Origin of the sequence: Myxococcus sp. XM-1-1-1, assembly GCF_020037095.1 — a bacterium.
GTDB lineage: Bacteria > Myxococcota > Myxococcia > Myxococcales > Myxococcaceae > Myxococcus > Myxococcus fulvus.
The window spans coordinates 1-57,671 of the sequence record NZ_JAIQDH010000018.1; the positions used below are offsets into that span (position 1 = coordinate 1).

A 57,671-nucleotide genomic window follows, 5' to 3' on the forward strand; every position below is an offset into this window, starting at 1 on the left:
CCTCCGGGCGTACACCCTCCATCACGGATGAGCGTCCCTCCGCGCGAGGCACGCCGGCTCCTGAACCCGAGCGTCCCTCCGGGCGTACACCCTCCATCACGGATGAGCGTCCCTCCGCGCGAGGCACGCCGGCTCCTGAACCCGAGCGTCCCAACGGACGCACGGGTGTGGACTCGGAGCGACCCTCCGTCCGAGGCACCCCCGTCCCCGAACCGGAACGGCCCTCCGGGCGCACTCCGACGGTCCCCGAGCCCGAACGGGCCTCCGTGCGCGTCCCGAATCCCGACTCGGAGCGGCCCTCGGTCCGAAGCGCCCTGCCGGAGCTGGCCGCTCGCGGTCACACCACGGACCCGGAACGCAACACCCCGCGCCCCTCCGGCATCGTCGAACCGGAACGTCCTCGCACGGGTGAGACGGATCGGCTCCCGCCGCTCGTCCGTCCCAGCCCGCCGCCCGACCTCTCGCGCAGCGGATCACGCGGCAGCGCGCTCGACCCGGATCGCCCTCCGCCCATCCTCACCCCGGGAGCCGGCACCCCTTCCGTCGGAAAGTCCTCCCTGCTGGGCGACCTGCCGCCGCCCGACACCGACCGAGGACCTCCCGTCCTCAGCCCCTCCAGCGACGCCGACCGGCCCCCCTCCCTCCCCCCTCGCGCCACCAGCGCCCCGCCGCCCGTTCCCCGGCAGCGGCCGCCGCGCCTCTTGTCCATCGACGGGCCCCCTCGACTGGAGCCCGTCGACACCTCCGCGTCCCGCCCCGGCCTGCCCGCCATCAGGTCCCCCGAAGCCGAGGACGAACCGGAGGAGATCTCCGAGGACGAGGCCCACGCCATCGAGGATGGCGAGGAGGCGGGCCCCACTCCGCCCCACTCGCGCCCACGTCTGGACGATGAACCGGACGAAATCAGCAGCGACGAGGTCGAGGACGCCGAGGTCTCCGCCAGCAGCGCCGCCCAGCTCGTCGACGACGAGGACGATCTCCAGGAAGCCGACGCGGACCCCATCCCCGAAGAGGACGAGGGCCCCCCGCCCGAGCCGCTCTCCTCGACGCTGAACCCCTGGTTCGCCCAGCTCGCCCACGGCTACTGTCCACCGGAAGGCACTCAGTTCGCGCGCCACACGCCCCCCACCACCTTCCCGGGGCGGGACGACGACGCGGATCCATCCCGAACGCCCTCCGCCCCCCGTGCACCAGGCGTCGTTCGCGGCAAGAGCTCGTGAAGCAGCCAACCGAGCACCCTCCGGAAAGTTTCCAAGCGTCGCTCCCGCCCAGTAGGATGTCGCGGTTTTCACTGCACTTTTTACGGGTGAAAGGGCTTCATGGAGCGCCGCGTCCTCATCGTTGAAAGCCAGAACGACTTCGCCCTCAGCATGGCGACCGTGCTCAAGAGCGCGGGTTACCAGACCGCCATGGCGGCGACCGCGACGGATGCGCAGCGCGAGCTGGAGAAGCGCCGACCGGATCTCGTCGTCCTTCGGGCCGAGCTTCCGGATCAATCCGGTTTCACGCTGTGCGGGCAGATCAAGAAGGGCAAGTGGGGCCAGAACCTCAAGGTCCTGCTCCTCTCCTCCGACACGGGCGTCGAGGGCCTCACGCAGCACCGGCAGACGCCGGGCGCCGCGGACGGCTACCTCGTCATCCCCTTCGAGATGGGGGAGCTGGCCACGATGAGCACGGGCATCATGCCGCCGGGCCAGGACGAGTCGGACGCCTCGCTCGACGCCGCGCTCGCCGGTAACGCGCCGCGCGAGGCGCCGCCCCCCATGCCGGGCATCCGCACCAACGCCGGCGGTCCGCCCAAGCTCCCCAAGCGCGAGCGCCGCAGCGCGATGACCGAGGAGGACCGCGCCTTCCTGGACCGCGCCTTCCAGTCCATCGCCGACCGCAAGGCGGAGCTGCTCGCCGAGTCGCGTCAGCTCAAGCGCCCACCCCCGCGCCGCGAGCTGATGGGCACGCCGGAGGGGAAGATCCAGATCCTCCGCGACGAGCTCAAGACGCGCGAGGCCCAGCTGGCCCGCCTCTCCGAGATCTGGAGCGTGCGCGAGCGCGAGCTGCTCTCCGGCGAGGACCGCCTCCACGAGAAGGACGTGGAGCTGCAGGGCCTCAAGATGCAGGTGGACGATCTGCTGCGGCGCTTCAACGAGGCCCAGCAGGCGATGCTCCAGAAGGAGCGCGAGCACGGCGCCACCGTCGACGACCTGCTGCTGCAGAAGTTCTCCTCGGAGAAGGACCTCATCGAGGTCGTCGCATCCAAGGAGAAGGACATCAACCTGCTGCGCAAGGAGGTCCACAACCGCGACGACGACCTCGCGCGGCGGGGCGCCGAGCTGGAGCACCTGCGCGGCGAATACGAGAAGCTCGACAAGCACCTCAACGTCGTCACGTTGGAGTTCGAGGTCAAGGAGCAGAAGCTCCAGGACAGCGTGCGCGCGCACGAGGCCGAAGAGGCCCGGCTGGGCAAGCGCGGTGACGACTTCGAGGCGGAGCTGGGCCGCACCATCAGCGAGCGCGACCAGCGCTACGCCGAGCTGGACGGCGAGATTCAGGCCCTCCAGGAGCGGCTGCAGCAGACCGAGCAGGAGCGCGACTCCACCGTGCGCGGCCTGGAGACGCGCGCCGCCTCCGCCGAGGAGCACGGCGCCCGCGCCGACGCGGAGATCACCCGGCTGAACGCGGAGCGCGACGCGCTCGAGGCGCGGCTCAGCCAGCAGGTGGCGGATCTCGAGACGGACCTCGCGCGCACCACCGGCGAGCGGGATCAGCTCCGGCTGGACAAGGACGCCCAGGAGGCGGAGCTCAGCCAGCGCATCGAGGACCGCGACGCCAAGATCTCGGCGTTGGACCGCGAGCTGTCGGAGACCATCGCCCGCAACGAGCGCACCGAGGCGGACCTCAACTCCAGCATCCAGCAGCAGCTGGAGCGCATCGGCGAGCTGGAGGGCGAGGTCGAGGCCGTCAAGGCCCACCTGGCCGACCGCGAGGCCGAGCTCACCGGTGAGCTGCAGGCGCTCACCGAGGCGAAGAACGCGCTGGAGGAGGACCTCACCGGCCGCCTGGAGGCGCTGCGCGTCGCCAAGGACGCGCTGGAGGAGGACCTCACCCGCCAGCTCGAAGAGGTCCGCGCCGCCAAGGCGGAGCAGGAGGCCGACCTCACAGGTCAAATCCAGGCCCTCACCTCGCAGCTCGAGGCGGCCCAGAACCAGGGCGAGCAGCTCCAGGCCCGCGTCGCGTCCCTCGAGGACACCGTCGCCCAGCGCGAGTCCACCATCGAGGGACTCCAGGGTGATGTCGCCACGCGCGACCAGCGCATCTCCGAGCTGACCGGAGACCTGGAGGCCACCAGCCAGACGCTGGCGCAGACGCAGGGCACGCTCGCGCAGACCGAGCAGCAGCTCGCGGACACGCAGGGCACCCTCGCCTCCACCGAGCAGTCGCTGTCCGAGACGCGCGGCGAGCTGGAGGCCACCAGCCAGTCGCTGTCCGAGACGCAGACGCGCCTGGCCCAGACGGAGGAGGCGCTGTCCTCCACGCGCGGGGAGCTGGACGCCACCAGCCAGACGCTCGCGCAGACGCAGGACACCCTCTCCCGCACCGAGCAGCAGCTGGCGGACACGCAGAACACGCTCGCCACCACGGAGCAGTCGCTCTCCGAGACGCGCGGCGAGCTGGACGCCACCAGCCAGACGCTGGCGCAGACCCAAGGGACGCTCGCTCAGACCGAGCAGCAGCTCACGCAGACCGAACAGCAGCTCGCGCAGACCCAGGGGACGCTCGCCAACACGGAGCAGTCGCTCTCCGAGACGCGCGGGGAGCTGGATGCGACGAGCCAGACGCTGGCGCAGACCCAGGACACGCTGGCGCGCACCGAGCAGCAGCTGGCGCAGACACAAGGCACGCTCTCCCAGACCGAGGGCAGCCTGGCCGAGACGCGCGGCGAGCTGGAGGCCACCAGCCAGACGCTCACCCAGACGCAGAACACGCTGGAAGAGACGCGCGACGAGCTGGGCACCACCACCGCGCAGCGGGATCAGCTCAAGCTGGAGCTGGACGAGACGCGCGCCGTGCTCCAGGAGACGCAGGCCTCGCTGTCCCGGACCACGGGCGAGAGGAACCAGCGCATCGCCGAGCTCCAGGCCCTGGGCGAGGCCAAGGACGCGCTGGAGCAGCTGCTCACCGGCCAGATTGGCCAGCTGCGCGGCGAACTGTCTGAGACGCTGGGCAACTACGAGGCCGAGCGCGCCGCGCACGAGAAGCTCGCCGCCGAGACGAGCGCCACCATCGAGGCGCTCACCGGCGAGCGAGACGGGCTGCGCTCGGAGCTGGAGGCCACCAGCCAGACGCTGGAACAGGTGCAGGGCCAGCTCGCCGCCACCCGCGACGCCCTGTCGCGCGAGCAGCAGGCGCACACCACCAGCCGTCAGCAGGCGGCCAGCACCCAGTCCGCGCTGGAGGGCGAGCTCAACGAGGCGCGCAACCAGGCGGAGGAGCTGGGCGAGCAGCTCACCATCACCAAGCACGAGCTGGGCGCCCGCGTCGCGGACGTCACCCAGCTCACCGCGCAGCTCGCCCAGGTGGAGGACACCCGCGCGAACCTCAAGGAGCGCCTGGACACCCTCACCGAGGAGTCCCAGCGCCGCGAGGAGCTGCTCCAGAACGACCTGGCCACCAAGGGCAAGGAGCTCTCGGACACGCTGCGCAAGCTCACCCAGGTGACGCAGGAGAAGATGCGTCAGGCCGAGGTGCTCAACCGCGAGGTCGCCACCCGCACCGAGCAGGTCAAGGCCCTGGAGACCAAGCTCCAGACGCAGGCCACCGACGCCAAGCGCCACGCGGACGGGCTCGGCCAGCAGATGGCCGGCCTGAACAACCAGCTGGAGCTGGCGAAGAAGGCGCTCGGCGAGCGCGAGGAGCAGCTGCGCGCGGCGGGCACCAGCCACCAGAAGCTGACCCAGGAGCGCGACGGCCTGGCAGGACAGCTCCAGCAGGCGCAGGCGGCCCAGGCTCAAGCGGCCCAGGCCTGGCAGCAGGAGCGCGCCGAGGCGAAGCGCGCGTCCGACGAGCTGGCGGCGAAGCTGGCCAAGGCCGAGCAGCGCATCGCCCAGCTCACCCAGGAGGCCCAGGCGAAGGCGGCCGACGCGGACGCCAAGGCCAAGGACCTGCAGGCCCAGCTCGCCACCCGCACCAAGAAGGTGCAGGACCTGGAGCTGGCGGTGGAGAACGCGCAGGGCGCCAAGGCCCGCGCGGAGAAGGACCTGGCCGCCAAGGTGGCCGCCGCCGAGGGCAAGGCCAACGAGGCCGCCGCCCGCCTCGCCACCGCCCAGAAGGAGCGCAAGGACCTGGAGGCCCGCCAGCTGCGCGAAATCGAGGAGCTCAACACCAAGCAGAAGGCGGAGCTCGAGCGGCGCGAGGCCATCAAGACGCAGGAGGTCACCCGCCTGCAGCAGTCCGTCCAGGAGAAGAGCAAGGCGCTCAAGGTCGCCGAGCTGGAGCTGGCTCGCTACAAGAGCAAGGCCCCCGCCGCCACGCCCGCCCCCGTCGCCGCCAAGGCCGCCAAGGCCCCGGCGCCCGTCGAGGACGACGACCTGGCCACCCGGCCTCAGCTCAACCAGGTCATCCCCGCGGCCGCGGCCCCCGCTCCCGCCAAGGCCGCCAAGGCCGCCGCGAAGCCCGCCGCCGCGAAGAAGGCCGCTCCCGCCCCCGCCCCGCTGGGTGGCGACGAGTCGGAGCCCACGGACCGCACCATGGTCATCCAGCTGCCCACCCAGGCCGCCAAGGAGGATGACGACTGGACGGCCCTGGTGGACGAGCTGGACAAGTAGCGGGCCTGGGGCCGCCTCACGTGGGGCGGCCCCGCCGGCTTCCCGTCACCCTGGCTGTCTGGAGTCCCGGCATCCGCCGGAAGGCCGGCGGTCCGCCGACCCGGAGGGCTTCGGGAGCGACTCGCCTGGAGCCGCGACATCCGTGCCCTACCTGGGTGAAAAACTCAGAGGACGGCGCGCGCGTCGCGCACCAGCTCCTTGAAGTGCAGTGAGGCGAGGACGTCGCGGAGGGAGGCCTCACGGCCCACGCTGTGCGCCTGCGCCTGCGCCTCGCGCCAGCGGGCCATCAGCGTCCGCAGCGTGATGTACGCCAGCAGCAGCGGGAAGCCTCCCGGCAACAGGAGCACCGCCACCGCCATCACCATCCTCATCCACGCCCACACCATGACCACGGACCTCGCTGCTTTCCCTTCGTGAGTTGCGCCACTGAGATGCACGGTGCGTGCCCACGGTGCGCAAATAATTTCCCTCCCTTTTCCGCAGGGTTGGGGACCAGCGGGGCAATAGAGCCGCGACGTGGGGGTGAGGATCCTGGCATTTTTGCCGCAGTCGCCTGAATGGCCCTCGGTTAAGTTCCGCCGCGTGAGCACCCCAGAGACGGCCAAGGTCCGCGGATTCGACAGCGTCGCGGACGCAGAGAAGCAGCTCGAGCAGGTGGGATACCTGCCTTCACCGGAGATCGCCACCGCGGCCTTCCTGGCGGACCGGATGGACAAGCCCATCCTGGTGGAGGGCCCCGCGGGCGTGGGCAAGACGGAGCTGGCGCGCGCCATGGCCGCCGCGCTGGGCCGCGAGCTCATCCGGCTCCAGTGCTACGAGGGCCTGGACGAGGCCAAGGCGCTCTACGAGTGGGAGTACGCCAAGCAGCTGCTCTACACCCAGTTGCTCAAGGACAAGATTGGGGAGATGGTGGAGGGCACCCAGTCGCTGGCGGAGGCCGCGGATCGGCTGGCGTCCGGCGACGCGGTGTTCTTCTCCGAGCGCTTCCTGTTGCCCCGCCCCATCCTGCGCGCGCAGCTGTCCGAGCGCCCCGCCCTGCTGCTGGTGGACGAGATCGACAAGGCGGACCCGGAGTTCGAGGCCTTCCTGCTGGAGGTCCTCTCCGACAACGCCGTCACGATTCCGGAGCTGGGCACGTTCCGGGCGAAGCACATCCCGCGCGTGCTGCTCACGTCCAACGCCGCGCGCGAGCTGTCGGACGCGCTCAAGCGCCGCTGCCTGCACCTGCACATCGACTTCCCGGACCGCGAGCGCGAGCTGCGCATCGTCCGCTCCCGGCTGCCCCAGGTGCCGCAGGTGCTCGCCGAGCAGGTGGTGGAGGCCGTCGCCGCCATCCGCGCGCTGGACTTGAAGAAGGCTCCCTCCATCAGCGAGACGCTGGACTGGGCGCAGAGCCTGGTGCTGCTCAACGCGGACCAGCTCACCTCGGACGTGGTGGCCTCCACGCTCAACCTCGTCCTCAAGTACGAAGGCGACATCGAGAAGGCGCGCGCCAACCTGCCGCAGATCGCCCAGGCGTGAGGTGCGTCGGGACACCCGGCTCCGCGTGAGCCGGGGCATCCGTCCACCGGTGTATGCTCGGGCGGCCCGCTCTCCTCGAGGCCCTGGCCGCTCGTGCTCCTGAAGGAACGCTTCCAGATCAACCGCCCGCTCGAGCAGCAGGAGCTGACGCTCGTGCGCGCGTGCGTGGACGGCCCCGGCCTGCTCGACGCGCGCGAGGAGGCCGTGCTGCGCACCGCGCTGTCGCTCGCGAAGCTCTACAAGGTCCAGCACGGCGGCCTCGACGTGGGCGTGGGCGCGCAGCTCACCCCTTTCCGTGAGGAGGTGGAGCGGCGGCTCGGCCCGGTGCTGAACGGCGCGAGGCCTCCCACGAGGGACAGGCTGGTGCCGCACGTGAGGGACTTGCGCGAGCACGCGGCCCGCGCGCGCGATGGAGTCCTCGCGCGACTGCGGGGACGTGTACCGCCCGAGGCGCTGGACCGGGAGCTGCGGCACAAGGAGCTCGTCATGGTGACGGGCGGCGGAGGCGGCACCGCCTTCGTGTACCTGGGCGTGATGAGCCTGCTGGCCGAGCACGCGCTGGAGCCCCGGCTGCTCGCGGGCGCGTCGATGGGCGCGGTGCTCGCGCTGATGCGCTCGCGCATGGCGCGCTTCGACCCCACGGAGATGATCAACATCGTCCGGGGCCTGTCCTTCCGGAAGCTCTTCCGCTTCATCTCCACGGAGAGCCGCTACGGCCTGCCCGCCGCGCTGCGGCTGTTCCTGCGCGCGGGCCTGGGCCGCTTCTTCGGCGCGGGCCCCGAGGGCAGCGGCATGCGGCTCAAGGACCTCCCCGTCCCCACGCTCATCGCCGTGGGCGGCATCCGTCGGGGCATGCTCCCCAGGCCGCTCGAGTATTACGAGCGCCTGCTCGGCACCAGCCCCCTGGGGCTGCTCGACCCCGTGGGGGTCGCGCGCCGCATCCAGGCCGCCATGGGCGCCATGGCCGAGCTCTTCACGCGCCCCGAAATCACGATGCGCCTGCACCTGGGCGCCGACGACGCGAGCGGCGAGTTCGACGCGCTCGACGCCGCGGGCTTCTCCTCCGCCCTGCCCGGCGTCATCCACTACGACGTGCTGCGCGAGGACCCGCGCATGCACTCGCTGCTCGACGGGCTGATGGCGCACCACGGCATCGCGCGCTTCATCGACGGAGGCCTCGTCGACAACCTCCCCGCCAAGGCCGCCTGGAAGGCCGTGGCCAAGGGGCGCATCGGCACGCGCAACACCTTCATCCTCGCGCTGGACGGCTTCGCGCCCCGCCTCGCCACGCCCTTCTGGCTGCCCCTGCAGCGGCTCGCGGCGATGACGGTGGCGCCCAACCTGCCCTACGCGCATCACATCAAGCGCTTCCCTCGCACGCTCTCACCGCTCGACGTCGTGCCCTCCGTGGAGCTCGCCTCCAAGGCCCTCCACTTCGGCCGCAAGGCCATGGCGGACGACCTGCCGTGGCTCCGCCGCATGCTGACCCCCTTGCCCGCCGTGCTCTGAATTCCGGGGAACGGCTTTCACGCTTTGACCTCATAGCGTGTGGTGGCTAGAAGGGCGGGGCAGTTCCACTTTTCAGGGCGAAGGAACCCCCGCATGAGCTCCACCTCGACCAGCGTATTGCGTGCCGACCAGATCTGGCTCGACGGCAGATTGGTGAAATGGGACGAGGGCCATGTCCATGTGATGACGCACGCCCTCCACTATGGGCTGGGCGCGTTCGAGGGCATCCGCGCGTACCGCACGCATGATGGCCGGCTCGCTGTGTTCCGCCTGCGTGAGCACATCCGCCGGCTGCTCGACTCGGCGCACATCATCATGCTGAAGATTCCGTACTCCGAGGACGAGCTGGTCGAGGCGTGCCTGGACGTGCTGCGCAAGCAGAAGGACCTGTTCGCCAACGGCGCGTACCTGCGGCCGGTGGCCTTCATGGGCGACGGCGCCATGGGCCTGGGCGCCGTCAACCCCACCCGCGTCGCCGTGACGGCGTGGGATTGGGGCGCGTACCTGGGCGACAAGGGCATCCGCGAGGGCATCCGCGCCAAGGTGAGCTCCTTCACCCGCATGCACGTCAACGTGAACATGGTGCGCGGCAAGATCTCGGGCCAGTACGTCAACTCCATCCTCGCCAAGCGCGAGGCGGTGCTCGGCGGCTATGACGAGGCCATCCTCCTGGACATCAGCGGCTTCGTGGCCGAGGCGTCCGGCGAGAACATCTTCATGGTGAACAAGAAGGGCGTCATCAAGACGCCGCCCCTGTCCTCGCCCATCCTCGACGGCATCACCCGCGACACCGTGCTGAAGATCTTGCGCGACAGCGGCCGCGAGGTGGACGAGGTCACCTTCACCCGCGACGCGCTCTACATCTGCAACGAGATCTTCTTCACGGGCACCGCCGCGGAAATCACCCCGGTGCGCGAGGTGGACGACCGCATGGTCGGCACCGGCAAGCCCGGCCCCATCGGCACCTTCGTGCAGGAGACGTACTTCCGCACCGTCCGGGGCCAGGAGCCGCGCTACGCCGAGTGGCTCACCTACGTCTGACGCTCCACCCGTCCGGCTCCCGGCGCCCCTGACGGCCCGGGAGCCCGACGTCCCTTCCTCCACCCGAGGGCCCCGACGCCCCGGTGACGGAAGACCCTCCCCCCCATCGTCGCCTGCCCTCCACCCACCGGATTGGGCTAGAAAGGCCCCGATGGCACCCGCCGGCCCCGCATACGACGACAATCCATTCAAGCTAGAGAACCCGTCCATCCTGGACATCGCCCCGGCCGAGCCGAAGACGGTGGAGGAGACGGGGCTCAAGATGGGCCTGCTCGCGGACATCGCGCTCAAGTTCCTCTACTACTCCGGTACGGGCACCGGCATGGGCATCGCCGACGAGATGCGGCTGCCGTGGCCGGGCGTCATCGAGCACGTGGTGGATTTCCTCGCCACGGAGAAGCTGGTGGACCTGCGGGGTGGCAAGGGCTTCGGCCGCGCCTCGGTGGAGTTCATCCTCACGGAGAAGGGCCGCGAGTACGCGCGCGACGCGCTCACCCGCACCACCTACGTGGGCCCCGCCCCCGTCCCCATCGAGCAGTACAACGCGCTCATCACCAGCCAGACCGAGGAGACGCCCGTCGTCAGCCAGGAGGAGCTGGTGATGGCGCTCAGCCACCTCACCGTGCCCGCGGAGCTGATGGACAAGCTGGGCCCGGCGGTGAACTCCGGCCGCTCGCTCTTCCTCTACGGCCCGCCCGGCAACGGCAAGACGAGCCTGGCCGAGGCCGTCTCCCACATGTTCGGCGGCGAGGTGTACGTCCCGCACTGCCTGGAGATCGGCAATCAGATCATCCAGGTGCATGACCACCTCATCCACACCCCCGTCCCGCTGGAGCTGGGCCGCGACACCTCCGGCCGCCGGCAGACCTTCGAGATGGACAACCGGTGGATGCTCTGCCGCAGACCCGCCGTCGTCGTCGGCGGCGAGCTCACGCTGGAGACGCTCGACCTCATCTACTCGGAGAGCACCCGCTTCTACGAGGCCCCGTTCCAGGTGAAGGCCAACGGCGGCATGCTCCTCATCGACGACTTCGGCCGCCAGAAGGTCCACCCCACGGACCTGCTCAACCGGTGGATCGTCCCCCTCGAGAAGCGCGTCGACTTCCTTACCCTGCATACCGGGAAGAAGTTCGAAATCCCGTTTGATCAGCTTCTCGTGTTTTCAACGAATCTTGATCCGAAGGAGCTGGTGGACGAGGCCTTCCTGCGGCGCATCAAGTACAAGATTGAAGTGACGAATCCGGACGAGGAGTCCTACCGGGAGATCTTCCGCCGGGTGTGCGAGGCGGCGGGAATCCCCTATGTGGACCAGGCCGTCACGTACCTCATCGAGCACTACTACAAGCCGCGGACCATGCAGCTGCGCGCCTGTCACCCCCGGGACCTGGTGGGACTCATCAAGGACGCGGCGCGCTACCGGCAGATCCCGCCCGCCCTCTCCAAGGACCTGCTCGACCAGGCGTGCGAGGTCTTCCTCGTCAATCTCTAACGGAATTCGTTGTTACAACCGTGCGGAATTTCTAGAATCCGCATGCCGTTGTATCGCTCGGCCGCACGCTATGGCCACTCTTGGGTGGCTCGGCGCAAGAAGGAGCCGCAGTCCGTGAAGGAACGCTACCAGGACATCGACGAGAAGAACGAGGCGCTGCGCGATTACCTCGAGATCTTCAAGGACAAGCAGCAGGCGCGTGACTTCCTCGAGCAGTTCGAGATGTCGTGGATCTACCACGACGCCGCGTTGGAAGGCGTGGTCTACACCCACCAGGAGCTGAAGGCCGCGCTGTATCCGCAACGCGCGAGCGCCGAGGCCTCGATGATTCCGGTGGTGCTCGAGATCCGCAACCACAAGGCCGTCTGCGACTTCATCCGCGAGGAAGCCGCGGGCGCCAAGAAGCAGGCGCAGATCACCCTCACCACCATCAAGCGGATGCACGACCTCTTCCTCGGGAACACCCCCGAGGCGCTGGCCGAGCGCGCGCGCATGGAGCGACGGGAGCGCACCGAGAAGGAGCTCGCCAAGGAGCGTGAGCGCTCGGGGCTGCGCAAGGACATGCCGCTGCACCGCACGTACTTCCACGACATCCACCAGCCCGCGAAGATCCAGCCCGCGCTGGAGAAGCTGGTGGACTACACGGCCAGCGCGGAGTTCCGCGAGTTCCACCCCATCAAGCAGGCCGCCACGGTGCAGCACATGTTCCTGCAGATCTTCCCCTTCACCGAGCACAGCGGGAAGGTGGGGCGCATGTGCAGCAACCTCATCCTGCTGCGCAACAACTACATGCCCGCGGTCATCCACTCCATCGATCGGCAGCGCTATTACGAGTGCTTCCGCGGCCCGGCGGCGCAGTTCCGCACGGTGCTGATGGACGCGATGGAGAACTCGCTCGACAACGGCGTGAAGTACTTCCGGGACCTGGGCCGCAAGTACAAGGCCATCAACAACTAGGTCCCCTCCCGCCAGGAAGACCAGGCCCCCTCCGGCCGGCAAGGCCCGCCGCCGGAAGGGCGGGCCTCCGCACCCGGGGCAGGAAGGCGTCCGGGCACCCGGTCTTCCGCCCCCGCGTGAACGTCGGCCGGGGCATCTGCAACTTTGGTGTGCGGCAGACACCCCGCACCCGCCGGCCCCTCGAAACCGGGAGCCGGAGGAAGTAAAGAAGACCACTCCATGCCCGTGACACAGTCCTTCAACAGCCGCCGTGCCCAGGGAGCCTCGGGGGGCGAGCTGACGGAGCCTCCGCCACCGCGACTGGCCCTGCTGTCGGCGCGGGACAAGCTGGAGCGGCTGCTCGAGGTGGCCAAGGGCCATCGCAAGGCGCTCATCCTCACCCACGACAACCCGGATCCGGACTCGCTGGCCGCCGCGGTGGCGCTCGCCCAACTGCTCGAGCGCCGGGCGAACCTGGAGGCCCAGGTGGGCTACGGGGGCATCATCGGCCGGGCGGAGAACATCGCCTTCGTGAAGGTGCTGCGGCTGCCCGTCTCGCACGTGTCGCAGCTGGACTTCGACGAGTACGACCTCTTCGGGCTGGTGGACACGCAGCCCAAGGTGGGCAACCACTCGCTGCCCGCGCGCATGGAGGCGCACCTGGTGGTGGACCACCATCCGCTGCGTGAGGAGAGCCTGGCCTCGCCGTTCGCGGACGTGGGCGGCGACTTCGGCGCCACGTCCACCATGCTGGTGGAGTACCTGCGCGCCGCGCGCGTGGAGCCCTCGGTGGAGGTGGCCACCGCGCTGTTCTACGGCATCAAGGCGGACACGCGCGACCTGGGCCGCGAGACGACTCAGACGGACATCGACAGCTACCTGTGGCTGTTCCCGCGCATGGACAAGTCGATGCTCGCGCAGATCGAGCACCCGGAGCTGCCGGCGCGCTACTTCCAGCTGTACCACACGGCCTTCGAGCGGGCGAAGGTGTACGGCACCGCCATCGTCACCGACCTGGAGGAGGTCTACTCCCCGGACATGGTGGCCGAGGTCGCCGAGCGGCTGATGTTCCTCGAGGGCACCAAGTGGTCGCTGGCCTTCGGCACGTACCGAAACCAGCTCTACTTCAGCCTGCGCGTGAAGGACCGGCGGATGAACGCGGGCCGGCTCATCCGGGAGATCTTCGAGGACTACGGCGGCTCGTCCGGCGGCCACGGCAGCATGGCGGGCGCGCGGCTGCCGTTGTCGGGCAAGGCGGCGCAGCGCAAGGCGCTCAAGCGCGAGCTGGTGAACCGCTTCCTCGAGGCCTTCGGCGTCGCCGACGAGCGGCCCGTGTCGCTGCTGTCCGCGCAGGACTCGTGATCTACTGGGACCACAACGCCGCCGCGCCCGTGCGCGCGGAGGTGGCCTCGCTGCTCGCGCGCGCCTTTCTGCAAGGGGGCCACGGCAACGCGTCCAGCGTGCACGCGGCCGGACGCGAGGCCCGCGCCAGGCTGGATGCCGCCCGGGCCCGGGTGGCGCGGGTGCTGGGCTGCGAGCCGAAGGAAGTCTGCTTCACCGCCTCCGGCAGCGAGGCGGACGCGCTCGCGCTGGTGGGCGCCTTCCACGCCCGTCCCGCGGCGGAGCGACGCCGCGTGGTGACGTCCTCGGTGGAGCACCCCGCCCTGCTCGGCGCGGTGGCGCGGCTGGAGCAAGAGGGCGCGCAGGTGGTGCGGGTGGCGCCGGGCGCGGACGGGCGGGTGCGTGAGGAGGACCTGCTCGCGGCGCTGACGCCGGACACCGCGCTGTGCTCGTTGATGTGGGCCAACAACGAGACGGGCGTGGTGCAGCCCGCGGCGGAGCTCTCGCGCGCGTGTCGCAAGCAGGGCGTGCTCTTCCACACGGACGCGGTGCAGGCGGCGGGCAAGGTGCCGCTGTCGTTGCGCGAGGTGGACGCGGACCTCCTGTCGCTGTCCGCGCACAAGTTCGGCGGCCCCTCGGGGGTCGGCGTGCTGGTGGTGCGCAAGGGCGTGGACGTGCGGGCCCTCACGCCGGGACACCAGGAGGGGGGCCGGCGCGGAGGGACGCAGAACATCCCGCATGCGGAAGCACTCGCGCTCGCGCTGGAGCTGGCCGCGAGCGAACAACCCCAGGTGGCCTCGCGCGTCGGCGCGCTGAGAGACGCCTTCGAGCAGGCGGTGCTCGCGCAGGTGCCGGGCGTGGTGGTCAATGGCGCGGGCGCGCCGCGCGTGCCCAACACCAGCAACCTGCGCTTCGAGGGGGTCGAGGGCGAGGCGCTGCTCATCGCGTTGGACCTCGAGGGCATCTGCGTGTCGATGGGCGCCGCGTGTGCCTCCGGAACGCTGACGCCCTCGCATGTGCTCCGGGCCATGGGCCTGTCGGCGGCCGAGGCCCGAGGCAGCCTGCGCTTCAGCCTGGGCTCCGAGACACGCGAGGAGGACGTGCGACAGGTCGTCGACGCCCTGCGTCGTCATGTCCCCACCGTCAGGGCGCTCTCGGGCTGAGGCCGGCGTGGCCCGGCGTGCTTGCAGGGTGCAAGGCGCGATTGACGCGGCCGCCCATCACGCGCGCGAGCATCCGGCGTTGAATGCCCCATCCCCCCTGGGGTGCATGGACCTTGAACATGCCCGCTCCGGTGGAAACCATTCTTTCCGCTGCCGATGCACGGGGGGAACACATGGGGATGGGCTCAGGGGGGAAGCAGTGGCTGACGCATCGACTCGCGGTGCTCGCGGGTGCGCTCGCGCTCGCGTGCGCGCCGGGCTCGGGACAGGAGGACGCCTCGCCGACGGAGGACGTCACGCGGGCCGCGAGCGCGCCGACGCCGCTGTGGGACGAGGACGCGATGCCGCTCGAGGCCGCGAGTGCTTTTAGAGATCGCTGCCCGGGGCCGGAGGCGGCGCTCGGCGCCACGCTCCACGTCGCGAACCTGGGACCTCGGGATGCCGAGGCGCCGCTCGGCTCTCGCGCCAATCCCTTCACCACCATCATGGCGGCGGTGAGGGAGGCACAGCCAGGGAACATCATCCAGGTCCACGCGGGCATCTATCCGGAGCAGGTCGCCATCACGCCGCTGAAGGCGCGCGCCGGCACGGCCTCCGCGCCCATCGTGCTGCGAGGTGAGCGCGCCGCGCGCCCCATCATCGTCCCCTCCGCCACCGACGTGGGCAGCCTGGTGATGCTGAGCCAGCCCTATTGGGTGGTCGAACTCGTCGAGGTCGACGTGCGCGAGCGGCCCTCGTTCGCGGCGTTGTTCGAGAACGACACCACGTGCACGCAGCTCACCGATTCGCTGCTCCACGGCGGGCGCGCGGGAGGTGGCGTGGTCGTCAGCGACGCCTCACGGCTGCTCATCTCCGGCAACAAGGTGCATGACTTCTCGCGATGGGGTCAGGACTCCCACGCCGTCGTGGTGAAGGGGGCGTCGCGCGAGGTCTTCATCGTGGGGAACGATCTGCATGACGCCTCGGGAGACGCCGTGCAGTGCCAGCCCAACGAGGGCCGCCCCTCCGCGCTCTTCATCGAGGGGAACCAGATGCACGACTGCGGGGAGAACGGCATCGACGTGAAGGCGTGTGACGACCTGGCCATCCAGGGCAACGTGTTCTTCCGCTTCCCGAACCTGGAGCGCTTCCCGTGGCAGGCGACGACGTCGGCGGCGGAGGCGGTGCTGGTGCACGAGGACGCCACGAACATCCGCATCATCGGCAACGCCATCTTCCTGGCGGGGAGGGGCATCTCCATCGGCGGCCTCTCCCCCGTGGACAATCCCGTCGACGTGCTGGTGAAGGGCAACGTGGTGACGGACATCTTCAACTTCGCGAACCGGGCCAATGGCCAGGGCATCCGCATCGTGCGGGCGCACCGGGTGCGGGTGCTCGACAACATCATCGAGCGGACGGAGGACTCGGGGCTGCGGCTCGCCGCGGACGAGCCGCTCATCGTCACGGACCTGCAGGTCTACGGCAACACGCTGCGCGACATGACGAGCTTCGTGAAGCTGGGACGCGACACCGCCCGCCCCGGACTGCGGATGGACCGCAATCGCTACGAGGGGGCGGACGGCAAGTTCAGCGCCTTCGGACTCCTCTCCATCGGCACCTTCACCACCTGGCAGAACCGGCTGGCCCCCTTCAACCTGGAACAGGGCTCCTCGCTCATCACCGCCGAGCCCGACGATGGGCAATCACCGCCCATGGTCGGCGAGGAGTGACACGTCGCCCGCGGCGCGGTGAGCGGCGCCTGGGCGCTACCACGGTTGATCGGGCAGCGACTTCTCGCGCACCTCTTCGTCCGGCTGGCCGTAGCCCGGCATCCCGTCCTCGCGAGGCTCCTCGGGCCGGGCGGGCAGCCGCTCGGGCTGCTCCTCACGCGTCTTGCGCTCGGGGGCGGACTCTTCGGGCTTCGGCGGCGGGGGCTTCTGGGTGGCCATGGCGGTCCTCGCGAGGGGGCGCCGCGCGCACCTTGGCGCGGCATGCGAGGAGGTTCGTCATCCCCGCGCCCTCGTGGGACTGCCAGCGCCGAGGCGACAGCGGGGCGCGTGGCCGCTCCCCTACTCCGTGCCCGAGGAAGGCGGGGGCACCACCACCGCGGGCATGATGTCGCTGGCGCCGAACAGCCCGCGCACCACCGCGGCGATGGCCAGCGGCGTCCCCACGCGCTCGTCGTAATGCGGCGCGAGCGCCTGGGCGAAGGACTCCGCCGTGGTGAACCGGTCCTCGGGGCGCTCGGAGAAGGCGCGCCGCACGACGTCCTCGAGCGCCTCGGGAACCTCCGGACGCAGCTCGCGCAGCGGCCGGTACGCGCGGGAGCGGATGGCCTGGAAGACCTCGTCCGGCGTGGCGCCCGTGAAGGGGCGCTCCAGGGTGAGCAGCTCGTAGAGCACCACCGTCGCCGCCCACAGGTCCGCCTCCGGGCTCACCTCGCCCAGGAGCGACTCCGGGGAGAGGTAGTACGGCTTGCCCAGCACCTCCCCCTCCTGGAGCTTGCCGTCCACGAGCACGCGCGAGACGCCGAAGTCCCCCAGCTTGATCTCCCCCACGCGGGAGATGAACAGGTTCGACGGGGACACGTCGCAGTGGACGATGCCCAGCGGCTCGCCCTGCGCGCCGGTGGCGGAGTGCGCGTACGCCAGCGCCTCCAGCAGCACCTTGCCCAGGTACACCGCGAAGTCGAGCGGCAGGGGGATGCCTCGCACCTTGCAGCGGCGGAGGATCTGCCCCAGGTCCCGCCCGTCCACCAGCTCCATGACGATGAAGTAGATGCCCTCCAGCTCACCGGCATCCAACACCGTCACGATGTTCGGGTGGTGCAGCTGCTTGGACAGCTGCGCCTCGCGCGAGAACAACGTCACCGAGTCCGGGTCCGCCGTCAGCGCCGGCAAGAGTCGCTTGAGCGCGACGGTCCACCCCTCGCGCGGGCCCGACAGCACCCGCGCGCGGTACACCTCCGCCATGCCGCCCTTGCCGAGCACGGAGAGGATTTCATAGGGGCCGAAGACCCGCTGGGCTTTCGGAGGCGAAGGCGTCTGGCTCACGGGCTCGAGCTTCCGGCTCCCGCCGACTCGCGGCCCGGCGCGCGCTTGCGATTCTTCACCGTCTTCTGCACCTGCTCGATGTCCGCGGCGAGCGCCCGCACCAGCACCGCCTCCCAGGGCTTCGGACTCTCCGGCGCCCAGTTCAGCTCCAGCGCCCGGCGCAGCAGCGGCACCACGCGCCCCTTGAAGCCCTGCTGCTCCGCCGCGTACGCCTGCCACGCGTAGACGTCCGGCCGCGACGGCGGCACCGGGCGGATCCGCTCCAGGTACTCCACCGCCCGGACGGCGTTGCCCGAGCCCAGGTTGCTGGCGGCCATGCCCACCAGCGCGTCGATGTCCTTGTTGTCCTCGGCCAGCGCCGCCTCGAAGCGCGCCCGGGCCATGTCCCACTTGCCGTTCGCCAGCAGGTTCTGCCCCAGCTCCACCGGCCGGGTCCCCAGGGGCTGGGGCCGCGCCGCCGAGGCCTCCTTCGCCGGCGCCAGGGACGCCTCCACCGCATCGGGGGGCGCGGCGGGCACCTCCTCCTCGCGCTCCACCGGCTCCGCCCCCCGGACTCCGCGCAGCGTCAGCACCGAGTCCTTCAACCCGGGCGAGTGACACTTGGGCGGCAGCCGGAAGTGCGCGCTGAGCACCAGCGAGTTGGGGTTGTAGACGGCCAGCGCCGTGAAGGGCCTCACCCCCACGCAGTCCGGCGGGGGGCCCTCCAGGCAGAGCTGCACCGTGGCCACCAGGACGTTGCCCTGGAACTCTCCGGACAGGACTTCCGTGCCAGGGGCGAACTTGCAGCCACCTCCGGACCCGGCGGACAAGCCCACCAGGCGCTCGCCTTCCATGTGCAGGTCCACCTGCCCGTAGGTATCCCCCTGGTAGGGGCCTGCGAGCTTCGGTCCCGCCCAGGCGAGGCCGGAGGCGACGGAAAGAGCCGTCACGAGTCCCTTGTTTAGAAGCGAGGGCGGCATGTGCGGGGTGTGGGGGACTGCCATCATAGGGGGCCTGCGCCCGCCTTGTAAACGCGCGAGGATGCCTTGACCTCGCCGCTTCCCATCCTTATCATTTCAAAAGGTGGTCGCGAGTTTTCGCTGTAATTTCGGGACCTTGGTGGCACTGTAGCTTTGTTTCAAGGGCTGTCCCCTGCGGGGCGCGTGATGCCCAGCAGAAATTCGAACCGATACGTCCATTCCGGGGTCCGTTTCGGTCGCCATGTGCAAGCCCTCCCTCCTCACGGGGGATGAGGGAAGCCTGCGGCGGCATGATTTCGGTTCCCACCTGGCTTTTGAGGGTTCAATGGACGCTGGGCACACGGCCATGCGGCGGGGGACTTTTTCTGCGGAGCGGCGGCGGTGAGCGAGACGGTGGTGGAAGAGGCGGCGGCGGCGAGGAAGCAGACGCTGCGGGATGAGTTGACGGCGCGCCGCAAGGCGATGACGCCCGATCTCATCGATACGCGGGGTCTCAAGGTCCAATCTCGATTCCTGGCGACGAAGTATTACGAGAAGGCGCGGTACGTGGCGCTCTACGCCCCCATCAAGGGCGAGGTCCCCACGCAGGACATCCTCAAGGCGGCGCTGCAGGACGGGAAGATCGTCTGCTACCCGCTCTCCCATGTGCACGGGCGGATCCTCTCCTTCCGGGCCATCAAGTCCGAGCTGGAGCTGGAGCCCGGGCGACTGGGCGTGAGGGAGCCGACGAACGCGTCGGATCTCATCGCGGTGGAGCAGATCGACCTGTTCGTGGTGCCGGGACTGGGCTTCACGGAGGACGGCAAGCGGCTGGGGCGCGGAGGCGGCTACTACGACGCCACCCTGCGCGCGGCGAGTCCCCGGAGCAGGCGCGTGGGCCTGGCCTTCAAGGAGCAGCTCGTGTCGGTGCTGCCCACGACGGGTGACGACGTGGACATGGACCTCGTGGTGACCGAGTCCGAGGTCCACCGCGGCCTGCATCGCGAGCCAGAGTTCCTGGATACGTGAAGGTCCTCTTCATGGGAGACGTGGTGGGTCGTCCGGGGCTTCAAGCCGTCCGCGCCCTCCTGCCACGCCTGAAGGCCACCCATGGCATCGAAGTGACCATCGCCAACGCGGAGAACAGCGACCAGGGTGCCGGCATCTCTCCGGAGACGGCCGACACCCTGCTGTCCGCGGGCGTGGACCTGCTCACGAGCGGCAACCACTTCTGGTCCAAGAAATCCATCATCCCCTGGGTGACGGCGCGGCCGGACAAGCTGCTCCGGCCCGCCAACTATCCCAAGGACACCCCGGGCAAGGGCCATGGCCTGGTGACGCTCCCGGACGGGCGCGCGCTGGGGGTCATCAACCTGGAGGGCCGCGTCTTCATGCGTCCCCACGACAACCCCTTCGAGGTGGTGCTGGGGTTGGTGGAGGAGCTGAAGGCGCGCACGCCGTGCGTCCTCGTGGACATGCACTGCGAGGCCTCCAGCGAGAAGAACGCCATGGGGGCGCACCTGGACGGGCGGGTGTCCGTCGTGGTGGGCACGCACACGCACGTGCAGACGGCGGACGAGCGCATCCTCCCCGGCGGCACGGCCTTCATCACCGACGTGGGCATGTGTGGCCCGCTCGACTCCGTCATCGGGATGAAGAAGGAGCAGTCGCTGGCGCGGTTCCTGGGGCAGAAGCACGCGCCCTATGAAGTGGCCGAGCGGCTCGTCTACCTGCAGGGCGTGGTGGTGGACATCGACGACGCCACCGGCCGCGGCCGGAGCATCGAGCGCGTGCGCGTCCACCTGCCGGGTACCTGAACTTCCGGAAGCGGAAGGCTCGCGTGCAGGGCGGGGGTTTCGGTTATGGTCCGCCGGCCATGAATCAGGACGCACTGCGCAAGGCGACCCCCGAGGAGCAGTTCGAAGAAGTCACCCGCGGCACGGTGGACCTCCACTCGCCCGAGGACCTGAAGAAGAAGCTCCAGTATTCGTATGACTCGGGCAAGCCGCTGGTCATCAAGGCGGGGTTCGACCCGAGCCGGCCGGACCTGCACCTGGGCCACTCGCTGCTGCTCACGCGCATGCGGCGCTTCCAGGACTTCGGCCACTCGGTGGTGTTCCTCATCGGCGACTTCACGGCGCTGATTGGAGACCCCACGGGGCGCAACGCCACGCGCCCGGCGCTCACCCGCGACGAGGTGAAGGCGAACGCGGAGACGTACAAGCAGCAGGTCTTCAAGGTGCTGGACGCGGACAAGACGACGGTCCGCTTCAACTCCGAGTGGCTCGACAAGCTCGGCACCGAGGGGATGATCCGCCTGGCGTCGCGCTACTCGCTGCAGCGCATGCTGGAGCGCGACGACTTCAAGAAGCGCCACCGGGACAACGTCTCCATCGCCATCCACGAGCTGCTCTACCCGCTGCTTCAGGGCTACGACTCCGTGGCGCTGAAGTCGGACGTGGAGCTGGGCGCGACGGACCAGCTCTTCAACCTGCTGGTGGGCCGGCAGCTCATGCGCGAGGAGAGCATGGCGCCGCAGGTCATCATGACGGGCCCCATCCTCGAGGGCCTGGGTGCCCGCCTCATCGACGGGAAGATCGTCGGCGACAAGATGTCCAAGAGCCTGGACAACTACGTGGGCGTCAGCGAGCCGGCGGACACCATGTTCGGCAAGCTGATGAGCATCACCGACGACCTGATGTGGCGCTACTACGAGCTGCTCTCGTCGAAGACGCTCAAGGAAGTCACCGAGCTGAAGGCCAAGGTGGCAAGCGGCGAGGTGCACCCCAAGGCCGCGAAGGTGGCCTTCGCCCGGGAGATGACGGCGCGCTTCCACGACGAGGAGGCGGGCCGCAAGGCGGAGGAGGACTTCGAGAAGCGCTTCGCGAAGAAGGAGCTGTCCGCGGACGCGCTGCCCCAGGTGGACGTGTCGCTGGGCGGCGCGCCCACGCTGCCGCTGACGAAGGTGCTGGCCGAGGCGAAGCTGGTGGCGTCCTCGACCGAGGGCCGGAAGATGCTGGCCCAGGGCGGCGTGCGGGTGAACGGCGAGAAGGCCACGGACCCGAAGGCGGAGCTGTCCGCCGGCGAGTACACGCTCCAGGTGGGCAAGCTGAAGGCGGCGCGCGTCAAGCTGGCGTGAATTCCCTCCGGGGGTGGTGCGTCCCTGGTGGCCGAGGAGTGGCCCGTCCCGTCCCTCGTGTCGAGGGGCGGGGTGGGATTGGGATACAGTCCCGCGCACCATGCGTCTTTCCGCCGCCCTGAGCCTCGGTCTGCTGCTGAGCGCCCTCCCCGCCCTCGCGGGCCCGGGCGCGTTCGTCTCCGAGTCCTCCGTCGACGCGGTGGAGCAGCCCGAGTCCTCCCGCGTCGTCTTCACCGTGGAGGCTGGGAAGACGTATCCGTTGCTCAAGAAGGGCGGCCCTGCCCGGGCGTGGTGCAAGCTGCGGGGCCCCTCCGCCGAGGGTTGGGTGCTGTGCGAAGGTGCCGAGGAGTCCGCGGCCCCTTCGGCGCCGAGCGCGGCCACGCTGGCGGCGGCGGACCGGGCGGATGCGTCCGAGCGCGCACGCAGTCGCGAGAAGCAGCTGGCGGAGCGTGAAGAGGAGAACCGCGCGCCTGTCGTCGTCACCGCCCCGAGCGCCGAGGCTCCCCGGTATGCCGCCGAGACGAAGCCCGCCGTGTCGTGGAAGCCGGCCACGGGCTGCGCCACGACGTGCTCGCGAGAGCCGCTGTTCGCCACGCCCCCTCCCCTGTCGGCGATGGACCGGGAGGTGTTGGGTTTATGCCCCGCGCGGCCGGACGTGAGCGTGAGCGCGGCGGACGTGCGGCGCTTCGTCGCCCGGCACTACGACGACTCGCGGCTCCAGACGGCGCTGTCCGCGGCGGGGCGCCCTGGAAACCGGCAGGCGAACATCGACTGGCTGACGAGCCTGTGGGTGAGCACGGGGCCGCGCAACGCCTTCACGCACGTGTTCTGTGGGGACGACTGGCAGCGCGGTCCCATTGGCGGGCTGCACTTCCTGCCGCGCTACGCCCAGCTCGAGGCGGAGGGACGCATCTGCTACGGCGGCCCGGTGCGCGGAGGTTCCGCGAAGACGAAGGAGCAGTACCTCATCCGCTTCCAGGGCGTGGCCCCGTGGTCCTGTGGCGAGAAGCGCGTGGGCGGGTTCACCGACTCGCAGGACGCGGTGGGTCTGATGTCGATCGGGACGCGGGCCTTCGTGCGCTGCTGCGCTCGGGATGGGGCGAAGAAGGAAGGTGGCGTGTATGCCGCGAAGGACCTGGGCAACACGCGCTGGCAGATCTGGTGCGGCACGCGCAACGGCACCTACGGCATCGCGACGCTGCACCCCACGGACAACGCCGCCACCTGCGGCGAGTAGCCGCTTGGCAGCACCGAAGGCTTCGCCACACGGCCCTCCACCGACAACGTCGCCGCCTGCGGCGAGGAGCCGCTCCGTTCGCGGACTACCTCGAGAGGCACACGATGTGCCTCATGGCGCCACTCCGCCATCCCGCGGACCACGCCGCCTCCTGCGGTGAGTAGCCGCTCAGCTCGCGCACTGCCTCGACAGGCACGCGCCTCATGGGGCCACTCCAGCATCCGCACGCCCCATGGTCACCATGGCCCTTCTCAGGGACGCGGAAGCTCGCTCTTGGACGGACCAGGCGGCCACCGCCGCGAGGTCGATGACGTCCCCGACTGCACCGTCAGGGCGCGACGTACTCGCGAGGCCGATAGCCCAATCGGGTGACTTCGAGCTGCCCGTGCGCGAGCGGGTCCTGGAACACGCAGACCAGGTCCGGCCGGCCTTCACAGGCCGAGGGAACCATCCACTTGGTGATGCGCTTGATGAGCTCGTCGGTCATCGTCCTGTCCGCGAAGCGCTCGTAGCGGACGTGGATGAACCGAGAAAGCGCCAGCGGGGCCATCCACGACGTCGTCGCCGCGGTGATGGGGAAGATGTCCACGCCGAAGCTGTCCACCTGGAGCCATGGCGTCGCGTTGTGTGGGAAGGGGCGCGTCGGGAGCACGCCGCTGTTCACGTACACATCGACGTCCTCGCGCGCGGGCCACCCTTCCAGCTTCGACGTGTCCCCTCGCCCCGACTCATCGAGTCCTGACTCGAGCGTCGTGAAGAAGCCCACGCGAAGCCGGTTCGGGTACTCCGCCGACGGGAAGTCATAGGGGTAGTCCCATGGGTCCGTGGCGTCGATCGCCGCCTGCGCGGTGAAGACGCCGGGGGTCGCGAAGAGCACCTGCGCGATGGGGGCGTAGGCGGCCAGCTTCGCGCGGAGGACCTCCACTCCCGGCGCCTCTCCCGAGCAGTACCGGGGCCAGGCGCGCCGCAGGGAGTCGACCGTCTCGCCCAGGCTCAGGTTCACGAAGCGGACGCCATGTCGCTCGATGACGCCCCGCAGCCCCGTGGCCGCGCGCTGAGCCCTGCCCCTCAGTCGCTCCAGGGCGCCCGGCTCACCCGTGGGCTCGCAGAACTCCGAGCGCGACAGTTCATACAGGCCCGGATGGTCCATCACGACGATGGGCTGCCGGGGATTGGCCTCCACCAACAGGGAGAACACCGTGCTGCCGTGTCCCACGCTCTGTCGCCCCTGCTCGGGATAGTGGGCCCGCAGCGGCTCCGCCAGCGCGCGCAACGCCTCGGCCGGGATGAAGTCCTCGGTGGCGAACGTGGTCAGTGCCTCGTGGAACCTGGGGGGAACCAGCCACCCCGGGTCCGCCGCGACGACGTCACCGCCCTCCAGCGCCCGGTAGTACCCGAGGAGTCGATTGCGATAGCGCAGCGCCCTCGCGGGCAACGTCGGGAAGTCGTCGACGATGAGCAGCGCCTCGCCCGTGCTGTCCTTCATGGCGAAGTCGCGCGTCGGCGCGAACGGCACCGTCACGCGGGGACAGCCGCGGGTGTCCTCCCCCTGGTAGCACGTATCCGAGAGGATCTCCGTCCTCAGGGCCTCCAGTCGCGCGGCGCGCTCGGGAGACAGCCGGTACTCGGGCGCGGGCCTCTCCGCACCACCGTCGGAGCACGCCACACCGAGACACAGCAGCAGCCACCCACCCGACCGACACAGACCGCGCGACAAGGACATGACGACACTCGCTCCCAGGGGACCCGGGCCCGCCCGGCCCGGGCCCTGGAGCGAGCCTACTTCGCGGCCCCCACCGTGATCACCGCTCCCGACGAGTACGCGGTGAACTCCGGCGCGTACATGGACTGCACGGTGGCGGGCCCCACGCGGAACGTCCCCGCCATGTTGGCGCGCAGCCGGTACTTGAAGGTGTATTCACCCGCGGGCAGCCACTCGAAGAAGAAGTTCGAGCCCGAGTCCCGCGTCTCCTCGTACCAGACGATGCCCAGGTCCCACCGGTGCCGCGACTGCGCGTTCTCCGGCTCCAGGCCCGCCGCGCGCGGATCCCTCAGGTGGACGTACTCCGCCGCGTGCTTGGTGCGCAGCGACAGCTGCACCTCCACCTCGTCACCCGGGGCAATCATCGCCCCTTCCTTCAGCGGCTGGAGCACCACCTGCTTGCCCTCGCGCTCGCGACGGAAGTAGCGCCGCGACACCTGGAAGAAGTCACCCCGGTCCTCGTCCGGCAGCTTCTCCGTGGAGAAGTGCCACGTGGCCGACGCGAAGGCGAAGCCCTGGGTCGTCTTCTCCACCACCACGCTGCTCATGGTCTCCGGCTGGAGCTCCGGCCCGGGCACCACGACCTGGTTCTTCTTCCCCGTGTACGCGTCCGGCGCGAACTCCATCCGCACCACGCGCGGGCCCACCGTCACCTTCGCGTCCTCGCGGATGCCCAGCGCACCCTCGGCCTCCAGGTACTTCACCAGCGCGTAGAGCGCCTCGGCCGTGGCCCGCGTGGACTTCCAGTGGTTGAGCTTCTTGTCGAGCAGCAGCCACTGCACCAGTCCCTCGCGTCGGGAGTCCTTGGGCCGCAGCTCCGTCAGCGTGCGCAGCGCGAAGGCGTGCGTCTCCGTGGTGTCGTTGTACCAGAGCCAGCTGCGGTCCTCGGGGGCCCAGTACGTGCCCAGCTCCTCGCTCGTCTTCGCCGAGTCCATCACGCTGTCCCAGACCTTCAGCGCGTCCGGGTTGCGCCCGGCGCGCTTGAGCGTCAGGGCCAGGTAGCCCTTCAGGTACGGCGAGTGCTTCTTCCAGTGCGTGAAGCTGAAGGCGAGCATCGCCTTGCGCTCGTCCTCGGTCAGCGCGTCGCCCGTGTAGCTCGCGTTCGGATAGTTGGACGCCACGTAGTTGAGGAAGGTGAGGAACTCCCAGCCCACCCCCTTCTTCATCAGCTTCTCGGAGTACTCCTCGCGGTAATGCCGGGCCACGTACTCCCAGGCACGGCTCGTCATGTCCGCCGGGACCTCCACGCCGTACTCCATGGCGCGCGACAGGCCGTGCAGGATGTAGAGCGTCATGTACGGCGACGGCGGGCCACCCGGCCACCAGGGGAAGCCGCCGCTGGACGTCTGCGCCTTGCGCAGCTTCGCCATCGCCGAGTCCCGCTCCGCCCGAGCCACCTTCGGGTCCAGCACCTTCACCAGGCCCGCGTTGCCCTCGCGGCCGCCCTTGGCCAGCTCGAGCCAGGGCGTCTCCTCCAGGGCCATCTTCCGGTTGGGGTCCACCGCGTCCCAGGTCTCGAACTGGGTCTCCCGCTGGCTCATCTCCTTCGCCATCTTCGCGACGGCCGGGTACTTGTCGTAGAGGCTGCCCAGGATGCCGGAGGACACGAAGCGGTTGAGCGTCTGCTCCGAGCACTCGTAGGGGTAGTCCACCAGGTAAGGCAGCGCCTGGAGCGCGGAGTAGAAGAGCTGCGTGTCCACCGTGACGACGAGCTGCTCGTTCACCCGCGTGGAGTCTCCGCCCTTCTTCAAGTCGTCGAAGCGCATCGTCTTCGAGCCCGGGCCCTTGAGCGTCACGAAGCGCGACTGCGCCAGGTGCACGCGGCCGGGAAGCACGGGCAAGGGCCGCAGCTCTCCGTCGCTCAAATCCCCGGAGCGGGCCTCCACGCGGAAGGCCACCTGGCCCACGCGCGTCGGCGTGGTGAGCGGGAAGCGCAGGCTGGTCCCCCGCCCCGCCGCCACCGTGAAGGCCTGCGACGCGTTCTTCACGCCGAACTCCGACAGCAGGCTCTTGCGAGTATCCGGGTCGACGATGTCCAGCGTGAGCGTGCCCTGCTTCTGCTGCTCGGAGGCGTTGTTCACCACCACCTCCAGCACCGCGCGGTCTCCCTCGCGCAGGAAGCGCGGCACGTACGGCCGCACCATGAGTTCCTTGATGCTGCGCGTGGTGCGCTGGGCCGAGCCCCCCTTCAAGTCCCTCGTGAGGCCGTGGACCCAGACATTCCAGGCCGTCACCGAGTCGGGCACCGTGAACTCCAACGACGCGGACCCGTCGTTGCCCGTGATGAGGTGCGGCACCCAGAACGCCGTCTCCGCGAAGTTGGAGCGCAGCCCGCTGGACGGCGCCTCGGCCTGACCGCCGCCCGGGTTGGGCTTCTCGGCCTTCGCCTTCTGCTCCATCGGCGGCGCCGGAGGCGGCGGAGGAGGAGGAGCCCCCGGAGCATCCTGCTCGCGCATCACCCTCGACTCGTTCCGGACCATCTCCGGAGCCGCCGCGGACGGACTGGCGACACCCCCGAAGCTCATGCGCGAGGACCGGTGCCGACGCCCGGGTCCTCCCACGCCGTAGCCGTCATCGAACCGCAGCCGGTCCGACGAAGGCTGCGTCCACGAGGAGAACTCTCCGTAACCCTGTGACACCAGCCACTGGGCATGCGACATGGACAGCGAGGTCCCCAGCTCCACCGCCGTCGCGCGGTTGGGATAGAGGCTGGAGGCGCTCGGCGGCGAGTGCGGCGCGAACAGGTCCAGCGACTGGTCGTACATATACGCGAGCAGCTCCGCGGCGCCCGCCTCCACCTTCGCGCCCTTCGGGCCCTTCACCGTCACGCGCCAGGTCTCCTTCGCGCCGGGGCGGATCTTGTCGCGGAACGTGGAGAACTCCAGCTGCAGCTCCTTGTTGTCCCACGGGACGAAGACGTGCTCGGTGAAGCGCACGAACTGCCAGTCACGCACGGCCACGAGCACCGCGGTGAAGCCGCCGCGCATCGCCTCCGTCACCGGAATCTCCACCACCGACGCGCCCTCGCCCGCCACCAGCGCCTTGCGCAGGATGCGCGTGTCTCCCTGGTACAGGTCCAGCACCAGCGGCTGTCCCTCGAAGCCGGACGTGGCCAGCAGCCGCGCCTTCTCGCCCACGCGCACCGAGGACCGCTCCACCACCAGCGCCGCGGCGAGCTCGGCCGGCGACTTCGTTCCGGCCACCAGCAGCTCGCGCGCCACGGTGAAGGTCTGCCCGAAGGCGTCCTTCGTCTCGTAGTGCAGCCGATAGGCGCCCGCCTCGAGCGCGGGCAGCGTCACCTTGGCCACGCCGTCCTGACCGTGCTGGACACTGCCCTTGGCGCGCTCCGCGCCATCCGCCCAACGGGCCAGCACCGACTCGGGCTTGTAGTCCTGCGCCCAGCGCGGCTGGAGCGCGTCCCCCGGCGTGGGCGAAGGCGCGGCGGCGGGGTCTTCCTTCAGGTTCGGCGGCGTGGGAATCGGCTCGTCCGCCGGCAGCAGCGGCTGCGCGGGCTGCTTGAGCGCCACCAGGCGCCAGCGTCCCTCACCGGGCTGCGGCGCGCCGTCCAGCGTGGAGCGCACGAGGCGCACCTCCGACTTCGCGCCCTGGGACAGGAAGCCCGTGTCCGTCTCCACGCGGCCCTCCACCGCGACGAAGCCCAGGCGGAACGCCCGCTCCGCCGAGCGCGTCTCGCCGCCCTCGTCGGTGGCATCCGCCTCCACGCGGTAGCGCCACGTCAGCCCGGGCGTGCTCGCGGAGCGCTCGTCCGCCTCCGGCGTGAACGTGATGTCGAAGCCGCCGTCCTCCTTCACCGACGACGAGCCCGCGGCGACCAGCTGCCGCTGCTGCGAGATGAAGCGCGTGTCGTACCACCACCACCAGGGCAGCACCGGCTCGCGGTACGCGCGCCAGCGCACCGTGCCGGACGCCACGGGCAGCCCGAAGTAGTAGCGCGCCTCGCCCTTGAAGGTCGCCGGCCGGTTGAGCCGCATCGGCGAGTCCGGGTCCTTCAGCGTCACCTCGAAGGTCGGCCGCTTGTACTCCTCCACGCGCACCGCCGCGCTGCCACCCGACTCGACCTGGACCTGCCACGCGCCCAGCAGCCGGCCCGTGGGAATGGTGAACTCGCCCGCCGCCGAGCCGAAGTCGTTCGTGCGGACCTCCTTCGACGCGACCTCCTGGTAGTTCGGGTCCATCAGCCGCACCTTCACCGAGGTGTGCGGCATCGTCTCGTAGCGCGACTGGCTCGTCTGTCCGCTGTACGCCACCACCTTCCACTGCAGCTTCTGCAGCGGCCGGTAGACGCTGCGGTCCGTGAAGACGAGCGACGACACGACCTGCTGCGGCTCCGAGAAGGGATAGAAGTTCACCCCGTTGAGCAGCATCAGCGCGGACTTCCCCTCGCCCAGCACCACGATGTAGCTCTGGTAGTTCTGGCCCTTGGGCGCGTCGAACGACACCTCGCCCTGGGCATTGCTCTTCGCCCGGGCCACGGTGCGCGGGCCCTGGCGGTAGTCCATCTGGACCAGACGCACGGCCACGTCCGGCGCGGCGACGCCCGTGTCGCCCTTCACGATGCGCGCGTCCACGCCCCGGCCGCGGATGTTGCGGGTGATGGCCACCCACGGCGTCACCGACAGGAACGACGCCTGGATGCGGTTGCCCTTCTCACGGAAGTCCTCCCGCGCGGACGCGACGATGACGTACGTGCCCACGTCCTTCAGCGGCGGCGTGACGAAGGTGCGGTGCGGCTGGAAGTCGGGCGTGGCGGGCAGCTGCGTGGTCCACGTGGCCACGGGCTTCGTGCTCCGGACGAGGCGCAGGAGCGCGTCCCCGTACGGCAGCAGGTTGTAGTCGTCGATCTTCTTCAGCCGCGCCTCGACATCCAGCGGGTACGCCCGGAAGTGGAGCGCCGGCACGTTGCGGTGCGTGACCTCCACCGAGCGACGGTTCGCGCCGTCCGACTGCATGGAGACGACACGGAAGTCCGGCGCCTCCAGCGACTCCACCAGCGTCCGGCACCGCGAGGCGCCCAGCGACTTGGGGAACGCCGCCATGCCCGCCTTGCCGAGCGCGTGCGCCCGCACCGCGTGGCCCGCCGCGTTCTCCTGCTCCGCCAGGAGCCCCTGCCCCATGGACCACCAGGGCACGTCCTTGAACCCCGCCAGGTGCGCGGTCAGGTGCTCGCGGATGCGCGCGCGGTCCTCCGCGTCGGTGATGTGCTGATGCAGGACCTCGTAGCGACGCAGCCGCGCCTCCAGCGCCGCCTCGCGCCGTCCGCCCGCGCGGTGCCAGGACTCCAGATCCCCCAGCACCGCGGCCACCTTCACCAGCGGGTGGATGTTCGGGTCCGTCAGGTCCACCACCGGCGTGCCCTCCAGCAGCGAGCGCAGGTCCAGCTTGAAGACCTCGTTGGCCTGCTCGGGCAACCAGTGCGTGCTGTCGGCGAGCAGCTCCACGCGCAGGTACGTGACGGCGTCGCGCAGCGTAGGCCGGATGCCTTCCGGGTACGTGTTCAGCTGCAGGTACTCGGACAGCGCCTTCACCGGCTCCTGGCCCAGCGCCTGCCGCTGCTTCCAGAGGTCCTCGTACGCGCGCTGCGCCTCGGTGATGAGCTGCGAGTACGTCCACGCCTTCAGGTCCACCGGCCCCGAGGACGCCACCTGCTCGCGCTGCCGGACCTCCCAGCTGTAGACGCGCGCGTACGTGACGAGCGAGTTGGCGTAGTAGAGGTTCAGCGCGGCGCGAGACAGCTGCCCCTTGGGCCAGGGCTCCTCGCGCAGGAAGCGCACCGCCGTCTCGTACCCGTGCAGCGCCCTGCGCAGGCGCACCGTGCGGAGCAGCGCGCGCGTCCACTCGGCCTCGTCCTGACCTTCACGCGCCTTGATGAGCCGGGCCTCCGCGCCCTTCGCGGCGGCCTCGTACTGCTGATTCGACTCCAGCGCGTCGATGTCCTTCCACGAGGGAGGCGCCTTCGCCGCCGCGGCGCCGAGCGCGGGCGGGGCGAAGAGCAGCAGGGACACGAACAACAGCGCGACAGTGGATGCCCAGGTGCGGAGGGTGTGGTGCATGGTCGGCACTCTAGACACAGGAGGCCGCCCCACCGTTCCACAATGCGGATCAACTCGCGGGGGGCGCCCCCTCCGACGGCGCCTTGCGGCGCAGCCCCACCAGGTAGACCTCCATGCTGGCGCCGCGCGTCGCCTCGGGGCGCACCACCTTCACCTCCTCGAAGAGGGCGCGCACCTGGTCGCGGAAGTCCTCGAAGTCGCCCCCCATGAACACCTTCGCCACGAAGGAAGAGCCGGGCCGGCCCCGCTTCTGGGCCAGCTCCAGCGCCTTGCCCGCCAGCCGCAGGCTGCGCGCCTCGTCCGTGGCCTTGATGCCGCTCGTCTTGGGCGCCATGTCGGAGATGATCGCGTCGAACAGGCCGTCATGCAGCGCGGTGAGCTTCGCGTCGAAGTCGTCCGCGAGCACGTCCAGCACCGCCGTGCGCACGTGCCGCTGGGTGAAGGGACGGATGGCGACGATGTCCACGCCAATCACCTGCCCCGTGCCTCCCACCGCGTCCGCGAGGATCTGGAGGAACCCTCCAGGCGCGGCCCCCAGGTCCAGCACCACATGGCCCTTCTTCACCATGGGGAAGCGTTTGATGAGCTCGTCGACCTTGAAGGCGGACCTCGCTCGGAGGCCCTCCTGCTTGGCTTTCTGGAAATAGTGGTCTTTAGGACGGTAGGGCTTGCCCATGTCAGGGGGGCTCCCTACCATCCGCTACTGTCTTCGGGAAGCCGGGGCAGGCGTGGGTGTCGAGGCCCGCGCAATGGCGATTCCGGAGGACGAGGCGATGGGCACCCGGAGCTTGACGCTGGCGCTGTGCTTCACCCTGCTCTCCTCGGGCGGGGCGGTCTACTGCTACACCCGGGCGGATGCGCTCCAGGTGCAGGGGCAGTGGCTGATGGAGCGCGGCACCGCCCAGGCCCAGGAGTACGCCCAGCGGCTGGACGACAAGGCCGCCGCCGCCCAGCTCAAGACGTTCTCCGAGCGCCGCGGGGTGATGGAGAAGGCGCACCTGTGGGAGCGCGGGATGATGCTGGCCGTGCTGGCCGCCGCCCTGTCCCTGGTGGGTGCCTACGTGCTGTTCCTCCTCAAGCGCCTGGATGACCAGCTCCTGGATGCCCTCGGGGAGCTGCGCCCCTCCGCGCCGCCCTCGCCCGCTCCCTCGGAGCGCACGCCGGCGCTCGTGTCCAGCCTCCAACGGTAGGCCTCCCGGCCGTCACGCCACGCTGGCAGAATGTCCCCCCTGCTCTTTCGCGGAGGTGGTCATGGCCGGCTGTGCGCACTGTGGACACACGCTCGACATCATCGCCAACCAGGTCGGTCGCAGCGACACGTGTCCGAAGTGTGACGAGGACGTGCGCTCGTGCCGCAACTGCCGGCACTACGACGCGAGCTTCGCCAAGGAGTGCAAGGAGCCCTTCGCGGAGGTGCCCTCCGACAAGGACGGCGCCAACTTCTGCGAGCTGTTCCAGATTGGCGAGGGCGGCCTGCACGCGAAGGCGAGCCGCGACGCGCTCATGAGCGCCGCCGAGGCCCTGTTCCGCAAGCGATGAAACGCCCCACGGCGGGCCCGTGATAGACGCTCGGGCATGAACCGAAAGCTCATCGGACTGCTCGCGCTGCTCGTGCTCCCCGGCTGCGTCACCGTCGCCGCCACCACCGCCGCCGTGCCCAAGGAGCGGGCCACGGAGTGCGTGAAGATCTGCACCGACCTGGACATGGAGTTGGGCGCGTTGGTCATCATCCGCAACTCCGCGGGGTGCGTGTGCTCCCCCAAGGGCAAGCCGGCGACCCCCGAGGACATGGGCGCGGCGGCGGCGGGAGCGGTGCTCGACGACGAGCAGCAGAGCGGCACCTACGCCTCGCAGCAGGGCGGCGTCCGCTGAAGGAGCACGCCCGGGCGGACCGGACACCACCGTCCGCCCGAGCCGTGCTCACGGCCTCCTAGAAGCCGTAGAGCTTGGAGATGATCTCCTTCATCACCTCGGAGGTGCCGCCGCCGATGGTGATGAGGCGCACGTCGCGCCACATGCGGGCGACGGGCGTCTCCTCCACGTAGCCCATGCCGCCGTAGAACTGCTGGGCGTCGTAGGCCACGCGCTGGGCCAGGTCGCCCGCGAACAGCTTCGCCATGGAGATCTCCTTCACCGGGTTCTCCTTCCGGTCGAAGAGGTCCACCGCGTGGTACGTCAGCCGCCTGGCCGCCTCGATGGCCGTCAGGTGCTCCACGAACTTGTGGCGCCACACCTGGAACTTCATCAGCGGCCGGCCGAACGCCTCGCGCTCGTTGCCGTACTGGATGGCGTCCTCCATCATCCGCTCCATGCCGGCCACCGCGGTGATGGCGCCCACCAGGCGCTCGCCCTGGAAGTTCGTCATGATGTGGTAGAAGCCCTCGTTCTCCTCCCCCAGCACGTAGCGCGCGGGGATGCGGCAGTCCTCGAAGTACAGGACGGCCGTGTCCGAGGACAGGTTGCCCACCTTGTCGAGCTTCTTGGAGACGCCGAAGCCCTTCACGTCCGTGGGGAACGTCACCAGGGAGATGCCGCCGTAGCCGGCCTCACCCGTGCGCACCGCCAGCGTGATGAAGTCCGCGCGCGTGCCGTTGGTGATCCACATCTTCGAGCCGTTGATGACGTAGTCGTCGCCGTCCCTGCGCGCCGTCGTCTTGAGGCTCGCCACGTCCGAGCCGCAGCCCGGCTCGCTCACGCCCAGCGCGGCGATCTTCTCGCCCTTGAGCGCCGGCTCCAGGAACTCCTTCTTCTGCTCGTCGGTGCCGATCTCGTTGATGATGGGCGTGGCCATCTGGCTCTGCACCAAGAGCGCCATGTTCACGCCCGCGTTCTTGCTGTAGCTGAGCTCCTCGCAGAACGCCGTGACGTACCAGTAGTCCAGTCCACTGCCGCCGAAGCGTGGATCATGGTTGATGCCGAGGAAGCCCAGCTCCGCGCACTTCTTGAACAGCTCGCGCGGGAAGATGCCGGCCCGGTCCCACTCCAGCCCGTACGGCGCCATCTCCTTGTCGACGAAGGCTCGCACCGTCCTGCGAAACGCCTCGTGCTCCTCGGTGAACGGGTTCGGCATGCACGCTCCTCCCTGGAGAAATCCGGGGGGTACCTCGGGGGATTGATTCGCGAATCAATACGCAGCCCCGTCCGGTGGGCAACACCCGTGACGCAACCGGCAAGGTGACGCAGTGAGCCAACCCGCTCGCCCTCCGGGGCAGGTCCCGCAGAAAGTCCTGCTTGCCCGGTAAGCGGGCGTTAGGTAGGCGCGGCAGGAGATAGTCCGCATCACGGAGTATCCCCTTGACAGACAGTTCAGTCTCTGTAGTTTCTGGGGCGCAGACTTTCCATGGCATCAAGCCGGAGCAGCGACCTGGAGGAGTCCAGGTCACGCGAGCCGGCAGGAGCAGGACGATCGTGATTCGACGCATGTGGATGGCCGCGGTGCTGGCGGCGGTGATTTCGACGGGCTGCGGCAAGGGTGGAGCCCAGCCGACCCTGCCCCAGCAGACGGGCCCGGCGGCGATGGGCGTGAAGGCGATTGCGCCCGCCACGGAGCTGGAGGCCAGCGTGACGCGCGTCACCGGTCAGGTCCGCTCCAAGCAGGAGGCGACGCTCAGCCCGCAGGCCAGCGGCACCATCGCGAAGATGCTGGTGAAGGTGGGCGACAAGGTGAAGAAGGGCCAGGCGCTGGCGGTGCTGGACACCTCCAACATCCTCATCGGCGTGGAGCAGGCGCGCGCGGTGAAGGCGGCGGCGGAGGCCGGGCTGCAGCTGGCGACGAACAACCTGGAGCGCACCCGCAAGGTGGCCGAGGGTGGCGGCATCGCGGCGGCCGGCCTGGACCAGGCGGAGATCGGCCAGAAGCAGGCGGCGGCCCAGGCGGCCCAGGCCACGGCGGCGCTGCGCATGGCGGAGGAGAACCTGCGCGACATGACCATCGTCGCCCCGTTCGACGGCGTCATCACGGCCCGGCTCAAGAACCTGGGTGACTCGGTGGCCATGACGCCGCCCACCGCGGTGTTCACCCTGGTGGACACCACGGGCCTGGAGGTCCGCGCGCTCGTGCCTGAGTCCGTCGTGGACAAGGTCAAGCCCGGCGTGAAGACGCACGGCACGGTGAGCCCCAGCGGCATGCGCTTCGAGGTGCAGGTGGCCACGGTGGGCGCGGTGGTGGACGCCACCAACCGCACCGTGGAGGTGCTGGCGGACGTGGTGGGTGAGACGACCAACCCCCTGCGCCCCGGCGCGCTGGTGGACCTGGACTTCTCCAACGTCGCGGAGCAGGCGGACGACAAGGGCCTGTTCCTGCCGACGCAGGCCGTCTCCGCGCGAGGCCAGGACGGCTTCGTGTGGGTAGTGCAGGACGGCACCGTGCGCAAGCGCGACGTGCGCGTGGAGCGCGTGCTCCCCGGCTACGTGCGCGTCCTCCAGGGACTCAGCGCGGACGAGCGCGTGCTCGCCGACTCCTCCCTGGACGTGAAGGAGGGCACGGCCGTCCGCGTGGTGCAGTGACGCCCTGCCCTTCCCCTTCGAGACTTATAGGGAGCTGCTGAATGAGCCCACTCAAGACATTCATTTCACGACCCATCTTCACCGCCATGTTGATGATGGCGGTGGTCGTGTTCGGCATCAACGCGTACCCGCGCATCGGCGTGGACCAGTTCCCGGACGTCGACTTCCCCGTCGTCACGGTGACGACGGTGCTGCCCGGCGCGGACCCGGAGACCATCGAGAAGAACGTCAGTGATCCGCTGGAAGAGGCGCTCAACACGCTCAACGGCGTGGAGCAGCTTCGCTCCATCAACATGGAGAGCGTGTCGCAGATCGTCGTGCGCTTCACGCTGGACACGGCGGTCGACGTGGCGGCGCAGGACGTGCGTGATCGCGTCCAGGCGACGCTGAGCAAGCTGCCGAACGAAATCGAGACGCCCGTCGTCGAGAAGTTCGACATCGGCGCGGCGCCCATCGTCACCCTGTCGCTGTCCGGCGCGCTGCCCATCCAGGAACTGACGCGGACGGCCGAGGACATCGTCAAGCCGGCGCTGCAGCGTCAGCCGGGCGTGGGCAGCATCGACGTGACGGGTGGCCGGGAGCGTGAAATCCAGCTCGTGGTGGACCCGGACCGCCTGCGCGGCTTCGGCATGGCCATCAGCGACGTGAGCCAGGCGGTCAAGGCGCAGAGCCTGGACATGCCGGGTGGTCGCACCATGGACTCCGGCCGCGAGCGCGTGCTGCGCCTGACGTCCGAGGCCAAGAGCGTGGACGACATCCGCAACATCATCCTCACCAACACCAACGGCGCGCCGGTGCGCGTGCGTGACGTGGCGGACGTGGTGGACGGCCCGGAGGAGGCGCGCGGCGCGGCGAAGAACGGCGACCGCAGCGCCGTGGCGCTCATCGTGCGCAAGCAGTCCGGCTCCAACACGGTGCAGGTGGCCGAGCTCATCAAGGAGTCGCTGGCGGACATCAACAAGCAGCTGCCCGAGGGCATCCTCATCGAGACGGTGTCGGACAACTCGCGGTTCATCCGCTCGTCCATCGCGTCGGTGCAGTTCGACCTGGTGCTCGGCGGTGTGCTCGCCGTGCTCATCGTGCTGGTGTTCCTGCGCAACCTGAACTCGACCATCGTCGCCGCGATTGCCCTGCCGGTGTCCATCGTCGGCACGTTCGCCGTGATGGCCGCGCTGGGCTTCACGTTCAACATGATCACCATGCTGGCGCTGACGCTCTCCATCGGTCTGCTCATCGACGACGCCATCGTGGTCATCGAGAACATCGTGCGTCACATGGAGGAGGGTAAGTCCCCCATGCAGGCGGCCATGGACGGCGCCGGGCAGATCGCCGTCGCGGTGCTCGCGGTGACGCTGGCCATCGTGGCGGTGTTCATCCCCGTGGCCTTCATGGACGGCATGATGGGCAAGTTCTTCTACCAGTTCGGCGTCACGGTGGCGGTGGCCACGCTCATCTCCTACGCCGTGTCCATGACGCTCACGCCGATGATGTCGTCGCGCCTGCTTCGTCACCACGGCCAGCCGACGGGCATCTCCGCGAAGGTGGAGAAGGTGCTGGTGGGCATGGAGACCGGCTACCGCAACCTGCTGGCGGGCATCCTGCGTCGCCGGGCGCTGACGCTGGTCATCGCGGTGGGCGTGCTCTTCGCCACCTTCGCGATGGCGCGCTTCCTGAAGTTCACGTTCATCCCCGAGCAGGACAACGGCAACATCAAGATGACGGTGGAGCTGCCCATCGGCTCGACGCTGCAGGAGACGCAGGCGGAGCTGGACCGGCTCGACGCCGTCATCCGGCCGTTGCCGGGCATCGCCTCCACCTTCGCCACCGCCGGCGGCGGCGTTCAGGAGGAGGTGCACAAGGGTGAGCTGCTCATCAACCTGGTGAACGTGAAGCTGCGCGGCTACACGCAGGGCGAGCTCAAGACGTACCTGCGCCAGAACATCAAGGCGCCTCCTGGCGTCCACCTCGCGGTGCAGGACATCTCGCCGGTGGCCGGTGGCGGCTCGCGCACGCAGGCGGTGCAGTTCAACCTGCGCGGCGACAACTGGCAGCAGCTCATCGAGACCGCGGAGAAGGTGAAGGCGGCCATGGCCAAGAACCCGGGCCTGGTGGACGTCGACTCCACGTACCGCTCGGGCAAGCCGCAGTACGACGTGGAGGTGGACCGCGAGCGCGCCGCCGCCCTCGGCGTGCCGGCCGCGTCCCTGGGCGCCACGCTGCGTGCCTTCCTCGGCCGCGACAAGTTCATGGACTACCGCGAGGGGGGCGAGACGTACGAGGTGAAGCTGAGCCTGCCGCCCTCCACGCTGGCGTCCGCGGACTCGCTGGGCAAGCTCACGGTGCGCTCGCCGAGCGGCCAGCTGGTGGAGCTGCGCAACCTGGCGAAGATCACCCCCGCCGACGGTCCGGTGCAGATCGACCGCGAGGCGCAGAAGCGGCAGATCACCCTGCTGGCCAACCTGGCCAGCGGCTACCAGCTCTCCGAGGCCATCGCGTTCATGAACACGACGGCGCAGGAGCTGGCGCCCGCGGGCGTCATCCACGACTTCGAGGGCAACGCGAAGGAGCTCGGCAAGGCGGTGACGGCGTTCGTCTCCGCGCTGCTGCTCGGCATCATCCTCGTGTACATGATTCTCGCGGCCCAGTTCGAGAGCCTGGTCCACCCGTTCACCATCATGCTGTCCCTGCCCTTCGCCTTCATCGGCGCCATCGGCGCGCTGCTCATCACCGGGCAGGCCATGTCCATGTTCGCCCTCATCGGCGTCATCATGCTCATGGGTCTGGTGGTGAAGAACGGCATCCTCCTGGTGGACTTCACGCTGCAGCTTCGTGAGGAGGGCAAGTCGGCCACGGAGGCGCTGCTCGGCGCCGCCCCGGTGCGTCTGCGTCCCATCCTCATGACCACCATCGCGATGATCGCCGGAATGGTGCCGGTGGCCATCGCCCGCGGCGACGGCGCCGAGACGCGCGCGCCCATGGCCATCACCATCATCGGCGGTCTCATCACCTCCACGGTGCTGACGCTGGCCGTGGTGCCGGTGGTGTACTCGCTGCTGGATCAGCTCACGGAGAAGTTCAAGCGCAAGAAGGGCCCGGGCTCCGCTCCGGACCACGGCACGCCGCACGCCGTGGACCCGCACAGCGGCAAGCCCGCGGTGGCCGCCGCCGCGCGAGTGGAGACGGCCTGATGCGAGTGCCGGCCAACAGACCGGCCCTCCGCGTGCAGCCGACGGGCGCGGGCGAGGAGGAGCTGGAGTCCACCGAGGATTCGGGCGCGGCCTACGAGGCGCCCCCCGAGGAGGACACCTCCACTCCCGCGTCGCGGCGGCTGCACGACCTCATCATCCAGCTCGGGCGCTACCGCTCGTTGAGGGATCCGCTGCACGGAATCTGCGAGAGCAACCAGCTCACCCCCACGCAGATCCACGTGCTGATGTGGCTGGGCAACGACGGCCCCACGCACGTGGGCGTCCTGGCCCAGCGGGTCGGAATCACGAAGAAGACCATCACCGGCGTGGTGGACCGGCTGGAGGACATGAAGATGGTGGAGCGCACGAGGGACGCCGAGGACCGGCGCGCCGTCGTCGCGCAGCTCACCCCGGAGGGCGTCAAGCTCTTCACCCTCATCAGCCGCAGCGTGGACCAGGGGCTGCGGCGGATGCTGGACCTGCTTCCCCCCGATGACCAGGAGGCCCTCTTCGGCCTCCTGGAGCGGGTGCTGAAGCGGCTCGGGACCACGCCCGAGCAGGCCATCTAGGATGGACGAGCGCGCGTCGGTGGCGACCTCCGCCCGACGCGCGCTCCGTCTCCTGGCGTGCCTCCCCTGTCTCTTCTTCACCCCACAGGTTCGAGCCGAGCCCTCGCCGCTCGCGCGTGAGCTGGCATCCAGGTGCCGTGCGTGGGCCTCGGATGCACGGGCTCCGTGGGCGCTCGCGCATGGCATGGCGCTGGACGGGCGTACGTTCCGCGCGGCGGATGGACGGCTCGCCGCCGAGGTCGTGGTGGCGGACTTCCTGCGCCAGGCGCCCGCGCGAGAGCAGACCGCGGCGAGCCGGGTGGACGTCTACTTCGACTCGTTCACGTCCGACGGCACACCGGTGGAGCCGCACCCGGCGCTCCAGGTGAAGACGCTGCTCGCCTCCGGGTTGCCCTTGTCACAGCGCTTCAAGACGGACTGGGGCGAGGTGACGCTGCGGGAGCTGGTGGAGGACGTGAAGCGCGACTTCCGCATGGCGCAGGTGGAGTCCGGTGAGAGCGCGTGGATGTTGGAGGCGCTCTCGCTGAGCTCGCGGCCCGGGGATTCGTTCCGTGACTCGACGGGGCAGCGGGTGCGCGTGGATGAGGTGATGACCCGTGCGCTCACGGCGCTGGAGACGGCGAACGCGGAGCTGGCCGAGGGGATGAAGGCGAAGCGGCCCGAGGTGCCCAAGCGGGGCCAGGGCATCTACGCGCATCCGTGTGGCGGGCTGCACTACTTCCAGGCCGTGGCCGGCTGGGCGCGGCATGCCTCGGTGCGTGCGGCATGGAGACGACGGCTCGCGGCCCAGGTGGACGTGCTGCTGTATCGGCTGGATTCGGAGACGCGGCAGTACGAGACCGCGTGGGCCTCGGCGCCCGCGGAGCGCGAGCGCGTCCTCGCGCAGATGCTGAAGTTCCAGGGGCATCTGCTGGAAACCCTCGGGCGATTGCGGGAGGACACGGGCTGGCGCCCTACCCCCGCACAGCAGCAGACGGTGGAGCGGGCACGCCGGTACCTGGAGAACACGGTGCGCCGGATGGACCAGACGGGCCTGCTCGCCGCTCCCGCGTCGGTGGCCGGGCGCGACAAGCAGCTCGCGCTCGACCTGGTGGGCGACACCTGTCACGCCGCGCGAGGAGAGTCCTTGTGGAGCCCCCGAGAGCTCACACGCCCAGCCGCGCCATCTCCTCCTCGGTGAAGCCCGCCTCGGCGAGCACCTCGCGCGAGTGCTGCCCCAGCGCGGGCGGCTCGCGCAGCGGCGTGGGCCCCATGCGCAGCGGCGTCAGCAGGTGCGTCACCTTGCCCAGCCTGGAGTCCTCCGCCTCGACGAAGAGCCCCCGGGCACGCAGCTGCGCGTCCTTCAGCACGTCGTCCCCTTCGGCCACCGGCTCCACGCACAGGTCCGAGCCGGCGAATCGCTCCGCCCAGTGCGCCAGCGGCTTCGAGGCGAACAGCTTCGTCAGCTCCGCCTTCACCCGCGCGCCCGCCTCCCCTGGCGCGTACGCGTCCTCCATCAGGTCCGGCCGCTCCAGCCGCTCGCACACGCCCGAGAAGAACTTGGGCTCCAGCGCGCCCACCGCCAGCCACCGGTCGTCCGCCGTGCGGTACAGGCCGTAGCACGCATACCCGCCGTTGAGCGCCTCGCGCCCGCGCTCCAGGGGCGCGCCCTGCTCACCCATGAAGAGCCGCGCCGCCAGGTGCATGTGCAGGAACGCCGTGGCCCCGTCCGTCATCGACACGTCCACGAACCGGCCCAGCCCCGTGCGCTCGCGCTCGTACAGCGCGGCCAGGATGCCCACCAGCGCGAAGAGGCTGCCGCCACCGATGTCCCCCATCTGCACGCCCGGGAACGCCGGCGCACCGCCCGCCTCGCCGCCGTACCCCAGCAGCCCCGCCCGGGCGATGTAGTTCAGGTCATGCCCCGCCTTGAGCCGGTCCGGCCCCGTCTGCCCGTACCCGGAGATGGAGCAGAAGACGAGCCGGGGGTTCTCCGCGCGCAGCACCGCCTCCCCCACGCCCAGCTTGTCCATGACGCCCGGACGGAAGCTCTCCACCAGCACGTCGTGCGTGCGCGCGAGCTTCTTGAGCGCCTCGCGCCCCTCGGGCGTCTTGAGGTTCAACGTCAACGAGCGCTTGTTCCGGTTGAGCCCGTAGAACAGCGCCCCCACGTCGTCACGCGACGGCGGCATCGCCCGGACGTAGTCACCGCCCTCCGGCTCCTCCACCTTCACCACCGTGGCACCCAGGTCCGCCAGCACCAGCGTGGCGTAGGGACCGGGCAACAGGCGCGACAGGTCCAACACGCGCAAACCCTTCAGCGGCAACGTCGACATGGGAGTCTCTCCAGGAGGTGCTCGGGGGCCCGAAACGACACGCGGCGCGCTCCCGAGGACGGGGGCGCGCCGCACATGACTCACTCAAACGGCCATCAGCCCAGGATCTTCGCCAGCTTCATCGCGAGACCCATGTCCATGGGCTTGAACTTCAGCTTGCCCTGCATGGCCGCCATCTGGGGGTTGAGCGTCTTGTTCTTGATCTTCACGAAGTCGTCGTTGCTCACGAGGATGGTCATCTTCGACGCACCTTCGTGGCCGGCGGAGACCCAGCCCTCGGACTTGGTCAGGTCCAGCGTCCACTTCCCGCCACCCTCACCGGAGACGTCGAAGTGGATGATGGCGTTGACCTCCTTCGCCAGCTCCGGCTTCGCCGTGAGCTTCTGCGGAATCTCGGTCTCGATGATTTCCTTCGCGGTCGTCATGGGGCGCTCCTTGGCCTGGTCGTTGATTGGAGAATCAAGACGGGGGGACCGTAATGTCGCCCCCCTGGCAGGTCAAGGCATCAGATGCGCCGTGTTCATCACGCGCTGGTCGTGTTCGCGGCCGACGAGGGCAGTGAGCGGCGCACCATGTTGAGCAGATCATTGAGCTCGAACGGCTTGGCCAGGTGCCCCACCGCGCCGATGTCCTGGGCCTTGCTGCCCACGTTGCGGTCCGCGCTGAGGACGATGATGGGGATTTCCGCGTGCGTCGTGGGCCGCTGGCGCATGCGCTGGGCGAACTCCCACCCGTCCATCACCGGCATCATCAAGTCCAGCAGGATGAGGTGGGGGGGCTCCGGCTCGAGGCGCTCCAGGGCCTCCTTGCCGTTGCGCGCGCGGCGGATGACGAAGCCCTCGGCCTCGAGGATTTCGGAGAGGGCTTCGAGGATGTCCGGATCATCGTCCACGACGAGGACGACGGGGGCACCATCAGGCTGTGTGTTAGGCGGAGTCAGGGCAGTCTCCCTCGGTGCGACGCTGGGGATTCTTCCACCATCCTCCCACCCGGCGGCGCAACAAAAACGCGCTCCCCGCACGCGACGGGGGTGCACGTTGCAAAACCGACAGTCACGCCCCACCCTTTCCGTGACCTGCTGGACGGGAGGTGGAAAACGTGAGGAGCCCAGGGGAGATGGGAGCTGGCAGCACGGCGGAAGCGCCTGGCCTCGTCCTCGTCCCCACGCAGGGGCCCCCGCGCCTGCTGGGCGGCCTGCTGCTCGAGCATCTGGGCCTCCAGGCGCTGCCCGGGGACGTGAGCTCCCTGGACGCCCTGCTGGGCGCCGCCGGCTTCCAGCGCCGCATGGGGGACGCGCGCCTCTGGGAGAAGGACGACGACCACGTCCTGCTCGCGGGCGAGGAGTCCCTGGGCGACGGGGGGCGCCTGTTCTGGACCTTCCCCGTGGCGTGGGACGAGGCCGACAACCGCCGGCGGGTGCGCTACCTGGGCATGGCGTCCCACGACCTGCGCGGCTCGCTGGCCAACATCCGCTCCTATGCCGCGCTGCTGCTCAACGGCCGCTCGCCGCTGGAGCCCAAGGTGCAGCGCGGGCTGGAGACCATCCTGCGCAACGCGGACCGCTCGCTGTCCTTCTCGCAGGACTTCTTCGACTCCAGCCGCGCCGACCTGGGCTCGCTCGCCTGCGAGCCGGAGCGCCAGCCCCTGTTGCCCCTGCTGGACGCGGCGGTGGAGCGGCAGCGCGCGGCGGCCACCGCCGCCAACGTGGCGCTCGTGCTGGACCTGGACCCGAGCGAGGCCCAGCCCGAGGTGAGCGTGGACGGCGCCCGCATCCAGCACGCCCTGGAGGCCTTCATCCTCTACCAGCTCTCCCGCGCCCAGCCCGGCGAGGTCATCCACCTGCGCATCCATCCCGGCGCGCCCCGGGTGCGGGTGGAGGTGCGCCGCGAGGGGGTGCCCCTGTCGGACGAGGACGCCTCGGCGGTGTTCCGGCGCGAGGAGCGGGCCTTCCGGGAGAAGAAGCTGGAGGATCCGCTGCGCATCTACCTGGCCCGCCAGGAGGTGGAGGCGCACGGGGGGAGCGTGGGGGTGGAGACGGATCCGTCCGGCAGCTCCCTCTTCATCACCCTGACGGCGGTGCCGGGGGCCACGCTCGCAGAGGCAGCGGCCCTCCAGGCATGACACGTCCGCTCTTGCTGGCGGTCCAAGGCGCCCCCCGGTATGCTCCGCCCGTTTTCACGAAGGAGCCGTGATGCTGGGGCTGAAGCCGATGGAACTTCTTCTCATCCTGTTTGTGCTGCTGCTCCTCTTCGGGGCCACGCGGCTGCCGCAGCTCGGCTCGTCCCTGGGCAGCGCGATTCGCAACTTCAAGCGCGGCTTCGGCGGCGAGGAGGACGCGGGGACGCCCGGCGCCGACAAGAAGGGCGGCAACCTGGCCAGCGGCGGCAACGTGGACAAGGACGTGAAGTCCTCGTCCCCCAGCAGCCACGCCTGAGCCCCGCTTCCTGAAGCACCCTTGAAGCGCGACGCCCGCTCCACCCCTCCTCCAGGGGCCGAGCGGGCGTTGACGTTTCCACCGGCCAGCCGGGCCCCCGGTCGACCGCACCGGGGGCGAGCGGCCTTGAGCGCTACTCGACGACGGCCACGTTGTCGTACATGGCGTCGATCTGCGCCTTGTACTTCTGGCTGCACACCTTGCGCTTCACCTTGAGGGTGGGCGTCAGCTCGCCGGACTCCTGGGTGAAGTCGGCGGACATGATGGTGAAGCGCTTGATGGTGGCGTACGGCGGCGAGTCCGCGTTCACCTTGTCCAGCACCGCCTTCACGGCCGCGTGGACCTCGGGGCGCTTGGCGTTCTCCGCGTAGCTGCCCACCGGGGCGCCCTTCTCCTCCAGCAGCTTCTTCGCCGTGTCCTCGCCCACGGTGATGAGCGCCACCAGGTACGGGCGCTTGTCGCCGTACACCATGGCCTGGCTGAGGATGGGGAAGGTCTTGAGCGTGTTCTCGATGTTCTGCGGCGCCACGTTCTTGCCGCCCGCGGTGACGATGATGTCCTTCTTGCGGTCGGTGATGCGCAGGTAGCCGTCCGAGTCCAGCTCACCGATGTCCCCGGTGTGGAACCAGCCGTCCGCCTCCAGGACCTCGGCCGTGGCCGTGTCGTTCTTGTAGTAGCCCTTCATGATGCAGGGGCCGCGGGCGAGCACCTCGCCGTCGGAGGCGATCTTCACCTCGGTGCCCGGCATGGCGGGGCCCACGGTGCCGATCTTGATCTTGTTCGGGCGGTTCGCGTTGGTGGGCGCGGCCGTCTCCGTCAGGCCGTAGCCCTCCACCACCTTGAAGCCGAGCAGGTCGAAGAAGTAGCCGATCTTCCGCGACAGCGGCGCGCCGCCGGAGACGAACAGGCGCATGTTGCCGCCCAGCTTCTCGTCCAGCGTGCCGCGCACCTTGGTGAACACCAGCTTCTTGGCCAGGGTGAACGCCAGGCCGTCGTAGTCGCGGCCCTGCTGCTTCGCCTCGACGTACTCGTCGAACAGCTTGAAGGCCCAGCGCGCCATCCGGCCCTTGAGGCCCGGGGCCGACGTGCCGTTGGACACCACCGTGTTGTAGACCTTCTCGAACACGCGCGGCACCGACGGCAGCACCGTGGGGCGCGTCTCCACGATGTTCGCCATCAGCTTGTCCACCGACTCCGCGATGATGAGCCGGAAGCCCATGGACAGCCACGCAGCCTTCACCACCTGCGCGAACACGTGCGCCAGCGGCAGGAACAGCATGACCGCGTCGCTGGGCTCCATCATCCCGATGGCCTGCACCGCGTGCGCCTGGTACGTCCAGTTGCCGTGCGTGAGGATGGCGCCCTTCGGGTCACCCGTGGTGCCCGAGGTGTAGATGAGACAGTTGGTGTCCTCGGACTTCACCGAGGCCACCCGCTCCTCGAAGGACGCCGGGTTGGCCTGGTGCGCCTCGCGGCCCTGGGCCATCACGTCCGCCAGCGCGACCTCTTGCCCGCCCGCCACCGCGCCCTCGAAGACGATGACCTTCTGGACGGTGGGGCACTCGGCCAGCTTCTGCCGCACGCGCGTCAGGCGGCCCGCCTGCTTGGCATCCTTCTCGTCATTGTCCACGAAGACGAAGGACGTCTCCGAGTGCTTGATGACGTAGCGGAACTCGTCCGGGAGGTTGGACGAATAGATGGGGACGGTGATGGCCTGCGCCGCCGTGATCGCCAGGTCCGCGACGATCCACATGAGGCTGGTGTTGGCGAACAGCGCCACCCGGTCCCCGGGCTTCACGCCCTGCGCCACCAGGCCCGCGGACAACGCCTTCACGTCGTCCAGCACCTGCCCGAAACTCACGTCCTGCCAGCGGCCGTCCTTCTTGTGCGTCACACCCGCCTTGGAGGCGTTCTGCGCGCGCTGGATCAGCAACTGGACCAGGTTTCCCTCCTGCGCTCCGGCCGCCGAAGCCGAAGGTCCTACCTGATTCTCTGCTCTCACTTGAGCTCCTCCTCGATGTCGGCTTCGACCTTCTTCGCCCACTCCTGGATGCGCCGTCCCTCCGGGGGGTCGTACGCGACGCTGCCCTGCTTCACCTTCTGGATGGCGTTGCGCGCCTCCTTCGCCTTGTCGTCCCTGAGGAGCGTCTCGGCCAGGAAGTAGTATGCGCGCAACATCTCCGGATGCTGCTGGATGGCCTTCTCGTAATACTCGGCCGACTTCTTGAGGTCCCGCTTGGGCCAGGGCAGCTCGTAGTAGTAGCGCCCCTTGGCCAGCAGCGGCGCGGCGCCGTAGAAGCCGGAGTCCAGCTTGATGGCCGCGTCGAGCCGCTCGTTGAACTTGCCTTCAAGGCCCTCGCCCAGCGCCTTCATCACCCCCACTGCTTGAGAGTAGGCGCCAATCCCCGCCGCCGCGAAGTAGTGGCCTTCCACGCGGTTGGGGGCCAGCTTGACGGCCTTCTCCGCCACGTCCCACGTCTGCCGGCCGAGCACCTTCTTGAGCTTCTCGCTCGCGGCCCCGTCCGCCTGCCACTGGAGCTGTCGCGCCTGGCGCCACACCAGCTCGAAGTCGTCCGGCGTCACCGACAGCGCCGCCTTGAGCTCGGCCTCCAGCGCCTTGCCACCCTCCGCCTCGCCACGTCGCTCATGCAGGGCATCCAGCCGAGCGAGCAATTCCGGCTCCGCCGCCCGTGCCGAAACCGCCACGAACGAGCACAAGGCGAATAAAATCAAGCGCATGGCGGGTGGGCTTAGCACGCACGCTCGGTTGCACGCAAACGACCAGGACCGACTTTTCCACCAAACAGAAGGGGCGGGTCCAGCAAGGGTTGAAGACCCCGCCAGTCCCGCCCCATTCGAGCGCCTCCCCAGGTGGGGAAGCGAGGTGGCTCAGGCCACGTCCTGCAGGGCCTGCTCCTCGTTCTCGTTGAACGCCGAGAGGTAGCGCTCGAGGAACGTCTTCGTCTTGAGCTCCACCTGGCGCACGCGCTCGCGCGACACGCCCCAGCGCTGCCCCAGTTCCTCCAGCGTCAGCGGCTTGTCCTGCGTCAGCCGCTCCGTGAGGATGTCCCAGCCCAGGTCGCCGATGCGCTTGCGCACCTTGGTGAGCGCGTCCTGGATTTCGGTGTCCTGCTCGTTCGACAGGAACACGTCCTGGGGCGACGGCCCGTTGTCCTCCAGCCGGTCCAGGAAGGTCGTCTCGCCTTCCTCGTCGATGGAGGCGTCGAGCGAGAAGTCCACCATGCTGCCCCGCTCGGCCTCGCCGCCGCGCACCTGGCTGCGGTTGTCCTTCAGATAGCGGGTGATGTAGGCGCGAATCCACCACACCGCGTACGTCGCGAAGCGCACGTTCTTCTTCGGATCGAAATGCTCGATTGCCTTCATCAGGCCGACGTTGCCTTCCTGGACGAGGTCATCCAGGCGAGCGCCGCGATTGGCGAACTTCTTCGCGACGGCGACAACGAAAGCCAGGTTGGAGGTGGCGAGCGTCTGCCTCGCCGACTCGTCGCCCTTGCGAGCGCGCCGAGCCAGCTCGTACTCCTGCTCGCGAGTCAGTTGCTGGTGTCCCCCCAGCTGACGCAGGTATTGCGACAGGCCCTCCGCCGCAAACTTCGTCGAGTTGGCCATGATTTCCCGTCCTCCGTTCGATGCCGGACGCGCCGTCCCCGCCGACTCGCGTCCACCTGTCTCTAGGACGCCCAACGAGCGAAAGGGTTTCTCATTCCATCGCCGAAAGTCGTTTCGACTGTCGAACTTCGCCCTCACGCGGACGCAAGGCTTGCGCTTCCGCTGACTTGCAAGGTCGAGAAGCACCGACTCCCACGGCGATGGCCGCGACGCGGCCACTCACTCATCAACGTTTGAGCGCGGGGAAGATTTTCTCGGGATTGAGCAGCCCTGATGGGTCGAAGAAGGCCTTGAGCCGCCGCTGCAATTCCAGCAGCGCTGGCTGCTGTTCGAGCGCGAGAAATTCCCGCTTCGCGAGGCCCACACCATGCTCGCCTGTGATCGTCCCGCCCAGCTCCACCGTCATCAACAACATGCGGCGCAGCGCCTCATCCACCAGCGGGCGTTGATGCGGGCCTTCATAGAGGATGTTGGCGTGGAGGTTCCCATCGCCCGCATGGCCATACGTGGCCACGGTGAGGCCCAGCTGGGCGCCCATCGCCTTCAAGCGCTCGATGACCTCGGGGATTCTCGAACGTGGGACGACGATGTCCTCGGAGACCTTGCGCGGCTTGAGCGCGCGCAGCGCGGGGGAGATGACCCGACGCACGGCCCACAGTTTCTCGCGTTGGGAATCATCCTGCGCGACGAGTGTTTGACTGGCTCCCTGCTGTGCGCAGATGTCGCCGAGGCGTGACAGCTCCTCGAACAAACCCTCTGCGCCGTGGCCATCGACCTCGGCGATGAGGGCCGCGCCCGCGCCGGGTGGGAACTGGAAGCCGCGTCCGTCCACCGCGCGCAGGGCCACGTCGTCGATGAGCTCCAGGCATCGGGGCAACAGGCCCGCCGCGAGCACGGCCGACACCGCGCGGGCCGCGTCCAGCACCGACGGAAAGACGACCAGGGCGGTCAGCACTTTTCGTGGGAGCGGAATGAGCTGGAGGGTGATTTCGGTGGCCACGCCCAGCGTGCCCTCGGAGCCGACGAAGAGGCCCACCAGGTCGTAGCCGGCCACGCCCTTGATGGTGCGCCGCCCCACCTTGACGACCTCGCCGTCCGGGAGCACCCACTCCAGGCCGATGACGTAGTCGCGCGTGACGCCGTACTTCAGCGCGCGCGGGCCGCCCGCGTTCTCCGCGACGTTGCCGCCCAGCGTGCACGACTCCCAGGAGTTGGGGTCCGGTGGATAGAAGAGCCCCACGGCCTCCACGGCCTTCATCAGGTCGCCCGTCACCACGCCGGGCTCCACCACCGCGGTGAGGTCCTCCACGGAGATGGAGCGGATGCGGTTCATGCGCTCCAGGCTCACCGCCACGCCGCCGCACAGGGGCAGCGAGCCACCACTCTTGCCCGTGCGCGCGCCACACGGCGTGTAGGGGACTCCGTGCGCCACGCAGGCCTTGAAGATGGCGGAGACCTGCGCGGTGTCCTCGGGGAACACGACGACATCCGGAGGGAAGATGCCGCTGTCGGACTCGTCCCGCGCGTAGGCGGCGAGCGTGGCCTCGTCGCGCTTCAGCTGCCCGGCGGCGAGCACCCGCGAGAGCGCCTCGCACACGCGCTCCACCCGCTCGGGCTCCACGCGGTCCGGCCGCGCGGACACGTCACTCATCGCCGCGCCCCGAGCCGCGCCCACAGCTCGCGTCGCAGCGCACCGTCGCTGCGCAGCTCGCCTTCATAGGCCTCCGCGTGGGTGATGGCGTCGCGCTGCTGGGGACCGCGCATGCGCAGGCACGCCTGCTCCGCCTCGATGATGCACGCGGTGGCGGGGCTGCCCAGCTCACGGGCCAGGGAGCCCGCGACCTCGCGCGCCAGGTCCTCCTGGAGGATGAGCCGGTGCGCGAAGCAGTCCACCAGCGCGGACAGGCCGCCGAAGCCCGCCACGTGCTTGCCCGGGACGTACGCCACATGCGCGACGCCCGTCACCGGCAACAGGTGGTGCGGACACATGGAATGGAAGCGCAGGCCCGTCACCACCACCAGCTCACGCGACGAGCCGCGCGGCGCGGAGAACGTCTTGCCCAGCACCTCTCCGGGCGTCTGGGCATAGCCGTCCAGGAACTCGCGGCTCCAGGCGTCGGCCACGCGCTTGGGCGTGTCCACCAGGTTCTCGTCATCCATCGGCAGGCCGGCGGCCCGGAGGAAGGCCTCCACCGCGCTCGCCATGGCGACGGGGTCTGGCACGCTGGCGAAGGACCTGGGGGCAGGGACTCCGCGGGGACGGACTTTGGACGAGCTCACGGGGCAAGGACTCCTGCGGGGGTGCGGGCGCTCAACGGCCGGGCACCCTATCCGATGCGGCGATGAGGATCTCCCCACCTCGCACGAGCACGTCGTAGATGCGAACCTTCGCCTCCGGGCGCCAGGGGCACAGCCCCGTGCGGACATCGAACGGCCAGGCGTGCAGGGGACAGTGCAGCAGCGTCCCCTCCAGATCTCCCTCATGAAGCGAGCCGCCACGGTGGGGACAGGTGTCCTCCAGCGCGTGCACCTGCCCGTCGACCCGCACCAGGGCCACCCGGGTGTCTCCCACCTGGACCACGGCGCGACCGCGTGCGTCCAACGCGGTGAGCCGCGCCACCGGAATGAAGCGTCCGTCCGGTTGTCCTTCCTCCATCCAGGTGTCTCCCTCGCCCGGGCCCACCGGGCCGCCCTACGTGAATGCGGTGACACGAGTATGCGTCCCACCACCGTGCTAGCCTGCCTTGACTCTCCCGGGGGCCGTCAGTAGAGCACCCGGGCCTCCCCCCTTCCCGCCGATGACCCAGCGCGCCCATACCTTCGCCCGCGGCACCGCGACGCTGTTGGTCGTGCTGTGGGCGTTGCAGCCGCTGGGGACCCTGCTCCATGCCCGGGACGCGCACGCGCACCGCTTCTGTCCCGAGCACCAGACCTTCGAGGAGACGGCCAAGGGCACGGGTGCCATCCAGGCCCGGCTCGCCCCGGAGAAGCTGGCGCAGCTGACCGCCGTTCCTCCCTCGGGCACGGACTCCAGCCGGCCGACCCACGAGACGTGCCCACTCCTCACGTCGAGCTCGCGCGACGAGGGGTGGTTCGTCGCGCCCTCCTCGTGGGTCCTCGCGCGGCTCGTGGTGAGCCGTCCCACCACCGCGCCGCCCCACGTCACCCCTCCCCTCTCTGTCCTCGACACCGCGCCCAAGTCCTCGCCACCCGCGCACGCCTGAGTCGCGTCCGCAGTGAGCTTGCAGGTCCTGTGCTGTGGGGCGCCACGCGCACGCGTGCGTCCCGTCCGAGGAGCATCACCGGTGTCATCCGTTCCACGTCGTCCGCACGGCGCGCTTTTCGTCGTGTCCCTCTCCGTCCTGTTGTCCACGGCCACGGCCGCGGCGCAGGAGCTTTCCCCACCCTCTCCCGATGCGGGCGTCCCCGCGTCGGACGCGCCCACCGCCGAGCCCGACGCCGGCCCTTCCTCCGACCTGCCCGCCGGCCTGACGCCGGAGGAGATGGCTCAAATCGAGAAGGCCTTCGGCGGCGACACGCAGCAGGGCGTGCCCGCCAGCACCTCCGCCGCGCCGGATGCCACACCCGGCGGGGGCTTTCCGCTGTCCATCCCTGGCGCGAGCAGCGGCACCAACTTCCTGGACATGAGCTTCATCCTGGATGTGGCCGCGGCGGCCTTCACGTCCAAGGAGCCGCTGCAGGGCGGCGCGCATGACCCCACGCGCAACGGCTTCAACCTGCAGCAGTTGGAGCTGTCCATCGGCTCGGTGGTGGACCCGTACTTCCGCTTCGACGCGAACATCGTCTACAGCCAGTTCGGCGTCGAAATCGAGGAGGCCTACGGCACCACGCTGGCGCTCCCCGCGAGCCTCCAGGTGCGCGCGGGTCAGTTCCTCACCCGCTTCGGCCGGCTCAACGCCACGCACCCGCACGCGTGGGACTTCGTGGACCAGCCCTTCGCGATGAGCCGCGTCTTCGGCGGCGAGGGCAACCGGGGCCTGGGCGTGGAGCTGTCGTGGCTCACGCCACTGCCCTGGTTCGTCGAGGTGACGGGCAGCCTCACCGACGCCACCGGCGAGGCCACCGCGCGCAGCTTCCTGGCGTCCTCGGGCGACCGCGTGTTGTCGCCGTTGGACCTGCAGGCCACGGGCGTCGTGAAGCAGTTCTTCCCGCTGTCGGACGACCTGTCCTTCATGTGGGGTCTGTCCGGCGCCACGGGCCCCAACCCCACCGGCTACCGCAACCGCACGGACATCTTCGGCACCGACCTGTACCTGCGCTACCGCCCGATCACGGAGGCGAGCAACACGCTGGTGTCGCTGCAGGTGGAGGCGCTCTACCGACGCAGGCAGGTGCCCGGCGACGTGCTGACGGACTTCAACTCCTACGCCCAGCTCGCGTGGCGCTTCTCCCAGCGATGGGCCACCGCCGCGCGCTACGAGCTGGGGACCGCGGCCAAGGGTGCGGACGGCCAGGTGGCCGTGGACCCGTTGGACCCGGAGTGGACGAAGCGTCGCGACCGCGTCTCGGTGAACCTCACCTTCTGGCCCACCGAGTTCTCCCGCCTCCGCTTCCAGGCCGCGCGTGACAACGCACGGTGGCGCGACGAGGCGGACTACTCGGCGTTCCTCGCCCTCGAACTGGTCACGGGTGCCCATGGCGCCCATGCGTTCTGAACCTCTTTCACGGGAGCCCTTCCCCATGCGTTCTCTTCGATTCGTCGCGGCCCTGTGCGCCGCCCTCTGTGTGCTCGCCGCCGCCCCCGCGCTCGCGGCCGTCAATGTCGTCACCACGCTGCCGGACCTCGCCGCGCTGACCAAGGCGGTGGGCGGAGACCTGGTCAAGGTGCAGTCCATGGCGCTCGGGACGCAGGACCCGCACCGCGTCGACGCCAAGCCCAGCCTCGCGCTCGCGCTGCGCAACGCGGACCTGCTCGTCTGCGTGGGACTGGACCTGGAGGTGGGCTGGCTGCCGAACCTCCAGACCGGCTCGCGCAACCCGCGCATCCAGCAGGGCAGCCCGGGCTTCCTCAACGCCTCGCAGTTCGTGCGGCTGCTCGAGGTGCCCCCCACCAAGGTGGACCGCAGCGAGGGCGACGTGCACCCCGGCGGCAACCCCCACTACCTCTACGACCCGAGGCAGGGCGCGGCCGTGGCGCGCGGAATCGCCGAGCGGCTGGCCCAGCTCGACTCCAAGAACGCGGCCACCTACCGCGCCAACGCGGCGAAGCTGACGGCGGACCTGGATGCGGCGCGCGTGGAGTGGGAGAAGCGGCTGGCGGGCCTGAAGGGCGCGCCCGTGGTCGCCTTCCACCGGACGACGGCGTACCTGGCGGACTGGCTCGGCTTCGACGCCATCGCGTTCCTGGAGCCCAAGCCGGGCATCCCGCCCAACCCGTCGCACGTGGCCGGCGTGCTGGTGCTCGCGCGTCAGCGCAAGGCGCGCATGGTGCTCATCGAGAGCTACTACAACGACCGCGAGGCGAAGATGCTCGCCGGCATGATTCCGGCGCCGCTCGTCGTCCTCCACGGCGGCACGGACTTCCGCGCGGGCGAGACGTACCTCCAGCACATCAACGAGATGGTGGGCAACCTGGAGAAGGGCCTCAACGCCGGGAAGGGGGGCTGACGCCATGAAGCTTGGACGACTGCTTCCCCTGTTGTTGCTGTCCGGCTGCGCGCTGGACGCGGGCGAGGGCTTCGCCGTGCTCGAGCCCACCGTCCACGCGACGTATGTCCCGGCGGTCTCGCGCGATGCGGGCAATGGCTTCCAGCGCCTCGCGTCGGACTACCAGCTGCGACTGGACTCGGCCGCGCTGGGCGTCTCGCATGTCGAGCTGGTGGGTGGCTCGGGCGGTGGTGGGCCGACGACGTTCGACCCCGCCAATCCGCCTCCGGGTTACTCGCTGTGCCACAACGGCCACTGTCACAGCGACAGCGGCGCGCTCGTGGACTACGAGGACATCGAGGCGGAGCTGGGCGGCGGCGCGTCCTCGTCCGTGGTGGCCGCGCTGCACGTGGATGGCACGCTGGACCTGCTGACGTCGGCGGCGACCCCGGTGGAGTGCGAGCCGGACTGCGAGCTGCCTCGCACCGCGCTGTCCCGCGGCGTCTGGGAGGTGACGGCCGTCACGCTGACGGGCGTCGTGCGCGACTCGCGCGCAAGCCCCAGGCTCCAGGAGGTGCCCTTCCGGCTCACGCTCGAGTCCACGGGCGGCGAGGAGGCCGAGCCGCTGTTCACCGTGACGGGGGACGTGGACGTCCCGTCGGACCGGGAGCACAAGCCGCGCGTGAAGCTGGACCTGTCGCTCGCGGTGCCGCCGAGCATCTTCGACACCGTGGACTGGGCCCAGGTGACGCCCGGCGCGGACGGCGTGCTGGACCTGGGCACGGCCGCGAACGAGGCGACCCGCAAGGCGCTGCTCGCGGAGCTGGCGGAGCTGACACCCCAGGCGGAGGTCCGACGTGAAGACCGATGAGCCCGTGCCCTCCGAGGGCACCGCGCACGCCGTGTCGCCGACCTTCACCGTGGGCGAGCCGCTGCTCACCTGCACGGAGCTGGTCATCGGCTACAACGACAAGGCCATGCTGCCGCCCATCAACATGGTCATCCGCCGCGGCCAGTTCATCGCCGTCGTCGGTCGCAACGGCTCCGGCAAGAGCACCTGGTTCAAGACGCTGCTGGGCATGCTCGAACCGGTGTCGGGCACCATCTCCCGGAGCCATCCGACGATGCGCAGCGCGTACGTGCCGCAGACGTCCAGCATCGACTCCATCCTCCCGCTGCGGGCGCGGGAGCTGACGGCGTGGGGGCGGCTGCGCGGGTGGAGCTTCCTGTGGCCCTTCGCGCGCAAGCCGGAGCGCGACGCGGTGGAGGTGGCGCTGGAGACGGCGGGCGCGAAGGCCATCGCCAACAAGCCCTACCGCGAGCTGTCCGAGGGCCAGAAGCAGCGCACGCTGCTGGCCCGCCTCATCGCCACCGAGGCGGACCTGGTGCTGCTGGACGAGCCCACCGCCGCGATGGACGCCGTCGCCGAGCGCGAGACGATGCAGCGGCTGTGCTCGCTCGCGCGGGAGCGCGGCCTGGGCGTGGTGGTGGTGTGCCACGACCTGGAGGTGGCCGCCGAGCACGCGGACGTGCTGCTCTTCGTGGACCGGGAGACCTCCGCCTTCGTCGTGGGCGACGCGCGCACCGTGTTCTGCCACCCCGCCTTCCGTCGTCAGTACGGCGACGAGTACTGCCACCGCGCTCCCGAGGGACCCCACCGTGGACCCGATGCTCGCTGAACCCTCCCAGTGGCAGCAGTTCGTCGAGGGGTTCGAGCTGTTCAGAGACCCGCTCCTGTGCGCGCTCCTGGCCGGGGGCGTGCTGGGCTTCCTGAGCGTCTACGTCGTGCTCCGGCGCATGGTGTTCGTCAGCGCCGCGGTGGCCCAGTCCGCCGGCCTGGGCGTGGCGCTCGCGTTCTACGCGGGCATCCACCTGGGCTTCGAGGTGGAACCCGTCATCGGCGCCACCGCGCTCGCCCTGCTCGCGACGATGCTGCTCATGATGGACCCCACGCGGCTGCGCCTGACGCGTGAGAGCCTGCTGGGCATGGCCTATGCCCTGTCCGGCGGCGCGGCCATCCTCGTGGGAGACCGCATCGCCCAGGAGTCTCACGACATCCAGGGCATCCTCTTCGGCACCGCCGTGCTGGTGACGCCCGAGCAGCTGCGCACCGTGGCCGTCGCGGGCATCGCGGTGATGGCGCTCCACCTGTGGTGGTACCGGGGCATCACCTTCGCGAGCTTCGACCGCATCGGCGCGCTGGTGCAGGGGCTGCCGGTGCGACTGCTCGACGGCGTGCTGATGGTGTCCATCGGCGTCATGGTGGGCGTGTGCGCGCGGGCCCTGGGCGCCCTGCCCGTGTTCGCGTTCTCCACGCTGTCCGCCATCGCCGCGCTGATGTTGGACCTGCGGCTGCCGTGGACCTTCGTCGTGGCGACGCTCGCGGGCATCGTCTCCGGCGTGGGTGGCTACATGTTCGCCTACTTCTTCGACTTCCCGGTGGGCGGCTCGCAGACGGTGGTCGCCGCGCTCCTGGTCGGCGTGGCCATGGGTGCACGCGCACTCATCCAGTTCGTTCTGCGCAGAGCCAGTTGAAACCCGTGCGTGCCGGGTGAGGGGTATCCCCCGGCGCGCAGATATGCACCCGCGCGAAGGCCGTTCCCCGTTCATCCCAGCGATGAATGACGCGAGGTTGCACATGGCGCCGCGAAGCGGGTGGTGGTGTCTTGTCTGGCTGCTCTTCGTGGGGTGTGCCCATGCCCCCCGCTCCGAGGAGCCTGACACGCCGAAGTTCGAGCACGTCTTCCAGAAACCCCTGGAGGAGGCGCTGGCCGTGACGCGGGAGCTGCTCGCCAACCGCGGCATGACCTTCGAGCAGACGGAGGACCCGCACCAGTTGCTCACCACGTGGGAGGTCCGTGACTCCATGCGGACGGCGAACAACACCTATACCCGCTACCTGGTGACGGGCATCGCCGTGGGTCCGCGCCAGTCCGTGGTCCGCGTGTTCAAGTCGACGTTCCAGTCGTCCGGGAACGACGCCAGTCGCGGCGACCACTGGTGGAAGATCCTCTGGGAGCGCGCGGAGATGGACATTCAGAGCCCAGCCCAGTTCCAGACGGGTCTCCAGCGTGCCATGCCGCGCAGAGGCGGTCCCATCGAGCTGCGCAACGCGCTCAAGGGGACCCGAGACCTGGACCTGGAGAAGGAGCTGACGCTGCGGCTGGAGTCCGGCCCGTCGCTGGAGGTGGTGAGCGGGAACGTGAAGGAGGACCCGCGTCCACCGGCTCCCGTGCGCGACTCGGACTTCTATCTCACGCGCTGGAAGGAGGACGGCGTGAAGGAGGGCCCCTGCGCAGAGACGATGCGAGGGCTGCATGAGCTCCTGGCTCCGGGGCTCACGCTGCTGGTGGGCGAGCAACTGGGCTCACGCGAGGCGCCCGCGGTGGTGGGCGAGCTGGTGTGTCAGGTGGCCGAGCTGGGGCTGCCCGTCGCGCTGGGCGTGTCCATCCCTCGCAAGGAGCAGGAGCGGCTGGACCGCTACCTCGCGAGCCCCGGCGCGCCGGCGGACCAGGACGCGCTGCTCGAGGGGCGCTTCTGGCATCGGCCCTATCAGGACGGCCGCAGCAGCAGGGCCATCCTGGACCTCATCGACCGCGTGCGCGCGATGCGGCTCGCGGGGCTCGCGGTGTCGCTGGTGGCGTATGACACGGACCTGAAGGGCGGCAGCGAGCGGGACCAGGCGCAGGCGGACCTCTGGAATCGTCGCAGGCAGGCGCTCAAGGACGAGGTGCAGGTGGTCCTCGCGGGCAACACGCACACGCGCACCGTCGCGGGCACGCCGTGGGACAAGGCCTTCACGCCCATGGCCCACCTGCTGAAGGCCTCGCGGCTCGTCGTGCTGGAGATGAGCTACGCGCAGGGCACGCGGTGGGGGTGTGACCTGGACCGCGCCGGGAAGATCCAGTGCGGCTTCGTCGGCGCGACGCCCAGCGGACGCGTGGCGGCGCGGCCGGGCCTGTCGCCCCACATCACCCTGTTCGAGGCACCCACGCCCGAGGGCACGCATGGACTGCTCTACGTGGGCGAGCTGTCACCGTCGCTCCCGGCCATCTCGCCCCACAAGGAAGCACCGCCGCCCACGAACATCCGGCCGCCTCGGCCGATGCGCGACGACAAGCCGCCCATGTTCTAGGCGTCAGCGGACCGCGGTGGAGATGGCCTTGAACTCGGGCGTGCCCGCGCGCCCGAGCACGTCGAACAAGGCGGTCTCCACCGTCGCCACCACGGCGCCCGCGTCGCGGCACAGGTCCAGCCCCACCCGGCGGTCCTCCGTCGAGCGCGACAGCAGCGCGTCCGCCAGCAGCACGGGCAGCAGCCCCTTCTGCGCCAGGTCCCTCGCCGTCTGGAAGACGCAGATGTGCGTCTCCATTCCCGCGATGAGCACCTGCTTGCGCTCACCCAGCTGCGCGAGCACGTCCGGCACC

The 57,671-nt window shown here is 69.8% G+C and carries 48 protein-coding genes and 1 other RNA gene (1 of these 49 running past the window's edge); 31 read left to right on the plus strand and 18 right to left on the minus strand.

Features of this window, described 5'->3' with window-relative positions; translation table 11 throughout:
• Positions 1-266: 266 nt before the first annotated feature.
• Together K8640_RS29095 and K8640_RS29100 are read left to right on the plus strand one after the other, a co-directional pair.
• On the plus strand, positions 267-1,220 hold the full coding sequence (locus tag K8640_RS29095; protein ID WP_223750046.1) for a hypothetical protein: 954 nt from the start codon (positions 267-269) through the stop codon (positions 1,218-1,220).
• Between the two features lie 99 nt (positions 1,221-1,319).
• Positions 1,320-5,819: a response regulator gene (locus K8640_RS29100; protein WP_223750047.1), complete on the plus strand. Its 4,500-nt coding sequence runs from the start codon at positions 1,320-1,322 to the stop codon at positions 5,817-5,819.
• 164 nt (positions 5,820-5,983) lie between these two features.
• On the opposite strand, the gene K8640_RS29105 is transcribed toward K8640_RS29100, so the two are convergent.
• On the minus strand, positions 5,984-6,190 hold the full coding sequence (locus K8640_RS29105; RefSeq protein WP_223750048.1) for a hypothetical protein: 207 nt from the start codon (positions 6,188-6,190) through the stop codon (positions 5,984-5,986).
• Positions 6,191-6,401: 211 nt separating this feature from the next.
• Between K8640_RS29105 and K8640_RS29110 the strand changes: the two genes are divergently transcribed.
• The 8 genes from K8640_RS29110 (at position 6,402) to K8640_RS29145 (ending at position 16,528) form a co-directional block, all read left to right on the plus strand.
• Positions 6,402-7,340 (plus strand): MoxR family ATPase, encoded by a 939-nt coding sequence (locus K8640_RS29110; protein ID WP_141322822.1) that lies wholly within the window; start codon positions 6,402-6,404, stop codon positions 7,338-7,340.
• A gap of 93 nt (positions 7,341-7,433) precedes the next feature.
• A complete protein-coding gene (locus K8640_RS29115; protein ID WP_223750049.1) occupies positions 7,434-8,849 on the plus strand; it encodes a patatin-like phospholipase family protein in 1,416 nt (471 codons plus the stop codon).
• A gap of 93 nt (positions 8,850-8,942) precedes the next feature.
• The gene (locus K8640_RS29120) at positions 8,943-9,890 is read left to right on the plus strand and encodes a branched-chain amino acid transaminase (RefSeq protein WP_223750050.1); all 948 of its coding nucleotides are present in this window, start codon (positions 8,943-8,945) and stop codon (positions 9,888-9,890) included.
• Between the two features lie 151 nt (positions 9,891-10,041).
• On the plus strand, positions 10,042-11,379 hold the full coding sequence (locus K8640_RS29125) for an AAA family ATPase (protein WP_141322819.1): 1,338 nt from the start codon (positions 10,042-10,044) through the stop codon (positions 11,377-11,379).
• Between the two features lie 114 nt (positions 11,380-11,493).
• Positions 11,494-12,336: a Fic family protein gene (locus K8640_RS29130; RefSeq protein ID WP_141322818.1), complete on the plus strand. Its 843-nt coding sequence runs from the start codon at positions 11,494-11,496 to the stop codon at positions 12,334-12,336.
• Between the two features lie 219 nt (positions 12,337-12,555).
• Positions 12,556-13,677, plus strand: a complete 1,122-nt coding sequence (locus K8640_RS29135; RefSeq protein WP_223750051.1) for a bifunctional oligoribonuclease/PAP phosphatase NrnA — start codon at positions 12,556-12,558, stop codon at positions 13,675-13,677.
• The gene (locus K8640_RS29140) at positions 13,674-14,819 is read left to right on the plus strand and encodes a cysteine desulfurase family protein (protein ID WP_223750052.1); all 1,146 of its coding nucleotides are present in this window, start codon (positions 13,674-13,676) and stop codon (positions 14,817-14,819) included. The genes K8640_RS29135 and K8640_RS29140 overlap by 4 nt, the downstream gene beginning before the upstream one ends.
• Positions 14,820-14,998: 179 nt before the next feature.
• The gene (locus K8640_RS29145; protein ID WP_223750053.1) at positions 14,999-16,528 is read left to right on the plus strand and encodes a right-handed parallel beta-helix repeat-containing protein; all 1,530 of its coding nucleotides are present in this window, start codon (positions 14,999-15,001) and stop codon (positions 16,526-16,528) included.
• Between the two features lie 36 nt (positions 16,529-16,564).
• Here K8640_RS29145 and K8640_RS29150 read toward each other — a convergent pair whose 3' ends face one another.
• From K8640_RS29150 to K8640_RS43280, 3 genes are all read right to left on the minus strand, one after another.
• The gene (locus tag K8640_RS29150; protein WP_223750054.1) at positions 16,565-16,747 is read right to left on the minus strand and encodes a hypothetical protein; all 183 of its coding nucleotides are present in this window, start codon (positions 16,745-16,747) and stop codon (positions 16,565-16,567) included.
• A 120-nt stretch (positions 16,748-16,867) separates the two neighbouring features.
• Positions 16,868-17,851, minus strand: coding sequence for a serine/threonine-protein kinase (locus K8640_RS29155; RefSeq protein WP_223750055.1), 984 nt, complete (start codon positions 17,849-17,851; stop codon positions 16,868-16,870).
• The gene (locus K8640_RS43280) at positions 17,848-18,780 is read right to left on the minus strand and encodes a lipopolysaccharide assembly protein LapB (RefSeq protein WP_223750056.1); all 933 of its coding nucleotides are present in this window, start codon (positions 18,778-18,780) and stop codon (positions 17,848-17,850) included. Before K8640_RS43280 ends, K8640_RS29155 begins: the two co-directional genes overlap by 4 nt.
• Positions 18,781-18,976: 196 nt before the next feature.
• Between K8640_RS43280 and ssrS the strand changes: the two genes are divergently transcribed.
• The 5 genes from ssrS (at position 18,977) to K8640_RS29185 (ending at position 23,165) form a co-directional block, all read left to right on the plus strand.
• Positions 18,977-19,172: non-coding RNA, 6S RNA (gene ssrS, locus K8640_RS29165), on the plus strand.
• A 19-nt stretch (positions 19,173-19,191) separates the two neighbouring features.
• Positions 19,192-19,818, plus strand: coding sequence for a 5-formyltetrahydrofolate cyclo-ligase (locus K8640_RS29170; protein WP_141322811.1), 627 nt, complete (start codon positions 19,192-19,194; stop codon positions 19,816-19,818).
• The gene (locus tag K8640_RS29175) at positions 19,815-20,606 is read left to right on the plus strand and encodes a TIGR00282 family metallophosphoesterase (RefSeq protein ID WP_141322810.1); all 792 of its coding nucleotides are present in this window, start codon (positions 19,815-19,817) and stop codon (positions 20,604-20,606) included. Before K8640_RS29170 ends, K8640_RS29175 begins: the two co-directional genes overlap by 4 nt.
• Before the next feature lie 59 nt (positions 20,607-20,665).
• Positions 20,666-21,928: a tyrosine--tRNA ligase gene (tyrS, locus tag K8640_RS29180; protein ID WP_223750057.1), complete on the plus strand. Its 1,263-nt coding sequence runs from the start codon at positions 20,666-20,668 to the stop codon at positions 21,926-21,928.
• Between the two features lie 100 nt (positions 21,929-22,028).
• Complete coding sequence (locus K8640_RS29185) at positions 22,029-23,165, plus strand: EndoU domain-containing protein (protein ID WP_223750058.1); 1,137 nt, start codon at positions 22,029-22,031, stop codon at positions 23,163-23,165.
• Positions 23,166-23,493: 328 nt separating this feature from the next.
• On the opposite strand, the gene K8640_RS29190 is transcribed toward K8640_RS29185, so the two are convergent.
• Genes K8640_RS29190 through K8640_RS29200 form a run of 3 tightly spaced genes read right to left on the minus strand, consistent with a single transcriptional unit; the run spans position 23,494 to position 31,695 of the window.
• Complete coding sequence (locus K8640_RS29190; RefSeq protein ID WP_223750059.1) at positions 23,494-24,888, minus strand: hypothetical protein; 1,395 nt, start codon at positions 24,886-24,888, stop codon at positions 23,494-23,496.
• Between the two features lie 56 nt (positions 24,889-24,944).
• Positions 24,945-30,998 carry an alpha-2-macroglobulin gene (locus K8640_RS29195; RefSeq protein WP_223750060.1) on the minus strand — a complete coding sequence of 2,018 codons (6,054 nt, stop codon included), beginning with the start codon at positions 30,996-30,998 and terminating at the stop codon, positions 24,945-24,947.
• A gap of 49 nt (positions 30,999-31,047) precedes the next feature.
• The gene (locus tag K8640_RS29200) at positions 31,048-31,695 is read right to left on the minus strand and encodes an RlmE family RNA methyltransferase (protein ID WP_223750061.1); all 648 of its coding nucleotides are present in this window, start codon (positions 31,693-31,695) and stop codon (positions 31,048-31,050) included.
• Between the two features lie 52 nt (positions 31,696-31,747).
• Between K8640_RS29200 and K8640_RS29205 the strand changes: the two genes are divergently transcribed.
• From K8640_RS29205 to K8640_RS29215, 3 genes are all read left to right on the plus strand, one after another.
• Positions 31,748-32,188, plus strand: coding sequence for a hypothetical protein (locus tag K8640_RS29205; RefSeq protein WP_223750062.1), 441 nt, complete (start codon positions 31,748-31,750; stop codon positions 32,186-32,188).
• Between the two features lie 61 nt (positions 32,189-32,249).
• Complete coding sequence (locus K8640_RS29210; RefSeq protein ID WP_046713217.1) at positions 32,250-32,537, plus strand: hypothetical protein; 288 nt, start codon at positions 32,250-32,252, stop codon at positions 32,535-32,537.
• A 36-nt stretch (positions 32,538-32,573) separates the two neighbouring features.
• Complete coding sequence (locus tag K8640_RS29215; RefSeq protein WP_223750063.1) at positions 32,574-32,870, plus strand: hypothetical protein; 297 nt, start codon at positions 32,574-32,576, stop codon at positions 32,868-32,870.
• Between the two features lie 58 nt (positions 32,871-32,928).
• Here the strand turns inward: K8640_RS29215 and K8640_RS29220 are convergent, their stop codons facing one another.
• Entirely contained in the window at positions 32,929-34,068 is a 1,140-nt protein-coding gene (locus K8640_RS29220; protein WP_141322803.1) for an acyl-CoA dehydrogenase family protein, read from the minus strand.
• A gap of 350 nt (positions 34,069-34,418) precedes the next feature.
• Between K8640_RS29220 and K8640_RS29225 the strand changes: the two genes are divergently transcribed.
• From K8640_RS29225 to K8640_RS29240, 4 genes are read left to right on the plus strand one after another with little or no spacing between them, the layout of a single operon-like run.
• Positions 34,419-35,504 carry an efflux RND transporter periplasmic adaptor subunit gene (locus K8640_RS29225; protein WP_255653572.1) on the plus strand — a complete coding sequence of 362 codons (1,086 nt, stop codon included), beginning with the start codon at positions 34,419-34,421 and terminating at the stop codon, positions 35,502-35,504.
• A gap of 41 nt (positions 35,505-35,545) precedes the next feature.
• On the plus strand, positions 35,546-38,692 hold the full coding sequence (locus K8640_RS29230) for an efflux RND transporter permease subunit (protein WP_223750065.1): 3,147 nt from the start codon (positions 35,546-35,548) through the stop codon (positions 38,690-38,692).
• On the plus strand, positions 38,692-39,261 hold the full coding sequence (locus K8640_RS29235) for a MarR family winged helix-turn-helix transcriptional regulator (RefSeq protein ID WP_141322801.1): 570 nt from the start codon (positions 38,692-38,694) through the stop codon (positions 39,259-39,261). The genes K8640_RS29230 and K8640_RS29235 overlap by 1 nt, the downstream gene beginning before the upstream one ends.
• 1 nt (position 39,262) lies before the next feature.
• Positions 39,263-40,441, plus strand: a complete 1,179-nt coding sequence (locus tag K8640_RS29240; RefSeq protein ID WP_223750066.1) for a hypothetical protein — start codon at positions 39,263-39,265, stop codon at positions 40,439-40,441.
• Here K8640_RS29240 and K8640_RS29245 read toward each other — a convergent pair.
• From K8640_RS29245 to K8640_RS29255, 3 genes are all read right to left on the minus strand, one after another.
• Positions 40,407-41,576: a CaiB/BaiF CoA-transferase family protein gene (locus tag K8640_RS29245; protein ID WP_141322799.1), complete on the minus strand. Its 1,170-nt coding sequence runs from the start codon at positions 41,574-41,576 to the stop codon at positions 40,407-40,409. The genes K8640_RS29240 and K8640_RS29245 overlap by 35 nt on opposite strands.
• Positions 41,577-41,671: 95 nt before the next feature.
• Complete coding sequence (locus tag K8640_RS29250; protein ID WP_223750067.1) at positions 41,672-42,001, minus strand: SCP2 sterol-binding domain-containing protein; 330 nt, start codon at positions 41,999-42,001, stop codon at positions 41,672-41,674.
• 98 nt (positions 42,002-42,099) lie between these two features.
• The gene (locus K8640_RS29255; protein ID WP_174816746.1) at positions 42,100-42,468 is read right to left on the minus strand and encodes a response regulator; all 369 of its coding nucleotides are present in this window, start codon (positions 42,466-42,468) and stop codon (positions 42,100-42,102) included.
• Between the two features lie 224 nt (positions 42,469-42,692).
• Between K8640_RS29255 and K8640_RS29260 the strand changes: the two genes are divergently transcribed.
• On the plus strand, positions 42,693-43,697 hold the full coding sequence (locus K8640_RS29260; RefSeq protein WP_223750068.1) for a sensor histidine kinase KdpD: 1,005 nt from the start codon (positions 42,693-42,695) through the stop codon (positions 43,695-43,697).
• 88 nt (positions 43,698-43,785) lie between these two features.
• Complete coding sequence (tatA, locus tag K8640_RS29265) at positions 43,786-44,010, plus strand: twin-arginine translocase TatA/TatE family subunit (protein WP_223750069.1); 225 nt, start codon at positions 43,786-43,788, stop codon at positions 44,008-44,010.
• A 133-nt stretch (positions 44,011-44,143) separates the two neighbouring features.
• Here tatA and K8640_RS29270 read toward each other — a convergent pair whose 3' ends face one another.
• The 6 genes from K8640_RS29270 to K8640_RS29295 form a co-directional block, all read right to left on the minus strand.
• Positions 44,144-46,012 carry a long-chain fatty acid--CoA ligase gene (locus K8640_RS29270; RefSeq protein WP_141322796.1) on the minus strand — a complete coding sequence of 623 codons (1,869 nt, stop codon included), beginning with the start codon at positions 46,010-46,012 and terminating at the stop codon, positions 44,144-44,146.
• Positions 46,009-46,749: a tetratricopeptide repeat protein gene (locus K8640_RS29275; RefSeq protein WP_223750070.1), complete on the minus strand. Its 741-nt coding sequence runs from the start codon at positions 46,747-46,749 to the stop codon at positions 46,009-46,011. The genes K8640_RS29270 and K8640_RS29275 overlap by 4 nt, the downstream gene beginning before the upstream one ends.
• 150 nt (positions 46,750-46,899) lie before the next feature.
• Positions 46,900-47,637, minus strand: coding sequence for an RNA polymerase sigma factor RpoD/SigA (locus K8640_RS29280; RefSeq protein ID WP_046713205.1), 738 nt, complete (start codon positions 47,635-47,637; stop codon positions 46,900-46,902).
• A 226-nt stretch (positions 47,638-47,863) separates the two neighbouring features.
• Positions 47,864-49,288: an FAD-binding oxidoreductase gene (locus K8640_RS29285; protein ID WP_223750071.1), complete on the minus strand. Its 1,425-nt coding sequence runs from the start codon at positions 49,286-49,288 to the stop codon at positions 47,864-47,866.
• Complete coding sequence (gene folE, locus K8640_RS29290) at positions 49,285-49,842, minus strand: GTP cyclohydrolase I (RefSeq protein ID WP_046713204.1); 558 nt, start codon at positions 49,840-49,842, stop codon at positions 49,285-49,287. Before folE ends, K8640_RS29285 begins: the two co-directional genes overlap by 4 nt.
• A gap of 106 nt (positions 49,843-49,948) precedes the next feature.
• A complete protein-coding gene (locus K8640_RS29295) occupies positions 49,949-50,293 on the minus strand; it encodes a Rieske 2Fe-2S domain-containing protein (protein WP_223750073.1) in 345 nt (114 codons plus the stop codon).
• A 142-nt stretch (positions 50,294-50,435) separates the two neighbouring features.
• Here K8640_RS29295 and K8640_RS29300 point away from each other — a divergent pair, with 142 nt between their 5' ends.
• From K8640_RS29300 to K8640_RS29330, 7 genes are all read left to right on the plus strand, one after another.
• Positions 50,436-50,861: a hypothetical protein gene (locus K8640_RS29300; RefSeq protein WP_223750074.1), complete on the plus strand. Its 426-nt coding sequence runs from the start codon at positions 50,436-50,438 to the stop codon at positions 50,859-50,861.
• Positions 50,862-50,942: 81 nt separating this feature from the next.
• Positions 50,943-52,313 carry a zinc-regulated TonB-dependent outer membrane receptor gene (locus tag K8640_RS29305; protein ID WP_223750075.1) on the plus strand — a complete coding sequence of 457 codons (1,371 nt, stop codon included), beginning with the start codon at positions 50,943-50,945 and terminating at the stop codon, positions 52,311-52,313.
• Positions 52,314-52,338: 25 nt separating this feature from the next.
• On the plus strand, positions 52,339-53,265 hold the full coding sequence (locus K8640_RS29310; protein WP_223750076.1) for a metal ABC transporter substrate-binding protein: 927 nt from the start codon (positions 52,339-52,341) through the stop codon (positions 53,263-53,265).
• 4 nt (positions 53,266-53,269) lie between these two features.
• Positions 53,270-54,115, plus strand: a complete 846-nt coding sequence (locus tag K8640_RS29315) for a hypothetical protein (protein WP_223750077.1) — start codon at positions 53,270-53,272, stop codon at positions 54,113-54,115.
• Complete coding sequence (locus K8640_RS29320) at positions 54,102-54,923, plus strand: metal ABC transporter ATP-binding protein (protein ID WP_223750078.1); 822 nt, start codon at positions 54,102-54,104, stop codon at positions 54,921-54,923. The genes K8640_RS29315 and K8640_RS29320 overlap by 14 nt, the downstream gene beginning before the upstream one ends.
• Positions 54,904-55,779, plus strand: coding sequence for a metal ABC transporter permease (locus K8640_RS29325; RefSeq protein WP_223750079.1), 876 nt, complete (start codon positions 54,904-54,906; stop codon positions 55,777-55,779). The genes K8640_RS29320 and K8640_RS29325 overlap by 20 nt, the downstream gene beginning before the upstream one ends.
• Before the next feature lie 103 nt (positions 55,780-55,882).
• A complete protein-coding gene (locus K8640_RS29330) occupies positions 55,883-57,379 on the plus strand; it encodes a hypothetical protein (protein WP_223750080.1) in 1,497 nt (498 codons plus the stop codon).
• Between the two features lie 3 nt (positions 57,380-57,382).
• Here K8640_RS29330 and K8640_RS29335 read toward each other — a convergent pair whose 3' ends face one another.
• Positions 57,383-57,671: the 3' portion of an isochorismatase family protein gene (locus K8640_RS29335; RefSeq protein ID WP_141322786.1), read on the minus strand. 260 nt of this gene lie beyond the right edge of the window; only the last 289 of its 549 coding nucleotides appear in the window; its start codon lies off the right edge, out of view — the gene reads right to left on this strand; the stop codon is at positions 57,383-57,385.

What these genes read in the sequence shown, in the direction of transcription:
- K8640_RS29100 (WP_223750047.1), top strand. Translation starts at nt 1,320, where the DNA reads ATGGAGCGCCGCGTCCTCATCGTTGAAAGCCAGAACGACTTCGCCCTC.
- K8640_RS29105 (WP_223750048.1), bottom strand. Translation starts at nt 6,190, where the DNA reads ATGAGGATGGTGATGGCGGTGGCGGTGCTCCTGTTGCCGGGAGGCTTC.
- K8640_RS29120 (WP_223750050.1), top strand. Translation starts at nt 8,943, where the DNA reads ATGAGCTCCACCTCGACCAGCGTATTGCGTGCCGACCAGATCTGGCTC.
- K8640_RS29125 (WP_141322819.1), top strand. Translation starts at nt 10,042, where the DNA reads ATGGCACCCGCCGGCCCCGCATACGACGACAATCCATTCAAGCTAGAG.
- K8640_RS29135 (WP_223750051.1), top strand. Translation starts at nt 12,556, where the DNA reads ATGCCCGTGACACAGTCCTTCAACAGCCGCCGTGCCCAGGGAGCCTCG.
- K8640_RS29145 (WP_223750053.1), top strand. Translation starts at nt 14,999, where the DNA reads ATGGGCTCAGGGGGGAAGCAGTGGCTGACGCATCGACTCGCGGTGCTC.
- K8640_RS29150 (WP_223750054.1), bottom strand. Translation starts at nt 16,747, where the DNA reads ATGGCCACCCAGAAGCCCCCGCCGCCGAAGCCCGAAGAGTCCGCCCCC.
- tyrS (WP_223750057.1), top strand. Translation starts at nt 20,666, where the DNA reads ATGAATCAGGACGCACTGCGCAAGGCGACCCCCGAGGAGCAGTTCGAA.
- K8640_RS29185 (WP_223750058.1), top strand. Translation starts at nt 22,029, where the DNA reads ATGCGTCTTTCCGCCGCCCTGAGCCTCGGTCTGCTGCTGAGCGCCCTC.
- K8640_RS29190 (WP_223750059.1), bottom strand. Translation starts at nt 24,888, where the DNA reads ATGTCCTTGTCGCGCGGTCTGTGTCGGTCGGGTGGGTGGCTGCTGCTG.
- K8640_RS29195 (WP_223750060.1), bottom strand. Translation starts at nt 30,998, where the DNA reads ATGCACCACACCCTCCGCACCTGGGCATCCACTGTCGCGCTGTTGTTC.
- K8640_RS29200 (WP_223750061.1), bottom strand. Translation starts at nt 31,695, where the DNA reads ATGGTAGGGAGCCCCCCTGACATGGGCAAGCCCTACCGTCCTAAAGAC.
- K8640_RS29205 (WP_223750062.1), top strand. Translation starts at nt 31,748, where the DNA reads ATGGCGATTCCGGAGGACGAGGCGATGGGCACCCGGAGCTTGACGCTG.
- K8640_RS29210 (WP_046713217.1), top strand. Translation starts at nt 32,250, where the DNA reads ATGGCCGGCTGTGCGCACTGTGGACACACGCTCGACATCATCGCCAAC.
- K8640_RS29215 (WP_223750063.1), top strand. Translation starts at nt 32,574, where the DNA reads ATGAACCGAAAGCTCATCGGACTGCTCGCGCTGCTCGTGCTCCCCGGC.
- K8640_RS29220 (WP_141322803.1), bottom strand. Translation starts at nt 34,068, where the DNA reads ATGCCGAACCCGTTCACCGAGGAGCACGAGGCGTTTCGCAGGACGGTG.
- K8640_RS29225 (WP_255653572.1), top strand. Translation starts at nt 34,419, where the DNA reads ATGTGGATGGCCGCGGTGCTGGCGGCGGTGATTTCGACGGGCTGCGGC.
- K8640_RS29230 (WP_223750065.1), top strand. Translation starts at nt 35,546, where the DNA reads ATGAGCCCACTCAAGACATTCATTTCACGACCCATCTTCACCGCCATG.
- K8640_RS29235 (WP_141322801.1), top strand. Translation starts at nt 38,692, where the DNA reads ATGCGAGTGCCGGCCAACAGACCGGCCCTCCGCGTGCAGCCGACGGGC.
- K8640_RS29240 (WP_223750066.1), top strand. Translation starts at nt 39,263, where the DNA reads ATGGACGAGCGCGCGTCGGTGGCGACCTCCGCCCGACGCGCGCTCCGT.
- K8640_RS29245 (WP_141322799.1), bottom strand. Translation starts at nt 41,576, where the DNA reads ATGTCGACGTTGCCGCTGAAGGGTTTGCGCGTGTTGGACCTGTCGCGC.
- K8640_RS29250 (WP_223750067.1), bottom strand. Translation starts at nt 42,001, where the DNA reads ATGACGACCGCGAAGGAAATCATCGAGACCGAGATTCCGCAGAAGCTC.
- K8640_RS29260 (WP_223750068.1), top strand. Translation starts at nt 42,693, where the DNA reads ATGGGAGCTGGCAGCACGGCGGAAGCGCCTGGCCTCGTCCTCGTCCCC.
- tatA (WP_223750069.1), top strand. Translation starts at nt 43,786, where the DNA reads ATGGAACTTCTTCTCATCCTGTTTGTGCTGCTGCTCCTCTTCGGGGCC.
- K8640_RS29275 (WP_223750070.1), bottom strand. Translation starts at nt 46,749, where the DNA reads ATGCGCTTGATTTTATTCGCCTTGTGCTCGTTCGTGGCGGTTTCGGCA.
- K8640_RS29280 (WP_046713205.1), bottom strand. Translation starts at nt 47,637, where the DNA reads ATGGCCAACTCGACGAAGTTTGCGGCGGAGGGCCTGTCGCAATACCTG.
- K8640_RS29285 (WP_223750071.1), bottom strand. Translation starts at nt 49,288, where the DNA reads ATGAGTGACGTGTCCGCGCGGCCGGACCGCGTGGAGCCCGAGCGGGTG.
- folE (WP_046713204.1), bottom strand. Translation starts at nt 49,842, where the DNA reads ATGGCGAGCGCGGTGGAGGCCTTCCTCCGGGCCGCCGGCCTGCCGATG.
- K8640_RS29295 (WP_223750073.1), bottom strand. Translation starts at nt 50,293, where the DNA reads ATGGAGGAAGGACAACCGGACGGACGCTTCATTCCGGTGGCGCGGCTC.
- K8640_RS29300 (WP_223750074.1), top strand. Translation starts at nt 50,436, where the DNA reads ATGACCCAGCGCGCCCATACCTTCGCCCGCGGCACCGCGACGCTGTTG.
- K8640_RS29310 (WP_223750076.1), top strand. Translation starts at nt 52,339, where the DNA reads ATGCGTTCTCTTCGATTCGTCGCGGCCCTGTGCGCCGCCCTCTGTGTG.
- K8640_RS29315 (WP_223750077.1), top strand. Translation starts at nt 53,270, where the DNA reads ATGAAGCTTGGACGACTGCTTCCCCTGTTGTTGCTGTCCGGCTGCGCG.
- K8640_RS29330 (WP_223750080.1), top strand. Translation starts at nt 55,883, where the DNA reads ATGGCGCCGCGAAGCGGGTGGTGGTGTCTTGTCTGGCTGCTCTTCGTG.